The following is a 56,237-nucleotide window of genomic DNA, read 5'->3' as shown; positions in this document are numbered from 1 at the left end:
AAAGAGGCTTCCGAGACCTCTCTGAAGGGCGTGCTGGGCTACACCGAGGACGCCGTTGTCTCTTCCGACTTCTACGGCGATCCCAGAACCTCCATCTTCGACGCCAAGGCCGGCATCATGCTCAACGACACCTTCGTGAAGCTGGTTTCCTGGTACGACAACGAGTGGGGCTACTCCAACAAAGTTCTGCAGCTGATCTCCCACATGGCCGAGGTCGACGCGAAGTAACTTTGCCGCAAGCATTCAAAAGGGCTGCTGCCGAAAGGCAGCGGCCCTTTTATTGTGCGAAAAATGGGCGGCAATATGCGGGAAAGGGGCAAAGCGGCCTGCGGGGGGCCGCGCGGTCTGCGGGGAGGAGGGATGCGCTCTTCCAACGCTCCGGCCGGGCGAGAAAAGTGCTGCCCCCGCTGGACGGGGGGGCAGCGTTTTTCAAGGTGGAGCGGCCTGTTCCGACGGCACGGTTTTCTGCGCCCTCCGCGAGCGGGAAAATCGCAGAGGATGGCCTTTTTGCGGGCGGTTTGAAGCTGGCCATGCTCTCCCCTTTGAGATGGTGCCCTTCACCGCCGAAGAGAGGTGGAAAAAACGCTGTCGCTGTGGCCGGTGTGCGTCAGGGTGAGAGCCTCCTGCCGCTCTGGCCCAACAGGTGGCGGGCGGGACGGCTATTCTTCGCAGTTTGCTTTGAAGGAGACCTGTCCTTCCCGTCTGGCCTTTTTACCGCACGGCGGCGGTTGGAGCGGCCCCCGCACAGGGGGGCCTGCTTCCAACCGGACAGCCGGGCCCTGCTGGAAGCCAGAACTTGAGGGTTCAGATCGCCGGACAAGCAGCCGGAACGGCGGCTGCGATCCCTCGCTCCGTGCGGCTGCCGGGAACGGCCGCGTCCTCCTGTTCCGGCCCAAATGGCCTTTTCTCTTTAGGGGCCAGCCCCTGGCGTCTCCCGACAGTGGCATCCCAAAGGCCGACCCCTATTTCGCGGTGGACACCTCTCCTGTCACGGCCCGACGCCTCCCTCCAGCCCGGCAGCGAAGGGCTGGGGCGCCGTTCCCACAGCGACTTTAGGGCCGGATGCCGCCCTCTTGGGGAACCGGGCCTCCATACCGCCAGACGGCGGCGGCCAGGACGGCGGTCACCACAGCGGCCCCTGGCCAGAAGAGGGGGTTGTGGGTGCCGCCCGCCAGGATCAAGAGCCCGCCCAGGGTGGCCAGCAGGGGGATGAGCACCCCGCTGACCCAACCGCCCGCCTTCCCCCGGAAAAACAGCCGGATGAGGAGGAAGTAGACCGCCATGTAAAACAGGTAGCTAAAGGCCACCGTGCACTCGGACAGGTCGGCGTTGGGGAGCCAGCCGCCGCGCTGGCTCCAGTAGTGCAGCCCCAGCCAGAGCGCTGAGGTGGCAAAGGAGAGGATGGCCGAGGGGACGGGGATGTCCAGCCGGGCGTTGACCCGTTCGAGGGTGGCGGCGCCGGGCACCATCCCCCGCAGGGCCAGGGCGTGGGGCATGCGGATGCTCCCCATCACCAGGCCGTTGACCGTCCCCATCACCGAGATGAGGACAAAGACCAGCACCGCCTTGGCCCCCCAGGGCCCCAGCAGGTTGCCTGCCATCACGTCGATGTGGGCGTCCCCCAGGGCCATCACCCGCTCCGGGCCCAGGTAGCAGGAGACCCCCACAAAGTAGAGCAGGTAGATCGCCAGCACCAAAAGGGGGGCGGCGATGAGGGCGATGCGGAGGTTCCGCTTGGCGTCGCGCACCTCGTGGGCGATGGAGGTGGCCACGATCCAACCGTCAAAGGAGAAGGCGATGGGGGCCAGGGCCGCCGTCCACCCCAGGGCGGCAAAGGCGCTGCCGGTCTGCGGGGGGACGATGGAGGTGGGGTCGCCGAAGAGCATCCCCACGGCGGCGAAGAGGAGGAGGGGGATCAGCTTGACCACCGAGGAGAGGCGCTGAAAGGCACCCCCGAATTTGGGGGAGAGGGTGTTGTAGAGGTAGCAGAGAAGCAGAAAGCAACCCCCCACCAGCACCTGTGTGCCCAGGGACCAACTCTGCCCAAAGAGGAGGGCCAGATAGACCCCCACCACCGAGGAGACCACCGAGATGAGGGAGGGGTAGTAGAAAAAGGTCTGGAACCAGCCGGCCGCACAGGCCAGTCGGCGGTTGCCGAACTCCTGGGCGTAGGCCACCAGCCCGCCGGGGGAGTCGGTGAGGGAGGCCAGCTGGGCAAAGGCCAGCCCGCCGAAGACGATGGCGATGGCCGCCACCGCAAAGGCCAGGGCCCCCAGGGCGATGTTGCCCCCGGTGAGGGTGAGGATGTCGTCGGCCTTGAAGAAGATCCCCGAGCCGATGACGATCCCCACGATCATGGTAAAGGCGGTGAACAGGCCGTATTTTGGTTTGAGTTCCACGCGGTTGCCTCCTTTTCCCCTTTCGCGCGCGGCGGAAAGAGGGTTTTGTGTTGAGTATGGTCGATTGCACTGCCCTTTAGCCGCCCGCCGCTGCCCGGCGGGCAGAAAAAAGGCGGGCCGCCCGGAAAGGGCAGTCCGCAGTCGAGTTGGAAAAGGGAGAAAAAGTTTGAAAAGCGTTTTCAATTGCGGGTAAAAATGGTAGTATACTAATGGACAAGGGCGACGGCCCGACCCTGGGGTGCCGCCTACTTTTTGCCCCTGCCACCGCCGTTTTTGCCCAGCTCCGCCTCCACATTGCTGATGAGGTTTTGCAGGGAGGAGTAGTAGAGGGGGTAGTTCTCGGTCATGGACTGGGTGGTCAGGGCAAAGGCGTCCCGGTTTTCGATGGGGGTGAGCCCCTCCAGGTCCTGCCCTGCCGACAGGCAGTCGATGTTGGCCTCGTTCTGGCTCATGGCGCTGCCGCAGAGGTGGGACACCCGCACCTTGGAGATGCTGAACATGGTGTCCTGGTTTTTGGGGTTGATGCCGCAGAGTTTGCGAAAGGACTTGTAGACGGCGGTCATCAGGTAGCTCGACACCTCCCGCGTCAGCGAGTCGTTGCGCCCCTTGGAGAGCATATCGAAGACGATGTGCAGGGAGTTGGTGATGAGCTTTTTATTGAGCACCGGCATGATGCTGCCGGCAAAGGCGTTCTGGCGGCCGCCGTCCCCGTCGGGCAGGTCGTCCACCGAGAGGGTGAGCCCGGCGCGGTCGGGCGAACGGCCCAACAGGTAGTCGCAGGAGACGCCGTAGTAATCGGCCACCTTCACCACGAACTCCAGCCCGCACTCCCGTATGCCCTTTTCGTAGTGGGAGAGGAGGGCCTGGGAGATCCCCAGGCTGGCAGCCACCTGCTTTTGGCTGACCCCCTTCTCCTTCCTCAAAAGAGTCAGGATCCTATGAAAATCGGCATTCATCGTCAAAACTCCCCGCATTTTTACATAGTGTAAATTATAAAGCAAGCAAAACCTTTTGTAAAGGCAAATTTGAGTGATTTGGGCGGAGGGATTTTTCTTTCTCCGCATTGCAATAATAAGGAATGGTGTTTTTATGAAAACTTACAAGGTCCACCTCATCCGCCACGGCCTCACCCAGGGCAATTTGGACGGCCGGTATGTGGGGGCGCGCACCGACCTGCCCCTCTGCCCCGAGGGGGTGGCCCGCCTGCGCCGATTGCAGGAGGATTACGATTACCCGGCGGCGGACAAGCTCTATGTGGCGCCCCACCTGCGCTGCCGGCAGACCGCCCACCTGCTCTACCCCGGGGTGGCCGAGCAGGAGGTCATGGAGGAGCTGGGGGAACTGGACTTCGGCCGCTTTGAGGGCAAGACCCTGGAAGAGCTCAAGGGCGACCCCGACTTTGAGAAGTTTGCCGCCGGGTCGCCGGACGCCTTCATCCCCGACGGGGAGGAGATCGAGGAGTTTGCCGCCCGCTGCACCCTGGGCATCCGCACCGTCATTGAGGACATGATGAAGGGTGGCGTGGAGTCGGCGGCGGTGGTGGTGCCCGGCGGGGTGATCATGGGGCTGCTGGCCGCCTTTGGCTACCCCCGCAAGCGCCAGTTGGAGTGGCACTGCGACGACGGCTGCGGCTACACCCTGCTGGTGACCCCCCAGTTGTGGCAGGCCGCCCAGGCCTTTGAGGTCATCGGCATCATGCCCCACGGGGCGCAGACGCCGACCCCCCTCAGCGGGCGGTAAAAAGAGAGATTCGGCGGGGCCTGTGGCCCCATGGAGAGAAAGGCGGTCGCGTGATGGCGGAAGAGAGAAGAGAGCAGTTGGGCCTGGTACACATCTACACGGGGGACGGCAAGGGGAAGACCACCGCCTCGGTGGGGCTGTGTGTCCGGGCGCTGGGCGCGGGGGAGCGAGTCTACTTTACCCAGTTTTTAAAGGGCGGCGACTCGGCCGAGCTGGAAAGCCTGCGCCGCCTGGGGGCCCAGGTGTGTTCGCCCCGCACCAGCGGCAAGTTCTACTTTGCCATGGACGAGGGGGAGAAGGCGGCCTGCCGGGCCCAGCAGCAGGAGCTGCTGGCCCCGGCGGCCGCGGCGGCTGCCGGCGGGACCTACCGGCTGGTGGTCTGCGACGAGATCATGGCCGCCCTCTCCCTGGGCCTGGTGGAGGAGGGGCAGGTGCTCGCCCTCCTCGCAGGCCGGGATTCGGGGACCGAAGTGGTGCTCACCGGGCGGGACGCCCCGCCCGCCCTGGTAGAACAGAGCGATTACTGCACCGAGATGTGCTGCCGCAAGCACCCCTTTGAGAGGGGCGTCCCCGCCCGCAAGGGGATCGAGTTTTGACGCTGATGGGAAGGGAGGGAGCGAGCGAGTTGAGACAGAGCATCAAGCGGGACTCGAAAAAGATCCTCCGCCACCAAATCGGCAAGGCCATGGCCGTCCTCTTCATGGTGGTATCGGTGCTGATGTTTTTCACCCTGGTGGAGCGCATCTGTGCGCAGACCCTCAACATCTGGGGCCTCTCCGACCTCTTCGCCCTGGAGGAGGTCCCCTTTGACGCCCCGGTGGTGATCCTCAGCGCTTCGGTCATCCTCGCCATCTGGCTGCTGCGGGGGCTGGTCTTGGCCCCCCTCTACCTGGGCCAGCACCGCTGGTACTGGAATGTGGCCCTGGACCCCGACGCCCCGGTGTGGGATGTCTTTCACTATTTCGGCAGTCTGCGGCGGATGGGGCGGAGCATCTGGTACGCCCTCAACCTGATTGCCCGCAGCGCCTTTTACAGCGTCTGCATGCTGGCCCCCTCGGCGGGGCTGCTGTGGGCCGGGTACTACTTTTACATCTCCACCGACAGCACCCTCTTCACCGCCCTGGGGGCGGTGGTCATCATCCTCTCCCTGCTGTTGATGGCCCTGACGGTACCGCTGCTGGTCTACTTTCTGACCCGTTACTTTCTGGCCAAGTACATCGTCATCTCCCGCTCCGACATCCCGGTGCGAAAGGCCTTTCACATCTCGGTCAAGGAGATGGCCAGCCGCCGGGGGGAACTGTTCTTCCTCTACCTCTCCTTCCTGCCCTGGGCCCTCCTCTCCCTGCTGGTGATCCCCATCCTCTACTTCTTCCCCCACCTCTCCACCAGCACCGCCCTCTACGCCCACTGCTGGCTGCGGGAGCTGGACTTCACCGCCTACGGCTGCCCGGCGCAGCGGGCGGCGCAGGGGGCGGCGCAGAGGGAGGGCGGTGCCTAAAACAGCGCCGTCTGCCCCAACAGGGCAAAGGAAAGAGCCGCACCGGCGACGATCCGGTGCGGCTCTTTCTTTTGCCGGGCCGCCCCGTGGGCAGCCGGCTTTTTAGGGCGCAAAGAAGGCGGCGCCGAGGCGCCGCCTTCTTGCCGCGTGAGGAAAACGCGAAGTGCAAAACTTGTATGAAAAACAAAGAGGGCAAGCGAGGGGAGAAGAAGTCTATTTTTTCAACTTCTCAATGCAATCGCTGCAGACCAGGCGGTCCATGTAGTTGACCAGGTCCTTGTCCGAGCCACAGAAGACACAGCTGTCTTTGACCTTGCGCAGGCTGATGACATCGTCCTCCACAAAAATTTCAATGTTGGTCCCCTTGGTCATGTCCAGGCTGCGGCGCAGCTCAATGGGGATCACGATGCGGCCGAGTTCATCCATCTCACGAATAATGCCAGTAGATTTCATTGCTATTTCTCTCCTTCTTGTCGATATAAAACTGCAAAAAATGTGGGAACTGAGATTATTATAGTCAAAGGGCGTCGATTTGTCAATTTTTTCAAGTAAATAAATGGGAGAAAGGAATACAATTTACACTCTTGACATATTTATCCTCGAGAGAGGGGCGGATTTTCGTGATGACGTATATATGGGTGGGGATGCTCGTTCTGTCGGTGATCTGCGGGGCCCTCACCGGGCGGATGGAGGGGGTTTCGGCCGCCGCCATGGGGGAGTGCATCAAGGCGGTGGAGCTGTCCATCACCCTGCTGGGCTCCCTCTGTCTCTGGGGCGGGGTGATGAACATCGCCGAGAAATCGGGGCTGACCGAAAAGATCTCCGGCTGGTTTTACCCCCTGGTGGGCAGGCTTTTCAGGGGGGTGCGGCGGGATTCCCCCGCCTTTGCCGCCATCTCCATGAACCTGATGGCCAACCTCCTGGGGCTGGGGAACGCCGCCACCCCCCTGGGCCTTACCGCCATGCGGGAGCTGGACCGGCAAAACGGCGAGGGGGAGAGCGCCTCTGACGACATGATCACCTTTGTGGTGCTCAACACCGCCTCGCTGCAGCTCATCCCCACCACCGCGGCCACCCTGCGGCTCAAGGCGGGCAGCCAAAACCCCATGGAGATCATCACCTGCGTCTGGCTCTGCTCCGTCCTCGCCCTGGCGGCGGGGCTGTTGGTCAACCGCGCCCTGCGGGGCGCCACCCGCACCCGGGGGACCAAGTCGGCCGCCCGCCGGATCGCCAAGGGGGGGAGCCGGCCGTGACCGCCTATGTGGTGCCCCTGCTCCTCTGCGCCTTTGCCCTCTACGGCATCTCGCAGAAGGTGCCGGTTTTTGACGCCTTTATGGAGGGGGCGGGGGAGAACGCCAAGGTGATCCTGCGGGTGCTCCCCTCCCTGGTGGGGCTGATGACCGCCGTGGGGATGTTCAAGGCCTCCGGGGCGCTGGACCTCCTGCAGGCGGGGCTGGCGCCGGTGGCATCGCTGCTGCAGATCCCGCGGGAGATCATCCCCCTGGCCCTCCTGCGCCCCATCTCGGGCAGTGGGGCAATGGTCATCTTTCAGGACGTGCTCCAGTCCTTTGGGCCGGACAGCTACATCGGCCGGGTGGCCAGTGTGCTCATGGGCTCCACCGAGACCACCTTTTACACCCTGGCGGTCTACTACGGGGTGACCCATGTGAAAAAGACCCGGCACACCCTGCCCTCGGCCCTCTCGGCCGACCTGGCGGGCTTTGTCTGCAGCGCCCTGCTGGTGCGCCTTTTCTTCGGCGCGGCGGGCTAAGGGCGAAAAAGGAGGGGCGCAGGCCCGCCGCACGCGGTGTCTGCGCCCCTTTTTGGGCCGCCTTCCCCTTTCGGATCAGGGGGAGGCGGTCTTTTGGCCGGTCGGGTCCCTTCCCCGCGGGCAGGGAGGGCGCTCAACCGGTCCGCCCTTCTGTCAGCTCCTCCATCGAGACCTGCAACAGCTGGGCGATCTGCGCCAACTCCACGTCGGTCGCAAAACGGCTCCCGTTTTCGATGCGCTGGATGGCGTTCTTGTCCAGATCCAGGCCGAGCACCTGCAGCCGCTCGGCCAACAGTCGCTGGGACACCCGGGGCCGCATCTGTTTGCGCAGCCGGGCAATCTGCTTGCCGCAAAGGTTGTTGCGGCCGTCCGGAGCTTTGTTCTTGTACATGGTCGTATCACCTTCTCGCTCACCTTACACAGGCGTTTTTTCAAGCCAGTTTTATTATAGGTTTGCCCGGGAGAGAGGGTGACATTCGCCTAATGTCAGGGTCGCGCGGCTGTGGGAAGAGGGGATAAAAAAAGAGAGGGCGGGGGAAGCCACTGCTTCTCCCACCCTCTCGGGCGCATGGAATGCGCGGTTGCACAGGTGTTTTACAGGCCGATGAAGCCCACTTTTTTGTAGACCTTTCGCAGCATCTTGGCGGTGGCGCGGCAGGCCTTTTCCGCGCCCTTGGTGTAGCATTCTTCCAGGTATTCCCTGTCCTTCGACAGCCGGGCGAAGGCCTCGCGGATGGGGGCCAGCTCGTCGCTGACGGTCTCGCCCACCGCCATCTTGAAGGCGCCGTAGCCCTTGCCGGCAAACTCCCGCTCGATCTCGTCGAAGTCCTTGCCGGTGATGGCGGAGTAGATGGACATCAGGTTGTTGATGCCGGCCTTCCCCTCCCGGCGGCAGACCACCCCTTCGGAGTCGGTGACCGCCTTTTTGAATTTGCGGAGGATGACGTCCGGCTCGTCGAGGATGGAGATGAAGCCGTTGGGGTTGGGGTCGGACTTGCTCATCTTTTTCTCCGGCTCGGTGAGGGACATGATCTTGGCCGCCGTCTTTGGGATGTAGGGTTCGGGCACCACAAAGGTCTCGCCGAAGCGGCCGTTGAAGCGGTTGGCGATCCCCCGGGCCAGCTCCAGATGCTGTTTCTGGTCCTGCCCCACCGGCACCAGGTCGGTGCCGTAGGCGAGGATGTCGGCGGCCATCAGCACCGGGTAGGTGAAGAGCCCGGCGTTGATGTCGTCGGGGTGCTTCTGGCTCTTCTCCTTGAACTGGGTCATCCGCCCCAGGTCGCCGAACTGGGTGAAGCAGGAGAGGACCCAGGCCAGCTGGCTGTGGGCGGGGTTGTGGCTCTGGATGAAGAGCAGGCTCTTCTGGGGGTCGATGCCGCAGGCGATGAGCAGGGCGTAGCAGTCCAGCGTCTGGCGGCGCAGCTTGGCCGGGTCCTGTTTGACGGTGATGGCGTGCAGGTCCACCACCGAGTAGGTGCAGTCGTACTCGTCTTGCAGGGGACCCCAATTCTTCACCGCCCCCAGATAGTTGCCCAGGGTGAATACCCCGGTGGGCTGGATGCCGCTGAAGATGACCTTTTTGCGCGGGGTCGTGCTCTGTTCCATAAATGCTCCTCTTTTCTATACTAAACGTAATTTATGCAAAAGTTTTTACAATTTCCGCCATGATCTGCACCCCTTTGACGATCTCCTCGTCGCTGGGGGTGGAGTAGTTGACCCGGAAGGAGTGACAGGGCTGGCTCTCGTCGGTGTAGAAGGCGCTGCCCGGCACCAGGGCCAACCCGGCCTTGACGCACCGCTCGCAGAAATCCAGCATGTCGATTTCATCGGGGAGGGTGCACCAGAGAAACAGGCCGCCCTGGGGCTTGCGGTAGGTGACCTTGCCCCCCAGGTAGCGGTCGATGGCCTCGCACATGGTCTGGGCCTTTTTGCGGTAGGTGGCCTGCAGCCGGGCGATGTGCTCGTTTACGTCCCAGCGGGTGAGGAACTCGTTGCAGATGATCTGCGCCAGGGAGTTGGAGTGTACGTCGGTGGTCTGCTTGGCCACCGCCAGTTTGGAGGCCAGTTCGTCCCGGGCCACCACAAAGCCCACCCGCAGGGCGGGGGCCAGGATCTTGGAGAAGCTGCCCAGGTAGATGACCCGGTCGCCCCCCCGGTCGAGGGACTTGATGGTGGGCACCGGCTCCCCGTCGATGCGCAGGTCGCCGTAGGGATTGTCCTCCAAAATCAGCAGGTCGTGGGCCCGGGCAAAGTCGAGGATGGCCTGGCGCTTTTGCAGCGAGGTGACCACCCCGCTGGGGTTTTGGAAGGTGGGGATGATGTAGAGGAAGCGGGGGTTGTGGGCCCCCTCCCAGGCGGATCGCAGGCTGGCGAGGGAGAGGCCGTCGTCCTCCAGCTCCACCGGGGCCAACTGCACCCCGTAGGAGCGGAAGGTGTTGAGGGCGCCGATGAAGGTGGGTTTCTCCACCAGCACCGTGTCCCCCTCGTCGCACAGGCACTTGGTCACCAGGTCGATGCCCTGCTGGGCGCCGGAGGTGATGAGCAGGGTGTTTTCGGAAAAGTCGATGCCGTAGTCCTGGGCCAGCCATCGCTCCAAGGTGGTGCGCAGGGCGGGATAGCCCTCGCTGAGGGAGTACTGCAGGGCGGCGGTGGGGTCTTTTTGCAGGATGTCGGCGGTGATGGCGGCGATCTTCTCCACCGGGAAGGTCTCGGACGCGGGGTTGCCGGCGGCGAAGGAGATGACGTTCGGGTCGGACGAGTACTTGAGGATCTCCCGGATCACCGAGGGCTTGAGGGTCGACATCTTGTGCGAGATGGGGTAGGACATGACGGTTCCTCCTTTTCACGGTCCCAGCCGGGCCTCGATGGGCCGGGCCGGGGGATGGGTGCGGCTGAGAATGCCAGAGGCGCGCAGCGGGAAACGGTACAGGCCATGGGGCGGGGAGCGGAGGCGTCTGTACATCTGTCCGGCCACCGCCGGTATCATGGCCGCGCTGCGGTTTGGATGTCACCGGCGCGCCGTGCGCGTGGTATGGGCCACGGGGCGGGGAGCGGAGGCGTCTGTGCATCCGCTCGGCCACCGGTATCATGGCCGCGCTGCGGTTTGGATGTCACCGGCGCGCCACCCGTGTGGTATGAGCCATGGGGCGGGGAGCGGAGGCGTCTGTGCATCCGCCCGGCCGCCGGTATCATGGCCGCGCTGCGGTTTGGATGTCACCGGCGCGCCACCCGTGTGGTACAAGCCATGGGGCGGGGAGCGGAGGCGTCTGTACATCCGCCCGGCCGCCGACGGTATCGTGGCCGCGCTGCGGTTTGGATGTCACCGGCGCGCCGTGCGCGTGGTATGGGCCATAGGGCGGGGAGCGGAGGTGTTTGCACATCCGCCCGGCCGCCGCCGGTATTATGGCCGCGCTGCAGTTTGGATGCCACCGGCGCGCCGCACGCGTGGTACAGGCCATGGGGCGGGGAGCAGAGGCATTTGCACATATCCGCCCGGCCACCGGTGTCATGGCCGCGCTGCGGTTTGGATGCCGCCGATGCGCCGCGCGCGTGGTACAGGCCATGGGACCAGGGACTTTTTTGCATCTGCCTGACTGCCGTTGGCATCATAGCCGCGTTGCGGCCATTATACCACAAAGAGCGAGGGGAGAAAATCCCCCCGCCCCTGCAAAGCGCCGAAAATCCCCTGGCCGGCAGCCGATAAATTGACAAATGCCGGCCCAGACTGTACTATAAGGGCAGGTGGCTGCCGCCGCCTTTTTTGTGCGGCGCCGGCCGACTGCACACCGCAGCAGCGCCCGCCCCGGCGGCTGGGCAGTTTTGATTTGAAGAGAAGAAAAGGTGGTAAAGAGAATGGAAGGCAAAGTTCGCACCCGGTTTGCGCCCAGCCCCACCGGCTACATGCACGTGGGCAACCTGCGCACCGCCCTGTACGCCTATCTGGTGGCCAAGAAAGACGGCGGCACCTTCATCCTGCGCATCGAGGACACCGATCAGCAGCGCAAGGTCGAGGGGGCCGAGGACATCATCTACAACACCCTGCGCCAGTGCGGCCTGCGGTGGGATGAAGGCCCGGACATCGGCGGCCCGGTGGGCCCCTATGTGCAGAGCGAGCGGATGGGGATGTTCATCGACTACGCCAAGCAACTGGTGGAGTCGGGCCACGCCTACTACTGCTTCTGCGACAAGGACCGGCTGGAGCAGATGAAGACCATCCAAAAGGCCTCCGGCCAACCCACCCGCTACGACGGCCACTGCCGAAACCTCTCCAAGGAGGAGGTGGAGGCCCGCCTCGCCGCCGGAGAGCCCTATGTCATCCGCCAGAAGATGCCGCTGGAGGGGACGACCACCTTCCACGACGAGATCTTCGGGGACATCACCGTCGAGAACAGCACCCTCGACGACCAGGTGCTCATCAAGCGCGACGGGATGCCCACCTACAACTTCGCCAACGTGGTGGACGACCACCTGATGGGGATCACCCACGTCATCCGCGGCAACGAGTACCTCTCCTCCACCCCCAAGTACAACCTCCTCTACCAGGCCTTCGGGTGGGAGATCCCGGTCTACATCCACTGCCCGCCGGTGATGAAAAACGCCACCGAAAAGCTCTCCAAGCGAAACGGCGACGCCTCTTTTGAAGACCTGGTGGCCAAGGGCTATTTAAAGGACGCGGTCCTCAACTACATCGCTTTGCTGGGGTGGAACCCCAAGGGCGAGGAGGAGATCTTCACCCTCGATGAACTGGTGCGGGAGTTCTCCCCCGAGGACATCTCCAAGTCCCCCGCCATCTTCGATTCCCAGAAACTGCGCTACATCAACGCCGAGTACCTGCGGCGGATGGACGAGGAGACCTTCTACGAGACCGTTCTCCCCTGGATGAAGAAGGGCGTCGCCCGGGAGGACATCGATTTTCACCTGCTGGCCCAGGTGCTGCACGCCCGCACCGAGGTGTTGGAAGAGGTGCCCCCTCAGCTGGACTTCATCGACGCCCTGCCCGATTACAGCAACGACCTCTACACCCACAAGAAGATGAAGACCAACGCCGAGACCTCCCTGGACGCCCTGCAGAAGGTGCTGCCGGTGCTGGAGGGGATCGAGGACTTCACCCTCGCGCCGGTCCATGACGCCCTCTTTGCCCTCATCGCCGAGTTGGGGGTCAAAAACGGCGCCGTCCTCTGGCCGCTGCGGGTGGCCCTCACCGGCAAGTCCTTCACCCCCGGCGGCGGGGTGGAGATGGCGGTCATCCTGGGCAAGGAGGAGTCCCTCGCCCGCATCCGCAAGGGCATCGCCCAGCTGCAGGGCTGACGGGCAGATCCCCTCTTAAAAGAGAAGGGACGGCCGCGGGACCCTGCGGCCCCCTTTTTCTGTGTGCGGCCCCGCCGCGAAAGGAGCGAGTGAACGTGTTTGTCGACCTCACCCTCAAAGTCACCCCAGAACACACCAAGGACGCCCAGGGGAATGAAAAAAAGGCCCTCACCGGCCACCTGGGCACCCACTTTGACGTCATGGACAAGGTCTTCCCCCTGGCGTTTCTCCGCCGCCCGGCGCTGGTGCTCGACGTGTCGGCGGTGGCGGGGCGGGACATTGAGCCGGAGGACCTGCCCCTGGAGCGGGTCCTCCCCGGCGACGCCGTTCTCTTTTCCACCGGCTGGCTCGAGCGGGAGGGCTACGCCACCCCCGCCTACTTCAAGGAGCACCCCCAGCTCTCCCAGCGGCTCATCGACGCCCTGCTGGAGCGGGAGGTCTCCCTCCTGGGCATCGACTGCGCCGGCATCCGCCGGGGCAGGGAACACACCCCCGCCGACCAGCGCTGCGCCGACCGGGGGGCCTTTGTGGTGGAGAACCTCTGCAACCTGCAGGGAGTGCTGCGGGGCGCGCCCTGGGCGGGCTGCACCCTCTACACCTTCCCGGTGAACTTCGCCCAGATGAGCGGCCTGCCCTGTCGGGTGGTGGCCGAGCTGCCCGAGGGGGAGGAGTAGGGGACAGGTCCTCCGCCCATTCCTCTGCGCGGCGAACGGGAGGGCGTTCCCCGCGAGCGCCCGGCGCCTGCTTGGGCGGCCCCGTTGGATGGCGATCCCTATCAAACAGAGAGAGGCGGCCCGAAAGGGCCGCCTTTTTTGCGCCCCTTCCCGAGAAAAAGCGCCCCCTTTTCCCAAAAGGGGCCCTTCTCCCACCTCCCTCGCCGCAAAGGGCTATTTTTCCCCATGCCCGCTGCGACAGAATTTCCACCCGCCGGCCCTCTATACTGAATGTACCAAAGAGGACCGACACCCCTCCCCCCTATGTGTATGCGCCGGGGGAAGGGAAGATGCGCAAACCAGGGAGGAATTGGCCATGAGAGGGATGCTGTTTACAGCCGCCGGGCGGCTGGCCCGGGGCAGGGCGGGGAAGAAGGGGGAGAGCCAGCGCAGCTGGCTGGCCCAGATGGCCCACCGCCACGCCTTTTTGCTGCGGCAGGCGGGGGTGTTCGCCGTGGGCTTTGTGCTGGCGGGGGCCTCGCTGCTGGGGGAGATGTCCCCCCTGGCCATCGCCTTTCTGGCGGCGGTCCCCGGCGACTATCTGCTCTGGAGCGCCACCGGCGCCTTCTGCGGCTACCTGCTGCTCACCCCGCTGGAGACGGGGCTCACCTACCTGGCGGCGGCGCTGCTGACGGTGGTGCTGCGCTGGGCCCTGGCCTTCCGGGCGGAGGACCGGCGGGCGGCCTGGCCGAAGATCACCGCCTGCGGCCTGGGGGTGCTCATCGCCCGGGTGGGGCTGGCCTCGGCGGTCGGGTTGGCGCCCGACCGGCTGGCCCTGTCCGCCAGCGAGGCGCTGCTGACCATGGGGGTCTGCTACTTCTTCACCGTCACCGCCGCAGCCTTCTCCCAAGGAAAGAGCCTCAAAGGCTTTTCCAACCTACAACTGGCCAGTCTCTTCATCTGCCTGGCCTGCGGGTTGATGGCCCTCGACGGGATCGCGGTGCTGGGCCTCTCGGTGGGGCGGATGGCGGCGGTGGTCTTCACCCTGGTGGCCGCCTACCTGGGCAAGGAGTCCACCGGCGCGGTGGCGGGGGTGCTGATGGCGCTGGCCATCTCCCTCTCGGGGCCGCAGATGCTGCTGTTCATGGGGGCCTTCCCCCTGGGCGGGCTAGTTGCGGGCCTCTTCGCGCGGCAGAACAAGGTGCTCTGCGCCCTCTCTTTTGGGGTCTGCTGCACCATTGTCGCCACCTTCCTGCCGGCGCAGGAGCTCTCGGGCGGGCTGGTGGTGGAGTGGTTTGTGGGCTGCGCCCTCTTCCTCCTCCTGCCGGGGAGGCTGCTGGGGGCCCTGCCCCTGGGAGAGGGGGCGGACAGCCTGGTCAAGAGCGAGCGGGTCAAGCGGATGGTGAGCTACAAGCTGCAGTCCACCGCCGCCTCCCTCTCCACCATCTCCCACAAGATCCAGACCCTCTACAAGCGGCTGGACACCCTGGGCGGGGAGGACATCTCCCAGGTCTACCACTGCGCCGCCGACAAGGTCTGCAAAAACTGCGGGCTGTGCAGTTTCTGCTGGGAGCAGCAATACACCGAGACCTGCGACTGTCTCAACAAGGGGATGGAGGTGCTGGGGCAGCAGGGCCAGCTCTCCGGGGAGGACCTGCCCCCCTATTTTGTCAAGCGCTGTGTCAAGCTGGCCCCCCTGCTGCAGGCGGTGGAGGAGGGCTATGAGCGCTACCTGCAAAACCGGGCGGTGGGGAGGAAGATGTCCTATGTCAAGAGCGGGGTCATCGGCCAGATGGACAGCCTCTCCAAACTGCTGGCGGGGATGGGCGAACAGGTGGAGAGCATGGACGACGTGGACATGCAATCCAGCCGCCAGATCGCCAATCTCCTCACCGACCTGGGCTTTGCGCCCAAGGACGTCCTCTGCACCACCTCCCGCCAGAAAGGGGCCAAAATCGAGCTCAAGCTGGATAACGACCTGAGTGAAAAGCAGCAGCGCTACATCTCGGAGGAGCTCTCGGACTACTGCGAGCGCAACTTTGACGAGGGGGTGCTCAAAAAGACCCTGGACGGCAGCTACCTCACCCTCAACGAGCGCCCGCCCCTGGTGCTGGAGCACGGGGTCTGCCAGCTGGCGGCGGACGGCCGCTGCGGCGACAGCTTCGACGTCTTTTCGGGGGAGGACGGCTACTGCTACTGCGTCCTCTCCGACGGGATGGGCACCGGCGACTTCGCCGCCATCGACTCCACCATGACCTGCTCGGTGGTCTCCACCGTGCTGCGCTCGGGCTTTGACATCGACGGCTCGGTGGAGCTCATCAACAGCGCCCTGGCGGTCAAGACCGGGGACGAGGCGGTCTCCACCATCGACCTGATGCGCTTTGACTGCTTTACCGGCGAGGCCCTCTTTGTCAAGGGGGGCAGCCCCTGCACCTACCTGCTGCGGGGCGGCCGGGCCGCCCGGCTGGGCAAGCCCTCCCTGCCCATCGGCATCCTCCAGAGCGTGGCGCTGGACAAGAGCGCCGCCCGCCTCAAGGCCGGCGACCTGGTGCTGATGGTCAGCGACGGCGCAGTGGGGGAGGACGAGGCCCTCATCGCCCAGCAGCTGGCCCTTTTAAAGGACAGAGAGCCCGAGGAGATCGCCCAGGCCATCTGCCAATTGGCCAAACACGCCGCTGGCCAGCGCGACGACATCACCGCCATCTGCTTCCGGGTCTCGGCCCAATAGGCGTTTCCCCCGCCGGGGACGCCCCCTCCCCTGCCCGGTCAGCGGGGGAGGGGCGTCCAGCGGCCCTGCATACCATCTCCTCTTTTTGTGACAGCGCCCCCTTCCGCCCTCTTGCCGGCGAAGGGGGCGCTGCCGCGCGCCCGGCCCCTCTGCAAAGGTGCACAAAAAAGCCGCCGTCTGTTTTGCGAAAAAATAGACGGCGGTCTTTTTCTTTTTAGAAGGGGGCTCTTATACTGTAAGTGCGGCCAGTTCCTCCCGCGCAAGAAGGGTCACCGCCCGGCGGTCCGCCCGCACCAACCCCGCCTGTTCCAGCTTTTGCAGGGCCCGGTGGACGCCGCGCAGGGTGGTGAAGAGGGCGTCGGCCATCTCCTGTTTGGGCAGGGTGACCACCCCGTTTTCGTCGGCATTGGCCAGCAGGAGGGCCGCCAGGCGGACGGCCACCGTCTTTCCCTTGGCGCCGGTGCGCTCCAGCGACTGGTTCAGCTGCTGGCGGGCGGTCTTTTCGTAGAGGCGCAGGGCGAGCCCCGCGTCCCGCTGCAAAAGGGCCAAAAGCGCCGCCCCGCCGATGCGGCAGCCCCGGCAATCCCCCGCGGCAAAGACGGTGGTGATGACCCGCTGGCGGCAGACGATCTCCAGGTCGCCGAAGATCTCCCCCGGCCGGTAGCGGTAAAGGATGGCGGAAAAGCCGTCGGGGTCCAGGGTGCGGACCACCGCCTCCCCCTCGGTGAGAAGGCAGGCCCACTCGGGCACCTCCCCCTGCAGCAAAATGGCCTCCCCGTTTTTGCAGGCAAAGGGGACAAAGTGCCCCAGCAGGTCCCGCTGCACCAGGTATTCCAAAACGTTGTCTACAGGCCCACCCCCTTTTTTCTTTTATGATAGGGGGGCGGCATCCATTTGTCAATTGAGAGAGGAGAGATCACACATGCAGACAGCGCGCAAAAAAATCATCATCGACACCGACACCGCGTCCGACGACGCGGTGGCCCTGGTCATGGCCCTGCGGGAGCCCACCTTGCAGGTGCTGGCCATCACCACCGTGGCGGGGAACGTCCCGCTGGAGCTGGCCACCAAAAACGCCTGCCTCAGCGTCACCTACGCCGGAGGGGCGCGGCCGCCCATCTACCCGGGGGCGGACCACCCCCTCTGCCGCCCTCTGCGCTGCGCCGAGGGGATCCACGGCAAAGACGGGATGGGGGACCAAACCTGTTTTCGCGCCCCGGAGGTGGAGGCCGAGCGCACCCACGCGGTGGACGCCATCCTGCGGCTGGTCAGAGAGGGGGAGGGGGACATTGAGATCGTGACCCTGGGGCCCCTGACCAACCTGGCCCTGGCCATCATGCAGGAGCCGGAGACCATGAAGCGGGTGCCGCGGATCACCGCCATGGGGGGCGCGGCTTTTTACGGCAACACCAGCCCCACCGCCGAGTTCAACTTCTGGGTGGACGCCGAGGCGGCGGACATCGTCTGCCGCTCGGGCATCCCCCTGACCATCGCCACCATCGAGGCCTGCCACAAGGCGGGCAACCTGGGGCCAGAGGAGATGGCCAAGTTGGAGGCCGTCTCCGAGCGGGGGTGGTTCTGCGTGACCTGCAACGACACCATGCGCCGGCTGGGCATCTAGCGGCGGGGGGGCCCCCAAATCGGACTGCCCGACCCCATCGCCCTGGCGGCCCTCACCCGGCCCGAACTCATCACCGGCTCCTTTGACGCCTATGTGCGGGTGGAGACCCAGGGGTCGGACCTGACTTACGGGATGATGGTCCGCGACCACCGCCTGCCCGACTTCAAGGCGGTCTCCAAGCACGAGGGGCCCCGCCGGCCCTTCCAGGCAAAGGTGGTCTACGAGATGAACCAGGAGGGCTTTTTCCAATATCTGTACGAGCTGGTGAAATAGCGTGAAGGAGGAAAGTACCGTGAAAAAGATCATCATTGACACCGACACCGCGTCCGACGACGCAGTCGCCCTGGTGGCGGCCCTGCGGGACCCCACCTTGCAGGTGCTGGCCATCACCACCGTGGCGGGGAACGTGGAGCTGCCCCTGGCGGTCAAAAACGCCCTCCTCTCGGTGGAGCGGGCGGGCACCTACCGGCCGCCGGTCCATGTGGGGGCCCCGGCCCCCTCCTCTGCGAGCTGGAGACGGCCGACCAGATCCATGGGGCCGACGGGATGGGGGACCTGGGGACCCTGGGGGAGCCCACCCTCGCCCCGGCCCCCGGCCACGGGGCCGACGCCCTGGCCCGCTATGCCGGCCGGGGGGAGATGGAACTTCTGACCCTGGGGCCCCTGACCAACGTGGCCCTGGCCATCCGCAAGCACCCCGAGGCCATGAGAAAGCTGCGGCACATCACCATCATGGGCGGGGCGCACCCCTACCACAACCCCCACACCGTCTGTGCCGAGTTCAACATCATGGTGGACCCGGAGGCGGCCCAGATCGTTTTCTCCTTTGGGGTGCCCATCACCCTGGTGACCCTGGAGGCCTGCGGCGGCACGGCCGAGCTGGATGACGCCGCCATGGAGCAGATGCGGGAAGCCGGCGAGATTGGCCGGTTCTGCGTGGACTGTAACCGCACCCTGACAGAGCTGGCTCGGGCGCAGGGGGGCGCGCCTTCTCTGGGCCTGCCTGACCCGGCGGCCCTGGCGGTCCTGGCCCGGCCCGACCTGATTCGGGAGAGTTTCCCCGCCCACACCCGGGTGGAGACCCAGGGGGAGTTCACCCGGGGGGCCACCATCTTCTGCCGGCCCGGCAACCTCTACGACCCGGCCTTCGGGGACGAGCCCGCGCCGGAAAACTCCCTGGTGGTCACCGGCCTTGACGTGGCGGGCTTCCACCAGTACCTCTTCGACCGGGTCGCCCTGTGACGGGGCCGCCCACGGCCTTTCCTATCAGAGAGAGCCGGCCCCCGTCGGGGGCCGGCTCTCTGCTGCTGTCGCTGGGGGGAAGGGGATAAAAAAGGCACCGGCCAGACGGCCGGTGCCTTTTTTTGCACCCCGGGGCGGAAAGCGCCGCCTGCCGGGGGATAGGAGCGGTGGTTAGGCCTTGCCGGCGCAGCCCAAGACGTTGTTGATCTTGTGCTTGACCATCTCGCGGATGGCGTCGCGGGCGGGGGCCAGGTACTGCCGGGGGTCGAAGTGAGAGGGGTTCTCCCACAGGTACTTGCGGACCGCGGCGGTCATGGCCAGGCGCAGGTCGGAGTCGACGTTGATCTTGCAGACGGCCATCTTGGAGGCCTGCAGCAGCATCTCCTCGGGGATGCCGATGGCGTCGGGCATGGCGCCGCCGTACTGGTTGATCATCTCGACGAACTCGGGCACCACGGAGGAGGCGCCGTGCAGGACGATGGGGAAGCCGGGCAGCCGCTGGGACACCTCTTCAAGGATGTCAAAGCGCAGCTGGGGCTTCTGGCCGGGTTTGAACTTGTAGGCGCCGTGGCTGGTGCCGATGGCGATGGCCAGGGAGTCGACCCCGGTGCGGGTGACAAAGTCCTGCACCTGGGCGGGGTCGGTGAAGGAGGCCTTGTCGGCGTCGACCTTCACGTCGTCCTCAATGCCGGCCAGCTGGCCCAGCTCGGCCTCGACGGTCACGTCGAACTGGTGGGCGTAGTCTGCCACCTGCTTGGCGACGGCCACGTTCTCCTCGTAGGGGAGGTGGGAGCCGTCGAACATGACCGAGGTGAAGCCGCCGTCGATGCAGCTCTTGCACAGCTCAAAGGAGTTGCCGTGGTCCAGGTGCAGGGCGATGGGGACGCCGGTCTCCTCGACTGCCGCCTCGACCAGCTTGGTCAGGTAGGTGTGGTTGGCGTACTTGCGGGCGCCGGCGGACACCTGCAGGATGACGGGGGCCTGCAGCTCTTTGCAGGCCTCGGTGATGCCCTGCACGATCTCCATGTTGTTGACGTTGAAGGCGCCGATGGCGTAGCCGCCCTCGTATGCCTTTTTGAACATCTCACGGGTATTTACCAGTGGCATAGAAATTCACGCTCCTATTCTTTTGTCGGCCGGTCTCACACGCCGGCCTCCTAGCCCCTAGTATAGCAGACCCGGGGCCGTTTGGAAAGGTGTCTGGGCGCATTTGTCTTTTTTTAAACAGGGGCCGTTCCCCCCGCCGCCCTCCCGGCGGCCCGGCTTTTCAGCGCCCCGGGGCAGAGCCGGCAGTAGTGAAAGAGAAACTGCTGGGCCAGCCCCTCATATCCCCGCAGGTAGCGGGGAAAGCCCTTGGGAAAGAGTTGGGCCATGGCCCGCTTCATCCAGACGTCCATGGGCACCACCTCCCACCGCCCCAGCCCGTAGAGGAGGGCGCAGTCGGCCACCTTGGGCCCCACCCCCCTGATTTGGCAGAGGGCGGCCCGGGCCTCCTCCAGGGGCAGGGCGGCCACCGCGTCCAAATCGAGCCGGCCTGTGGCCACCTGCCGGGCCGCGTCCAAAATGTACTTGGCCCGAAAGCCCGCGCGGATGGGGGCCAGTTCCTCTAGGGTGCAGCGGGCCAGCCGCTCGGCGGTAGGGAAGGTGTGGAGCACGGTCCCCGGCGCGTCGGGGTGGGCCAGGGGCTGCCCCAGCAGGGCGGTGAGGGCGCGGACGATTTTTTGAATGCGGGGGATGTTGTTGTTCTGGGAGAGGATGAAGGAGCAGAGGGCCTCCCACGGGTCCTGCCGCAGCAGGCGGATGCCCGGGGCAAAGGCCACCGCCCGGCGCAGCACCGGGTTGCGGCAGAGCAGCTCCCTGGCCGCCCGGTAGTCCCGGTCCCAGTCGAAGTAGGAGAGGATTGCCCCCTCCTCCCCGGGGCGCAGCCCGGCGAAGACGACGGCGTCCCCCTCCTCCCTGGCGCGGCAGAAGGTGTTCCCCACCACCCCCTGCCACCAGCCCTCTCCGTCCTGCCACCAGCCAAAGCACTGGCCGCACTGCAGGGTGCCCTCCAGGGAAAAGGGCGGTTCTCCCTCCTCCCCGGTGAGGAGGAGGCGGTCCCCCTGCCTGCGGGCGGTGAGCCCGGCGGGTGAGGGGAGGAGCAATTCAGTGGACATACAAAAGACACCTCTTTTCTAAAAAACGGAAAATGAAGGGCGAAGGCCGGGGGCTTGCAAGGACTGATTTCCCCCCTTTTTTCGCCATTTGTAGGGGGGCGCAAAAAGGGCTTTCCCCCGCCCCCGGGCGGCCCTCTGGGAGGCGGCCCGGGCGGGGGAAAAGGACCGGCAGTCACCCTGTGTTGTCCCCACTATACCAGAAAAAGGGGTGTTGGAAAACGGAAAATCCCACCGCCGGAGAGGAGAAAATCCGAGTCAATTGGTGGGGTTTAGACAGATTGCACGAAATGCCGGCCGGGGACCGCCTCGAAAAACGGCGAAAAAACGGGGCCTTCCCCCCTTGCATTTTGGGGCGATGCAGGCATTGAAATTGCCGCGAAGTTTACATAATATTCACATTCCACCGGGGTGCAGGAGGTTGCAAATCCCGGTATTCCACCGTTTCAACCTGTTTTCCACAGAGAGATTCCACACTTTCCACAGGGTTTTCCACTGAAATTATGGAAACCTCCAGCAAATACCACCGGTATAATTCCCGAGGGGTGCATAAATCCCCCGCCGATTTGGCAAACCTAAAGGTGAGAAATGGGCAGAAGGGAGAGATGCCGGGTGGTGCGCGGTGTGAGCAAGCGGGTGGTGGAGATCGTCGGCCAAAAAGAGGACTGTTTTGAGCGGGCCATTGTCATTGTGAGGGGAGAGGCGGACGGCCTGGGTGCCGCCCAACTGCGGCAGAGGGCCACGGGCGCCCTCTCCGGCCTGGTGAGTTACCGGCGGACGGCGCTCTGGCGGGACTGGCTGCTTGTCGGCCTGCGCTACCTGGGGGCCTTTTTGGCCGGGGCGGGGGCCTGTTACTGGCTGATCCACTGACCGAAGCGGCGGGAGGGCGAAGGGACGCCCTCCCCTTTTTTCTCTCCCAAAGGGCGCGGCGCGGCCCCGCCGAACGCACCCCCTTTTGGCAGGGCGGGCCCGCGGCGGGGGAGCCGCCGATCGGCCGGGCGCGGCGGACCCGGGACGGGAGGGGTGCGAGCCCCTCTTTTTTTGTCGCACAGGGGCGAAAAAGGCCGCAAAAAATTGAAAGGGGGCGGCCCTCTGTGCTATACTGGTACAGATAGTGAGCCGGCGGCAACAAGGCCGGAACGCCGAACGCCAAACAGAGACACCGCGGTCCCGGCCAACGCCGGGCCGCGAGGGATAGAGAAGCGGGAGAATGAGCGATGTACGATGAATTGGTAGCCGGGCGCAACGCCGTGTACGAGGCGCTCTGCGGCAGCCGGGGGGTGGACTGTGTCTACCTGCAGCGGGGGGCCCGCCCCAAGGGGGTGGCCAAGATCCTGGCCGCCTGCAAGGAGAAGGGGGTCCCCTTCAAAGAGGTGGAGAGGGAGAAGCTCGACGAGATGGCGGGGGAGGTGCCCCACCAGGGGGTGGCGGCCACGATCGCGCCCATCGCCTACCGCTCCATCGAGGAGATTTTGGAGATCGCCCGGTCGCGGGGAGAGGCCCCCTTTGTGGTGCTCTGCGACGGGATTTTAGACCCCCACAACCTGGGGGCCATCATCCGCACCGCCGAGTGCGCCGGCGCCCACGGGGTCATCCTCCCCAAGCGGCGCAGCGCCCCCCTGTCGGCGGCGGTCTACAAGACCTCGGCCGGGGCCTGCGAACACCTGGCCATCTGCCGGGTGGGGAACCTGGTGCAGGCCATTGAGAGCCTCAAAAAAGCCGGGCTCTGGCTCTACTGCGCCGACATGGACGGCCAGAACTGCCGGGACACCGATTTTGCCGGCGGGGTCGGCCTGGTGGTCGGCAGCGAGGGCGAGGGGGTCTCCAAGCTGGTGAAGGAGCGGTGCGATGTCACCGTCAGCCTCCCCCTGCGGGGGAAGATCACCTCCCTCAACGCCTCGGTGGCCGCGGGAATCGTCCTGTACGAGGTGGCAAACCAGCGGCTGGCCGCCGAGAGGGGAAGGGGGAAGGAACGTGGATAAAAACCGCAAGTACGACACGCTGACCAAAAACGCCCTGGTGGACGAGATCCTCAAACAGGTGCGGGCCAAGCGGGAGCCGGAGGCCCCATCCTCCACCCCTGCGCCCAAGCTGCCCCGCCCGGGCGGGGAGAAGCGCCCCTCGGCCGCCGAGCTGGTCAGGGAGGTACAGGCCGAGCGGAGCGCTGCCCCCGACCCCCTGCAGGCCGCGTGGGAGAGCCGCCACGCCTCCGCCGGGGGGGAGCGGGAGACCGCCGCCCCGCGGAAACCGGCCCCCCTGCCGGAAGAGCAGGCCCCCGCCCCGGGCGGGGAGGGCGCCGCCGTCCCCGAGGGGGAGGCGGTGGCCCACCGGGAGATCCACCCCTTCTCCGCCCTGCCCCACCGGGAGAGCGCGGTGGATGAGGCCCAGCGCATCAAAAAGGTGGCCAGCTTTTTCAGCGGGGAGGAGACCCCCGAGTCCATCGTCCCCGAGATCGAGGGCCTGCCCCTGGAGCGGGAGCGCCGCCCCAAAAAGAAGCGGTTTTCCTGGGGCCGCGCCGCCCGGGAGGAGACCGCCTCCCCGGCGACGCCCGAACCGGCCGCGCCGCCCGCCCCGGCGGGCGAAGAGGAGCCGTCGCGGGAGTCGGTTCCCACCCCCGCGCCCGCGGGGGGAGAGGCGGCACCCGTCTCCCAGGCGGAGCCGGTCGCCCCTGCCGGGAGCGGGGAAAAATCGACTCCCGTCCCGACTGCCCCCGCCCAGGCGGAGGGCGAAGGAGAGGGAGAAAGGATAGAAAAGGCGGTCGACGCACCGGCGGCCCCCGCGCCCGAACAGCAGGAGCGCCGCCCGGCCAGCGAGACCGACGTCTTTCGCGCCATCCGCGAGCCGGTGCCGCTGAACGTCTCCGGCCAGGAGGAGATCTTTGTCGAGCGCAGCGAGAAGCGCGCCCGGGAACTGGCGGCGGAGGCCCCCTCCGGCACCTTTGACATCAGCGAGCGGATGGACCGGGAGATGCGCCAGGCGGTGGTCGAGGCCGAGAGCCTGGACACCCGGGAGCTGCTGCGCCGGGCGCGGGCGCCCAAGGTGTCCCAGTTCACCATCGAGCACGGGGCCATCGGCGACGCCGAGGCCTTTACCGGGGAGGAGGAGTCGGCCTACACCCAGGCCGAGGACGAGGAGGACTTCCTCACCGACAAGGACGAGCACACCGCCCTGGAGAAACTGATCTCCCTCAAGGGGAAGCTGAAGATGCGGATGGGCATCACCTTCGCCCTCTTCCTGCTGCTGTGCTACCACAACCTGGTGCCGGTCTTTGGGCTGCCGGTGCCCGCCTTCCTCTCCCCCGGGGAGGGGCCCTATCTCTACCTGGGGCTCAACTTATTGCTGCTGTTGGCGGGGGTGTTCTGCTGCACCTCCACCGTGGTCAACGGCTTTCTCTACACCTTTACCCTCAAGGGGGACAATGACTCCCTGGTGGGGCTGGCCTTCTTCGGCTGCCTGGTGCAGGCGGCGGTCCTCTTTGCCAACCCCGGCTATCTCAAGAGCCCCGACGTCTTTCTCTACTCGTCGGTGGCCATGTTCTCCCTCTTTTGCAACTGCATGGGCAAACTCAACATGGTGCACCGGGTGCTGCGCAACTACCGCTTCATCGCCTCGGACAGCGACAAGTACACCACCGAGATGGTGGAGCCGGCCTCCCTGGCGGAAAACATCGTCAAGGACCTGGCCATCCGCGAGCCGGTGCTCTGCTACCGCAAGCGCAGCCAGGTGCTCGACGGCTTTGTCTCCCACAGCTTTTCCGAAGACCCCTCCGACCGCTGGGCGCGGGTGGCGTCGGGCATCTGCCTGGTGCTCTCCCTGGCGGTGGGCTGCGGCCTCTACTTCTTCAAGCAGGACCTGGTGGGGGCGGCGGGGGCCTTCTCCCTGCTGCTTTGCCTGTCGGCCCCCTTCTCTTTGATGTTTGCCTTCAACGTCCCCTTCAGCCGCACCTGCAAGACCCTCAACCGCTACGGCGGGGTGCTGGCGGGCTACTCGGCGGTGGAGCGGCTGTACGACCTCAACGGGCTGGTGGTCAGCGACACCGACCTCTTTCCCCGGGGGAGCGTGCTGCTGCACGGCATCAAGACCTTCGGCGGGGAGCGGATCGACGAGGCCATCCTCAAGGCGGCCAGCGTCCTCTGCGCTGGGGAGTCCGACCTGAAGCCGGTGTTTATGAAGGTGATCGAAAACCGCACCGACATCCTGCTGCCCTACGACAGCTTTGCCTATGAAAACGCCATGGGCTACTCCTGCTGGATCGAGAACAAGCGGGTGCTGGTGGGCAACCGAGAGCTGATGCGCAACCACGGCATCGACCTGCCCTCGGCCGACTACGAGGCCAAGTACCGCAAGGAGGGGGAGCGGGAGCTGCTCTACCTGGCCACCTCGGGCGAGTTGACGGCCATGTTCGTCCTCAGCTACACCCCCAACGAGCAGGTGGGCCAACTGCTGTCCCGGCTGGACAGGACCGGCGCCCTGATTGCGGTGAAGACCGGCGACCCGGGGCTGACGGTGTCCCGCATCTCCGAGACCTACGGCCTGCCGGAGGACATGTTCACCCTGGTGCACAGCCACACCGCCGCCCAGCTGGACGCCCTGCACGACGACCGGCCGGGGGACTGCGGGCTGACCACCATGGGCTCCTTCCTCTCCTTTGCCCAGGGCATCCTCTGTGCCCTGGGGGCCAAGAGCGGGGTGCTGGCGGCCCTGGTGGTGCAGTTCGTGGGGCTGGGACTGGGGGTGGCCCTGGCGGCCCTCTTCGCCCTCACCGGCGGCGCCGGACAGCTGAGTACCGCGGTGGTGCTGGGGTACCAGTTTATCTGGCTGGTGCTGACCGTGGCCCTGCCCGCCCTGAAAAAACAGTGACCCTGCGGCAAAAAGCCGCGATGCAATAAAAAGAGAGAGGGGGGGGGNCCCCCCTCTCTCTTTGTCTGCTCGGGCAGGCGGAGCGGTCTATTTGAGCCCGGCTTTTTGCAGGGTCTCGTCGCTCTGGGCGTCGATCCAGGCCTGCAGCCGCTGCTCGGCCTGGGGACAGTGGTACTCGTCGATGACCAGGTCGCCCTTCTGGTCCTTGTAATAGGTGAAGGAAATTTCGTCGCCGGTGCGGATACAGGCGCTGGGCTCATAGTCGCTGGCGGGAAAGATGCGGTAGGTGTCGGCGGTGCCCTCAGGCAGGCGGATGGAGTAGGCGGTGTAATATGTCTTGTAGGCCGCACCCTCGCCGCCCAGGTAGTCGCTATTGCTGTAACTGCCGGCGACGACCCCCTCGGCCTGGTGAAGTTCCCGTCCTTCCCAGGCCCGGTCGAGGGCCATCTTTTCGCCGTTTTTGGTGTAGTCAAAGCCGCTGGAGAGGATGTCGACAGGATCTTCTCCCGGAAAGACAGACACCGCGACCCCCTTGTTGTTGTCCGGTGGGGGCTGGGTGAAAAAGGTATGCCAAATCCAGTCCATGATGAGGGGACGGAGGACTACCCCCACCACTAGGACGAGGACGCAGATGAAAAAGATGAGCCCCTTTTTGTCTTTCACGGCAGTTACCCCCTTTTGAGCCCGGCTTTTTGCAGGGTCTCATCGCTCTGGGCGTCGGTCCAGGCCTGCAGCCGCTGCTCGGCCTGGGGACAGTGGTACTCGTCGATGACCGGGTCGCCCTTCTGGTCCTTGTAATAGGTGAAGGAAATTTCGTCGCCGGTGCGGATACAGGCGCTGGGCTCATAGTCGCTGGCGGGAAAGATGCGGTAGGTGTCGGCGGTGCCCTCAGGCAGGCGGATGGAGTAGGCCCAGTAGTAGGTTTTGTAGGCAACCCCCTCACCGCCCAGATAGTCGCTCTTGCTGTAACTGCCGGTGACGACCCCCTCGGCCTGGTGGAGTTCCCGCCCCTCCCTGGCCCGGTCGAGGGCCATCTTTTCGCCGTTTTTGGTGTAGTCGTAGCCGTTGCAGATGAGATTGACAGGGTACTCCCCCGGAAAGAGGGACACCGCGACCCCTCGGTTTTCATCCAGAACAACGGGTTTTTCAATAAAGGTGTACCAGATCCAGTCCATGATGAGGGGGCGCAGGGCGCCCCCCACCACCAGAACGAGGACGCAGATGAGAAAGATGAGCCCCTTTTTGTTTTTCACGGCAGTTTTCCTCCTTTTATCAGTATAACAGGGGGATAGCAGAAAAGATATGGAATATCTGCACATTTCAATTCTTTTTGAATGATTAAAAACTACAAATTGATATTATTTTATATAATATGATTGATTTTTTCCGCGAAAGGGCTATGCTGGATGTAGAAGGATGATCCCGCCGGACGGAGTGTTGGAGCGGTAGGGGGCGCCCTGCTGCTCTTATTGAAAAGAGAGGCGATCAGGATGGCGAAGGGATTGGGGTGGCTGCGGCTGTGGCATCCCTTGCCTTTCCACCCTTGCCGGGGGCGCAGGCGGTCTGACATCGCTCTCTTCCGGTGCCCGCTGCCGGGAAAGAGGAAAATCGTTTCCCCCACAGCCAGCCAGGGGTGAGGGGGCGGCGCGCCCGATGTATTTCCAAGGGCCTCTGGCTTGGGTAGGCCACGGATAGCCGCCGTTGGTGGAGAAAGGCCCTGGCAGTGCCAACGGCTGAAGGGGTGGGGACACCCATTGTCCACAGTGGATAGAAGGCGAAGGGTAGGGGGGCACTGACCAAGCGGTGCCTCCCTGTTTTGAAAGGGGATGGGCCTGGTGAAGAGGCTGGTTTGTTTGACGGTGCAGCGGTTTCGCAAGAAATCCCTGCTCTTTGCGGTGATCCTCTCTCTGGCGGCAGCCCACTTTCAGTGCCTGTCCTACCTTGGCGGGCCGTTTTCAAAATACGCGGTGGAAGCGGTCAACCCGTCGATGGTCAACGCCATGTTACTGAGCTACTCCCTGGTGCCGTTTCTCTTCTGCCTTTTCATCGGGTATGAATTGAGCGAGGGGATCCGCGCCGAAAATCTGCAGGAGGTCTGGGGGACCGGCAGAAACGGCCTGGGGCGGGTGGTATTGGCCCATCTGCTGGTGCTGGCGGGCTTTGCCTTCCTGCTGACCCTGCAGTACGGGGGGTACAATCTCTACGCCTGCCTGCGCTACCAGGGGGCCACCCTGGGCTACGGGTTCAACCTACTGGGGGCGCACCTGCTCTACCTCTTCCTACCCTGCTTTGCGGCCTGTCTCATGGGAACGGTTCTGGCCCTTTTTGCCGGGCGCTACACTGCCTACGGGGTGATGGTGCTCATCGGCTACCTCTCCTCCAGCCTCTTTGCCGAACTGCTGGAGGCGGTCAACATCTTTGGAGGGAGGGCCGCCGGGCGACTGCTGACCCTCTTCACCCTGCCCTTCCAGAGTCGGTCGCTCTTGGACGAGGACTACGGCTTTGGCCTGGAGGGGTACCGGTTTTTCCGGGTCGCCTTCTGGCTCCTGTTGCTGGCGGGCCTTCTCTGGCTGGGCTGCCGGATGCGGCGGCGCTGGCCTGCGCTGCTGTGCGGGGGGCTGGCGGTCCTCTGCGTCGGGGGCTTCTTTTTCCGCGGGTCGGCCTTGGTGCGGGAAGAAGGCCCGGACAGGACATCGGATGTGCTCTATTTTTACTACAGCGAAAATCCTGTCCGAGACCAGCCGGCGGACTTCGCCGTTCGCTCCTGTGACCTGAAGCTGAAAATCACCGACCGGCTCAAGGGGACGGCCGTCCTTGCGGTGGAGAAAAACGAGGTGGGGGCGGACTGCCGCTTCACCCTTTACCACGGCTACAAGCTCACCTCCCTCACCGACGGGGCGGGCGACCCCCTGGATTACAAGCGGGAGGGCGACTACCTGACGGTCTACCCTCCTGCGGGAGAGCGGTTGGAGGAGCTGGTCTTTCAGTACAGGGGCGAGGGTGGGCTCTCCTACTCCAACCGGCAGGCGGTCTTTCTGCCGGCGGGGTTTGGCTACTACCCCCTGGAGGGGTGGGTACCCCTGTATGAAGAGAACGAGGTGCCCTTTGCCGCCGTGGGAGCGGAGAAGGACTTCACCTTACAGGTGTCGGCCTCCTGCCCGCTGGAAGTCTCCCTTCCCCCGGCGGAGAAGGGCTATGCCGGGCGCACCCAGGGGGTGACCCTGCTGGGAGGACTGGTGACCCGCGGGGACTGCGGAGGGATGGAGCTGGTGAGCGCCTCCCTCTCCCACCGCATGGGGAACATCTTCTGGGACGAGTACCAGAGCCGGCTGGACGCGGCCGCCCAGCTGGGGTTTGACTTCTCCGACAAGCTAAAGGACAAACCGGTCTTTCTCACCGACCAGTCCGACTGGGTGAACTACACCCCCTTTGTGGAGTTCTCCGACCACTACCTCTGCCGTGTCCCGCCCATGCGGTGGGTGGCGGACGAATTCGTCCACCAGGCGCTGGCGGACGCGCCGGAGAAGGAGAAGGTGGCGCAGACGGCCATCTTACTGCTGGACCAGCGCACCCGCAAGGCGTTCGAGGTCAACTGTGTGGGAGCGGGGCTGCCGGAGCCGATGCTGGGGGTCATCGACCTGGACAGGTGCGGCGGCTGGACGGTGGTGCAGCCCTTTGGCGAGGCGGTGTTCCGCCTGGGGGAGGAGCCGGTGATCGCCCAGGTGAAAGCCTACCTGGCCGACGAGACCGACACCCGCACTGCCCTGGAATTTTTGAATGACCTGCGCAGGGGGGCGGAGGGATGAACCGATTGTGTTACTGGAAGATGCGGGGGATGGGCTGGTGGTACCTGCCGCCGCTGATCGCCCTCTGGCTGGTGCTGCCGGGGATGCTGGCCATCTGGTACCATCAGGACCCGCTTCTGGCCGCCACCAGCTACCTTCGCCTCTGCGAGCAGGTGATCCCCCTCTTTTCAGTCTGGTGGCTGGTGATGGCCCGCAAGGAGGAGCTCACCGGCGACGGGCGGGAGCTGCTCTACATCTACGGGGGTTACCGGGGCCGGTTGGGGCCGGTCCTCTTCACCCTGGTCTGGTACCTCCTCCACGCGGCCCTGCCGGTGGCGGCGGGGGTCTGGCTGCTGCCGGAGATGGGGGCGGAGCACCTGGCCAAGACCGGGGCGCAGGTCCTCTTTGTCTGGGGGCTCTGCCTGCTGCTGATGGAGCTCCTGCACTCCCTGGCGGTGCCGCTGCTCCTCTGCGCGGCCTACTGCTTTGGCGCCTATCTGCTGGAGCGGGAGGTCATGGAGCAGACGACCATCTTTTTCGACGTGCACACCGGCCCCACCTTTTGGCCCAAGTGCGGGGTCATTGCGGCGGCGGGGCTGCTGCTGGCGGCCCTGGGGTGCTGGGGGCTGCGGCGGATGCGGGAGTGAAGCCCCTCTTTTGAGAGAGCCCCTCTCCCCTCAAAAGAGGGGGGAAAGCGCCCCAGAAGGGGAGCGGACAAAAGCCGGGCGAGTTCGCCCGGCTTCCTCTTTTTCCCTGTAAAACCGCTATTTTACCCCCCCACCGTTCACAGAACGTTAAAATTGCAGTCACAATTGTAAACTATACTGCCAATTGCAGGGGTGATTCCCTCTGTTCGCTTTAGTATTGCACAATTTCGTGAAATATCTTCGCGTTTTATATTGCACAAATACCAAAAGCTGTGTACAATATAGATAATATGGTTTGGCAATACTGGCATTTTCCACAATGGAGGTGGCCGGGTCCCCCGCCTCGGCGGGGCCCTTTTGCCGCCAGGGCCATGCACCTTCGGAAAAGAGAGGAATCGCACTATGTCTAACAGATTATTTCAGGGCATCATCCACCAGATGAAAGACACGGTGGACCGGGTCATCGGTGTGATCGATGACAAGGGGAACGTCATCTCCTGCAGCGAGCTGACCAAGATCGGCGATGTATTTGAGGGCTGCAATCTGCAAAATGCCAATTTGAAGGAGTGCTTTGTCAAAGAGGGCTATACCTTCAAGCCCTTTGGCACCAACGAAAAGGGCGACTACGCCGTCTTCGTGGCCGGCATCGACGACATCTCCGCCAGCTATGCGGGACTTTTGACGGTGGCGCTGACGAGCATCAAACAGTATCACGACGAGAAGTACGACCGCAACAACTTCATCAAAAACGTCATCCTGGACAACATCCTGCCCGGCGACGTCTACGTGAAAGCGCGGGAGCTGCACTTTGGCACCGACGCCCACCGCATCGTGCTGTTGGTGCGCACCGTGGGCAAGACCGAGGTCTCGGCCTACGATGTGATCGTCAACCTCTTCCCCGACAAGCAGAAGGACTTCATCTTCAACATCTCCGAGACCGACACCGTCATCGTCAAGGAGATCCACCCCGACATCGAGACCAAGGACATCGAGAAGCTGGCCCGCAGCATTGTGGACACCCTCTCCAGCGAGTTCTACATCCGCTCCTTTGTGGGCATCGGCACCGTGGTCACCGGCATCAAAGACCTGGCCCGCTCTTTTAAAGAGGCCCAGGTGGCGCTGGAGGTCTCCAAGGTGTTCGACGCCGAGAAGACCATCGTCTCCTTTGACAAGCTGGGCATCGCCCGGCTGATCTACCAGCTGCCCACCACCGTCTGCGAGATGTTCCTCAAAGAGGTGTTCCAAAAGGGCTCCATCGACCAGCTGGACCAGGAGACCCTCTTTACCATTCAGCGGTTTTTCGAGAACAACCTCAACGTGTCCGAGACCTCGCGGGGGCTGTTTGTCCACCGCAACACCCTGGTCTACCGGCTGGAGAAGATCAAAAAGCTCACCGGGCTGGACCTGCGGGAATTCGATCACGCCATTGTCTTCAAGGTGGCCTTGATGGTCAAGAAATATCTGAACTCCAACCCTGTGAAATACTGATATTGAGGCAGTTTTTACATGATTGAATTCAAAAATGTGTCCAAGGTGTACCCCAACGGCACCTATGGGCTCAAGGACGTGAACGTCCGCATCGACGACGGGGAATTTGTCTTTGTCCTGGGCGCGTCCGGCGCGGGCAAGTCCACCTTTTTAAAACTCATTATGCACGAGGAGAAGGTGACCTCCGGCGAGCTGGTGGTCAACGGCTTCTCCCTGGCCGGGCTCAAGCAGCGGGAAGTGCCCAAACTGCGCCGGTCCATGGGCATCGTCTTTCAGGACTTTCGCCTGATCCCCTCGATGAACGTCTACGACAACGTGGCCTTTGCCCTGCGGGTGACCGACACCCCCTACCGGGAGATCCGCAAGCGGGTCCCCTTTGTGCTGGATCTGGTGGGGCTCATCCACAAGGCGAAGAACATGCCAAACGAGCTCTCCGGCGGGGAGCAGCAGCGGGTGGCGCTGGCCCGGGCCCTGGTCAACAAGCCGGCCCTCATCATCGCCGACGAGCCCACCGGCAACATCGACCCCGAGATGTCCATGGAGATCGTGGACATGCTCGACTCCATCAACAAGGTGGGCACCACCATTTTGATGGTCACCCACGAGCACGAACTCATTCGCCGGTACGACCACCGGGTCATCACCATTGAGGGCGGTTCGATTTTGAGCGACCGGCCGGATTGGAGGGATGCGCGGTGAAGGGAAGCGGAACGGGATACTTAGTCAAAACCGGGATCAAGAGCATCTGGCACAACAAGCTGATGAGCCTGGCCTCCATCGCCGTGCTCAGCGCCTGCCTGATGATTTTGGGGGTCGCGGCCCTCTTTTCAGTCAACATGGGCGAGGCCCTGGCCTATGTGGAGAGCCAAAACGAGATCGTGGTCTTTATCGCCGAGGAGGCCACCGACGAGGAGCGGGTCGATTTGGAGGCGCTGGTGGCCGGCACCGGCAACATCGAGAGCTACCAGTACATCTCCAAGGAGGACGCCCTCAAAGAGACAAAGGAGGAGTTCGGCCCCGACTCGGCCCTGCTGGACGGGCTGGAGGAAGACAACCCCCTCCCCGCCTCCTACCGCATCAAACTGCAAAACCTCGACTACATGTACGACACCGTCTCCACCTTTCAAAATGCCCCCGGGGTCGAGACGGTCAGCTATCCCCAGGACGTGGCGGAGACCATCGTCTCGCTGAAGAACATGGTCAGCATCTTTGGCATCGCCATCATCGCCGTCTTTGTGGCGGTGTCCCTGGTCATCATCTCCAACACCATCCGCCTGACGGTGTTCGCCCGCCGGCGGGAGATCAACATCATGAAATACGTGGGGGCCACCAACGGCTTCATCCGCCTGCCCTTTGTGGTGGAGGGGATGTTCATCGGCCTGCTGGCCGCCCTCATCGCCTACTTCGCCGTCTGGGGCGGGTACCAGGGGATCATGAACATGATCATGGGCACCACCTCCCAGTTCTTGCAGTCCATGGCCGACAGCCTCATCCCCTTTGGCGAGATTTGGTACTGGGTGCTGGCCGGCTTTGCCCTCACGGGGATGGGGACCGGCGCCCTGGGCAGCGTGCTCTCCATCCGCAAACACCTGAAAGTCTGATCGCTTTTTCCAAATGAAGGAGGTCTTTCCCATGCATCGAACCCACAGAAAAAAGGCGGTGGTGTCCCTGCTGTTGGCCCTCGCCATCACCCTGGCGGGGCCCTTTGGCGGAACACAGACGGCCAAGGGCGCGTCGGTGGACGATCTCAACTCGAAATACGACCAGCTCGACGACAAGATCAACGATCTGCAAGACAGCATCAACGACCTGAAAAGCTCCAAGTCGGAGGCCCAGGCCCAGAAGGAGCAGCTGGACGAGCAGCTCTCCCTGGTGCGCCAGCAGGTGGCGGTGCTGGAGGACAAGATCGCCGCCCTCAACACCCAGATCGCCGAAAAAGAGGCCTTTATCACCCAGAAGGAAGAGGAGATCGCCGACAACGAGGAGCTCTTCCGCAAGCGGCTGCGGGCCCAGTACATGTCCCCCCGGACCGACGGGCTCACCGCCATCCTCGGGTCAGAGGACTTCAGCCAGATGCTTGTGAAGATGGACACCATGACCCGCATCGCCGACCACGACAAGCAGCTCATCGAGCAGCTGGAGCGGGAGAAGCAGGAGATCGTGGACGCCAAGAACGAGTTGGCCGCCAACAAGGCGGACATCGAGGCCTCCAAGTCCCTGCTGGACGCCAAAAAGGCCCAGTTGGCCAGCCAGGCCGAAGAGGTGGGCAACAGCATCTCCTCTCTGGAGGACCAGCAGGCCATGAACGAAAAGCAGGTGGCCCAGTACCGCTCTGAGCAGAAGGCGGTGCAGCAGCAGATCTCCGATCTGCTGGCCTCCTACGAAAATGCGGGCGACACCATGGGCGACAAGTACGTGGGCGGCCAGTTCCAGTGGCCGGTGCCGGGGTACTACCACATCTCGGCCCCCTACGGCAAGTCGGCGGCCTACGGGTGGGAGTTCCACACCGGCATCGACATCTCCCGCGGCAGCCAGGCCAGCATCTACGGCAAACCCATCGTGGCCGCCAACGACGGCAAGGTGGCGGTGGTCCGCTACGGCAACACCGGCTACGGCAACTACGTGATGATCGACCACGGCGGCAGCCTCTACACCCTGTACGGGCACACCAGCTCGATTGCGGTGAAACAGGGGCAGTACGTCAAAAAGGGGCAGACCATCGCCTATGTGGGCAGCACCGGGAACTCCACCGGGCCCCACCTGCACTTTGAGGTGCGCAAGGGCATCAGCTACGGCAGCGACGTCAACCCCATGCCCTACCTGCAGAGTTAACGCATAGAGTCCGCCCCCGCAGGGCGGTGAGAGAGGGCCGGTTTTGCCGGCCCTCTTTTGCGCGCAGGGCGGCCCCGGCGCGATTGGGGCTGTACCCCAGGGGGCAGGATGTGCTATAATATGATAAATATCGTTTGTTTTCACCGGGCGCCCCGGGCACCCGGCTTGCACGCGGCCGCAGCGGCCGCGATCCCGCCCGCGCCCTTTGCCGCGGGCAGAGAAGGCGGTTTTGTCTATGAATAAAAAAGTTTCTGTGGGGGTCCTCATCTCCCTGCTGGCCATGGTCTGCGCCCTGACCTTCACCATCACCATGGTCCTCTCCATTGGGCTGTTCGACAACAAGATGAACTCCACCAAGAGCCGGGAGGCCATGTACTCCAAAATCTCCGAGGTGGACACCTACGTGCGGGACAACTACGTGGGGGAACTGGCCGACCAGAACCTGATGGACGCCATGCTCAAGGGCTATGTCAGCGGGATGGGGGACAAGTACGCCCGCTACTACACCGTGGAGGAGTGGAACAGCATCGAGTCCACCTTCAACGGCGCGGTCACCGGCATCGGGGTGGCGGGAAAGGCCGACACCTCGGGCTATATCCGGGTGACCAAGGTCTACGACGGCTCCCCCGCCAAAGAGGCCGGCATCGAGAAAAACGACCTGATCATCGCCGTGGACGGGCAGGACGTTCTGGCCATGGGGGTCACCAAGGCCATGGCCCTGATCCAGGGCGATCCAGGCTCCAAGGTCAAGGTGGACTTTCAGCGCGACAGCGTGAAAAACAGCGTGGAGATCATCCGCAAGAGCATCACCGTCCCCTCGGTGGAGTACCAGAACCTGGACGGGGTGGGCTACATCCGCATCTTTGAATTCAACAACACCACCGCCTCCCAGTTCGACTACGCCCTCAACCAGCTCAAGAGCGCCGGGGCCAGGAGCCTGATCTTCGACGTGCGGGACAACTCCGGCGGCCTGACCAAGGTCACCGCCGAGATCCTGGACACCCTGGTGCCGGAGGGGACCATCCTCTCGGCCGAGTACAAGAGCGGGGAGCAAAAGACCCTCTACACCTCGGGCAAGAGCGAGGAGACCCTGCCCATGACGGTGATCGTCAACGAGAACACCGCCTCGGCCGCCGAGATGTTCGCCGCCGTGCTGCGGGACTTCGGCAAGGCCAAGCTGGTGGGGACCGGCACCTACGGCAAGGGGGTCATGCAGGAGTACAAACAGCTCTCGGACGGGTCGGGCATCGACATCACCGTGGCCTACCTGGTCCCCCCCTCCGGGGAGAAGTTCAACGAAACCGGGCTCAAGCCCGACTACAAGGTGACCCTCAGCACCCAGCAACAGCAGCAGGCCCACATGCTCACCGTTGAGACCGACCCCCAAATCAAAAAGGCCGTCGAGGTGGTGAGCGCCGGGAACAACGCCCAGGGCAGCGCCAACTCCTCCTCTTCCACCCCCTCCTCCGAGGGCCAGGGGGAAGAGGGCCAGCCGGAAGGCGGCGAGGGCGAGGGCGAGAGCAGCGCCCCGGAGGGCGAGTCTTCCGACGGCGGCGAGGGACAGGAGGCCGCCTGCGGCCCCCGCAGCTGGTACGCCTTTTAAAGAAAAAGACGAAATCCGTCCCCTTCTCTCCTGCGGAGAGAGGGGCGGATTTTTAATGTCAACATGTGAAAGGCCGCTGGGCGCTGCCTTCTCTCCCTGCCCGAAAAGGGGGGAATACCCCCCGCCGCCCCCTCGTATACTGGGAAAAAGGAGGGATGGCGGATGGTGGTGCTGTTGCGGGCCGACGAGAGGCCGTTTCCCCGCAACCTCTTTGCCCGGGTGAAGTGCGAACCCCTGCGGGAGAAGGGCTATCTCCTGCACCGAGTCACCTACCCCAGCAGCCGCAAGCTGCAGGCCTTTTTGCGGGCCCAGGAGGGGCCGGTCTACACGGTGGGGGAGGAGGAGCCGGACCCCGCCTTTCGCCGCGGCTTGGTGGAGGGGGCGGCGGAGCGGCTGCTCGCCCTGTTGGGGGAGGAGGCCTGCCGCCTGCGGCTGCTGCTGTGCGACAGGGAGGGGGATTGTCGCGAACTGGTGGCCCGCTGCCTGCGCCGGGTCAACACCCTGACGGTGGCCACCGACCGGGTGGAGGAATATCGCGCCTTTGCCGAGGAACACTTTCTGCAGACCGGGGCGCTGTTTGCCGTCTCCCCCTGGGCGGAAGCCGAAAAGGCCCTCGGCCAGAGTGGCGGCGCGGTGCTGGTGCTCAACCCCCTGGGGGAGGAGGTGCGGGCCCCGGGCTGCATCACCCTGGGGGGCGGGGGCGGCATCGGCGTGGAGCCGGCCGAGTGCGCGGGGCTGCCGCTGGACTGGGTCTGGGCCCTCTGCCGGGACGGGCAGGTGGAGCCCGCCTACCTCTTTTGCGACGAGTGGGAGGTCTCTGCCAAGCGGCGCATCTCCCTGGGGGAGCTGGCGGAGTACGTGCGCCGCCAGTGCGTCCCCGCCCGGGCAGAGGCCGCCGGCGGGGGGCGGGGGCGGTGAGAAATCCGCCTTGACATTGGCAGTCCCACTCCCTATAATATATATATTGCCTTGGCGTGCCTGGGTGCCCGCCGTTTACGGAAAGGAAGAAGAAACCATTGGATAAGCAGCTTATCGTGACCGAAGAAGGTCTCAAAAAACTGGAAGACGAGCTGGAGCAGCTGAAGACGGTTCGCCGGCAGGATGTGGCGGAGAAAATCAAGGTTGCCCGTTCTTTTGGCGACCTTTCGGAAAACAGCGAGTACGACGAGGCCAAGAACGAGCAGGCCATGGTGGAGGCCCGGATCGCCCAGCTGGAGCAGCGTTTGAAAAACGTGCGGGTGCTGGACGAGGACGACATCGGCACCGACCACGTCAACGTGGGCTCGGTGGTCAAATGCACCTGCGACGCCTACGAGGGGGAGGACAACTTCACCATCGTTGGTTCGACCGAGGCCGATCCCCTGTCGGGGAAGATCAGCGACGAGTCGCCGGTGGGCAAGGCCCTGATGGGCCACCAGCAGGGCGACACGGTCGAGGTGGAGCTGCCCAGCGGCCAGCTGGTGCACTACACCATTGTAAAGATCGGCAAATAGTGCCCCGCCCCGCCGGTCAAGCGGCGGAGAGCCAAACAGTTGGGTTGCAAGGAGCGGAGCGAAGAGCCCGCTCCTTTTTTAGAGTGAATCGCAAGGACGAAAAAGGGGGATTTTTTCGTGGAAAATGAGAGAGCAATCGGCGCCCCGGCAGAGGGCAGCGAGCTGGCGGTGCGCCGCCAGAAGCTCGAGCGGCTGAAGGCGGAGGGGCGCGACCCCTTTGTCATCACCAAGTTTGAGGTGAGCGCCCACGCCGCCGACATCCAGCAGGATTTCGAGCGGATGGAGGGGCAGATCGTCTCGCTGGCCGGGCGGCTGATGGGCCGCCGGGACATGGGCAAGGCCAACTTTATCGACCTGCAAGACAAGACCGGCCGCATCCAGATCTTCGCCAACATCGGCGGCCTGGGCGAGGAGGCGTTCGCCGAGTTCAAAAAGTGGGACATCGGCGACATCATCGGCCTGACCGGCGAGGTGTTTCGCACCCGCCGGGGGGAGATCTCGGTCAAGGCCCAGAAGATGACCCTCCTCTCCAAATCCCTGCAGCCGCTGCCCGAGAAGTTCCACGGGCTGACCGACACCGACACCCGCTACCGCCAGCGCTACATCGACCTGATCATGAACCAGGACGTACGGGAGACCTTCATCAAGCGCTCGGCCATCATCCGCGAGATCCGCAACTTCCTGGACGGCCAGGACTTTGTGGAGGTGGAGACCCCTATGTTGGTGGCCAACGCCGGCGGCGCCGCGGCCCGGCCCTTCTCGACCCACTACAACGCCTTGGACGAGGACATCAAGCTGCGCATCTCGCTGGAACTCTACCTCAAGCGGCTGATCGTCGGCGGGCTGGACCGGGTCTACGAGATCGGGCGGGTCTTCCGCAACGAGGGGCTGGACACCCGGCACAACCCCGAGTTCACCCTGATGGAGCTCTACCAGGCCTACACCGACTACAACGGGATGATGGATCTGACCGAGAACATGTTCCGCCACGTGGCGCAGAAGGTCTGCGGCACCACCCTCATCCCCTACGCCGACGCCATGATCGACCTGGGCAAGCCCTTTGAGCGGATGACCATGACCGAGGCGGTGAAGAAGTACGCCGGCGTCGACTTCGACCAGGTGCCCGACACGGCGGCCGCCAAGAAGCTGGCCGACGAGCGGGAGCTGCACTACGAGGAGCGCCACACCAAGGGCGACATCCTCAACCTCTTCTTCGAGGAGTATGTGGAGGAGCACCTGATCCAGCCGGTGTTCATCATGGACCACCCGGTGGAGATCTCCCCCCTGACCAAGAGAAAGCCGGACAAGCCCGACTATGTGGAGCGCTTCGAGCTCTTCATCTACGGGCGGGAGATGTGCAACGCCTACTCCGAGCTCAACGACCCGGTGGACCAGCGGGAGCGCTTTGCCGAGCAGGAGAAGCTGCTGGCCCAGGGGGACGAGGAGGCCAACCACACCGACGAGGACTTCCTCACCGCGCTGGAGATCGGCATGCCCCCCACGGGCGGCATCGGCTACGGCATCGACCGGCTGGTGATGCTGCTGACCAACTCCCCAGCCATCCGGGACGTGCTCCTCTTCCCGACCATGAAATCCATCGGCGGCGAGAAGAAGGCTGCCGCCGCCCCCTCTGCGGCGGCAGCGCCGGCGGAGAAGATCGATTTCTCCCAGGTAAAGGTGGAGCCGATTTTTGAGGAGCTGGTGGACTTTGAGACCTTCAGCAAGTCGGATTTCCGCGCGGTAAAGATCGAGGCCTGCGAGGCGGTCCCGAAGTCGAAGAAGCTGCTCAAGTTCACCCTCAACGACGGGACAGACCGCAGGCGGACGATTTTGAGCGGCATCCACGAGTACTACGAGCCGGAGGAGCTGGTGGGCAAGACCGCCATCGCCATCGTCAACCTGCCGCCGAGAAAGATGATGGGCATTTCCTCCGAGGGGATGCTGATCTCGGCGGTCCACGAACAGGACGGCCGCGAAGGGCTGAACCTGCTGATGGTGGACGACCGGATCCCGGCGGGCGCAAAGCTGTACTAAATGCACGAAAGGCGCCCCGCTTGGGGTCGCTCCCCTCTATTTGCGCCAGAGAATAAAAAGTCAACTTCCCGCCGCCCGCCCGGGCGGCGAAGGGCGGGCCTGCACCGGCGGTGAGCCGCGGGGGCAGACCCGCCTTTTTTGGCACCCGATGAGGGCGCGCTGGCGGGGAGAGAAAGCTGACAGCGCGCCCCGCCCCCCGGCGTCTGGGGCCCCTTCATTCGCCCTTTTTGGGGTGCAGCCTCCCCCTGTTTATGGTATAATAGCCATAAATAGGGGGAGGAGTGCAAGCGCTGTTTGCCCCCTGCCCTATGACCCGAAATGCCGCTGTGCGCCCGGCCCTTGCGGCGTCCTGAGCGGATGGCGGCGGCAATGCCGTTTATGCGCAGAAGGGCCCGACCCGATGTGCACCGTGAAAGAGGCGCGGGGCCGAGGGCGGCTGTGATACCGGCCGGGTCGGCAGTCGGCCCGGCATAGCAAGAGGGGGGGAGCGACCGTGGCGGCGCTGGCAATGACATTCACCTTGGCGGTGTCGGTGGGGCTGCCTTTGGGGGCGCTTTTCTACCTGCTGGTGCGGCGGCGGGTCCTCCTGCGCCCCTTCTTGGCCGGGGTGGGGACCTTCCTCCTCTTTCAACTGCTGCTGCGCATCCCCCTGCTGGGTTGGCTCAGGGGGTGGGATGGGTTGGCCCTGCTGGCCTTTCGCAGCCCCTGGCTCTACGCCCTCTTCCTGGCCCTCACCGCCGCCCTCTTTGAGGAGGGGGGCCGCTATCTGGCGGCCCGGCTGCTGCTGAAAGGGCGCACCGGCTGCGGGGAGGCGATGGCCTTCGGCCTGGGCCATTGGGGGCTGGAGGCCCTGGCCCTGGTGGGGCTGCCCCTCCTCCTCTCCCTTTTGGCGGCCCCGGGGCTGACTCTGGCCGCCGGGGCCGGAGGGCTCTTGGCGGCGGGGGTGGAGGGATCTTGGCGGCGGGGGTGGAGCGGGTGGCTGCCCTGCCGGTCCACCTGGCGGCCACCCGCTTGGTCTTTGCCGGGGTGCGCCGGTGCCGGGCGCTCCCGCTGCTGGCAGCTTTTGCCCTGCACACCCTGGTGGACCTGTTGGCCGCCCTGGGTCCCCTGGCGGAGCTGCCCCTCTGGGGGATCGAGGGCGGACTGCTGGCGGTGGCGGCGCTGCTCGCCGCCTGGATGATCGGGGACCGGAGGAGAGAGGGGAAGGAGAAGAGAGGATGCAGGTGAAGAAATGGCTGGGGACCGCCCTGGCGCTGGTGCTCGCCCTGGGCTGCCTGAGCGGCTGCGGCGGCAAACTGCCCGAAGGGTTTTCGCGGGACGAGGTGATCGCCCAGGCCAAGGCCGCCTCCCAACTGCTGGAGGAAGAGGACTACCAGGGGCTGGTGGCGTGTTGGCGGCCGGACCTTCGGGACGGCCAGTTGGAGGAGAAGCTGCACCAGGCCTGGGAGGGGCTGGGCGGTCCCGAGCTGGGAGAGCGCAGCGAGTACACCGCCGAGGAGGCGGTGGGCAGGGAGGACGAAGGCGGCGAGCCCTATGTGGTGGTGCTGCTCATCGCCAAGTACGAACGGGGAAAGGTACAGTACACCATCAGCCTCGACAAAGAGGGGCGGCTGGTGGGCTTTTACCTCAAATAAATAGGACCGAGAAGAGAGACAGGGGGCGCCCTGCGGAGGAGCGCCCCTGCGAGAATTGGAGTTGTGTAGCCATGACCACCATCTACTTTGTGCGGCACGTACAGGCCGCGGGAAACATTCAGCGGACTTTTCAGGGCGCTATCGACACCGACATCAGCCCCCAGGGGGAGATCCAGTGCCAAAACCTCACCGACTACTTTGAGGATGTGGAGCTGGACAAGGTGATCTCCTCCCCCCTGCGGCGGGCGGTCCGCACCGGCGCGGCCATCGTCGGCGGGCGGGAGATCCCCCTCTACACCGACGAGCGCATCAAGGAGATCTCGGCTGGCGTCTGGGAGGGGCAGCCCATCGACCAGCTGGAGAGGGACTACCCCGAGGCTTTTCGCACCTGGCAGAGCGAGCCCTGGAACTTCGCCGTCGAGGGCAGCGAGACCATGCGCCAGGTCTTTGCGCGCTGCGCGGCGGCGGTGCAGGACATCCTGGCCCAAAACGCGGGCAAGACCCTGGCGGTGGTCTCCCACGGGTGCGCCCTGCGCTCCTGCATCGCCGCGGCGCTGGGGTTGCCGGTCGAGGGGTTGGGCCAGGTGGAGTGGGTCCGCAACGGCGGCGTCTCCAAACTGGTGTTTGCCGGTGACCAAATCCCCGGCAAAGCGGAATTTCAGGGCTACACCGGCCACATCGACACGGGCACCATCCTGCATGGCGGCACCTTTTACAGCCGCAAGTAGGGGCAAAGGGGGAAGAGAAGATGGTCATTTTGGGGGTGGACTACGGGGACGTGCGCACCGGCCTGGCCCTCTGCGACAGGGGGGAGATGCTGGCCCGTCCGGCCGGGGTCATCTGCGAGCCAGGGCTGGACAAGACCGTCAAGGAGATCGTGGCCTTTGCTCTGGACAACGGGGTGGAGCGGATCGTGGTGGGACTGCCCAAAAACATGGACGGCAGCCGGGGTGAGCGGGCCGAACTCTGTGAGAAGGTGGCCCGCAAGATTGCCGGGCGGCTCAACGCCACCCCCATCCGGGTGGACCTGTTCGACGAGCGGCAGACCACCGTCTCGGCCATCGGCATCCTCAACGAGCAGAACGTCCGCGGCAAAAAGCGGAAGGAGACGGTGGACGCGGTGGCCGCCACCCTCATTTTAGAGGCCTACCTCCGCCGCCGCAAGAACGAGGGGGAGGCGGAGAGATGACCGGGCTGACCGCCTTTTTCCCCACCTGTGACCTGGCGGCCTGCCGCCGCTTTTACACCGGGGTGCTGGGCCTTTCCCTGCGCCAGGAGGGGGAGGGCCAGTTCATCGTGGACACCGGGCGGGGCTGCCTGGGCTTTGTGGACTACGGCGACGGCCGCCCTCTGGCCCAGGGGGTCTGTCTCTCCTTTGACTGCGCCGACCGGGCCGAGGTGGACGCCGTCTACGCCCGGCTGCGGGCAGCCGGCCTTCCCACCCTGGGGGAGGGGCCCTGCCACCACCCCCGCTTCCCGGTCTACTCCTTCTTTTTAAAAGACCCCAACGGCTACACCCTGGAGTTCCAGAAGATCGACGGGGAATAGCGGCAGTAGAAAAAGCGCTCTCCCATCCCCATTCTTTGGGGTGGGGGAGCGCTTTTGCAGACGGTGGAGAAAATGAGGTCCGCTTTTTCCCTTTAGCAGGGAAGGCCTAGCAGCCGCCGCACCACCAGCGAGGCCAGGGTGTACCCAGCCACCGGGGGGACGAAGGAGATGCTGCCGGGGGAGTGCCGCCCCTGGGGGGAGTCGCCGGCAAACCCCTCCGGCGGGCGGATGACGGGGGCGGTGGAGTAGACCACCTCCAGCCGCTCGATCCCCCGCTTGCGGCAGAGAGAGCGCATCACCCGGGCCAGGGGGTCGCCGCAGCCGCCGGTGTCGTAGAGGTCGCCCAGGTGAAACTGGGTGGGGTCGAGCCGGTTGCCGGTGCCCAGACAGCACACCAGGGGGACACCGGCCCCCTGACAGCCCTCGATCAGGGCTAGTTTCGAGGTGACGGTGTCGATGCAGTCCACCACGTAGTCGGGCCGCCAGGCCAGCAGTTCAGGCAGGGTGTCGGCGTCGAGAAAGCAGTCCCACTCCTCCACCCGGCAGTCGGGGCTGATGGCGCGCAGCCGCTCCCCCAGCACCGCGACCTTGCGCCGGCCGACGGTCTCGGCAGTGGCCAACAGTTGGCGGTTGCGGTTGGTGTCGTCCACCCGGTCGTGGTCCATCACCAACAGGTCGCCGATGCCGCAGCGGCAGAGGGCCTCGGCCGCCGCGCCGCCCACCCCGCCGATGCCGATGACGGCCACCCGGCTGCGGCGCAGGGCGTCGCACCCCTCCTGGCCGATGACGAGGGCCTGTCTGTCCAGCCACATGGGCTCCACTCCTCTCTCGGATCGTCGAAAAACGCCCCTTGCCGGGGCAAAAATGGCAACAAAAATCCCGCGATGCCGTCTGCAGCCAAGTTAAAACCCGCTTTTTTCAAAACAGGGTGGATACGGGCTCCTTCGCACCGCGCGCTCCCTTCGTCCCCTTGCGGGGGAGGTCTGCAGTTGGTGAGAAGAGACGACCTTCCAATTACATACTTGTAGGATTATAAAAGGCTGCAACAAGTCGAACACCGCAGGACGGAGTATCTCTGCCACCGGCAGAGATACTCTTCGAGGCTACCCTCATTTTTTCTACGGGAAAAATGAGGGCTTTACGCCTCGGGTAGAGCCATAAAGTTAGATGGTGTCTGCCACCGGCAGATAAATCTTTCAATAGACATTCGGGAAACAGCGCGGGGGAGGGAGAGCCACGCTCCTATCCTCTTCAGCTTTCCCGGGGGAAAAGGGGGTTATTCCTCCTCTTCGATGTCGTAGAGGTCGCTCAAGCGCTCGATGAAGATTTGGGCAATCTCGCCGAACTCCTCGTCGTTTTGAATGGGGGTAAAGACCGCCTCTTCGCCCTCGTCCTCCTCCGACTTCATGATGACCAGTTGTCCGTCGCTCTCCAGCATCTCCTGGGGCTGGTCGTACATGGGGATGAGCGCGGTGTAGAGGACCCCGTCTTTTTCCATCGAGTCCACCAGCTCAAAGCTGTGTTCGCACCCGTCCTCGTCGCTCATGGTGACGATATAGGGCTCGCCGGTCTCCTGCTCGTTCTCGCTGCCCTCGGAAAGGGGCTCAAAATCTTGGGCCATGGGAATGACCTCCTCATTTGCTGATGGGCAAGGGGCCTGTTTACAGGGGCCCTTGCGCGGGAGGCGACCGGTCGCCGGCGCCTTCTCCCTGCCCTTATTGTACCCTCTTTACAGGGGGTTCGTCAACAGCAAAAGGGGGCCATTTTCCATCCCCGTCCCCGGCCGCCCCGATTTGCCAAAAAGCGCCCGCTTTTTCTTGCATTTGCCGCCAAAACAGGGTAGGATAGGGATTGCAATCCAATCGGGAGGGCGCGCAATGAATTCAAAAATTTGGTCTGTCCCCCTGGCGTTGGCACTGGCTTGCAGCCTGCTCCTCGCCGGGTGCGGCACAGACAAAAAGGAGAGCGGAAGCAAGATGCCTATGCAGTTTCAAACCCCGGCCCAGGACGCGCCTGTGGCCGTCATGCACACCAACCAGGGGGACATCTCCCTGGTCCTCTTCCCCGAAAAGGCCCCCAAGGCCTGTGAGAACTTTCTCACCCACGCCAAGGACGGCTACTACGACGGGGTCATCTTTCACCGGGTGATCGAGGGCTTTATGATCCAGGGGGGCGACCCCGAGGGCACCGGCCGCGGCGGCCAGAGCATCTGGGGCCGCGTCTTTGAAAACGAGGTCAGCGGCGACCTGCGCCACTTTGTGGGGGCCCTCTCCATGGCCAACGCCGGCCCCAACACCAACGGCAGCCAGTTCTTCATCGTCACCGGCGACAAGGTGGACCCCTCGCTGCTGAAGCAGATGGAGCAGCTGGGCTGGCCGCAGGAGATCATCAAGGCCTACCGGGAAAAGGGCGGCAGCCCCCACCTGGACGGCGGCTACTCGATCTTCGGCCAGGTCATCGCCGGGCAGGAGGTGGCCGACGCCATCTCCAAGGTGGAGACCAGCGCCGGCGACAAGCCCAAAGAGGACGTGGTGATCCAGTCCATCGACGTGACCACCTACGGCGAGTGGGCCCAGTAAAAAAGAGAGCGGGGGCGCCCTGTCGGCAGCAATGCCGGCGGGGCGCCTTTTTGTCAAAGCCCCTCCCCGGCTGTGCCGGGACCCGGAAAGGCGTTGGCACTGCGAAGAGAATGGAAGTTCCTTTTGATACCATAAAAGTGCGGTCGACCAACTGCACACAAGGCCCAAACAGCCCTGCCGGTGGGTCACCATTGCCCTGGGAGAGTAAAACCCGGTCGAACACGGCAAAGATTTGCGCCATCCTGCACAAGGAAAGCCCCCTTTTTTGGCTAGATTTCCAATTTTGCAAAAACGTTTTTACAACCGGTTGACGGGGCCTCTCCGAGAAGGGTACAATGGGTTTATCAAGAAGTTTTCCGGCCCCACGGCGGGCCGGTGAGGGGAGAGATGTTCGATGGCAAAACCAGTGGTGGTATTCGGCAGTTTCGTGGTGGATCTGATGGCCCGGGCGGACCACCTGCCCGTGCCCGGCGAAACGGTCAAGAGCGACCTGTTCAAGATGGGGCCCGGCGGCAAGGGCTTTAACCAGGCGGTGGCCGCCAAGCGGGCCGGCGCCGAGGTGGAGATGGTGACCAAGTTGGGCAAAGACAGCTTTGCCAACGTCTGCCTGGAGATGATGGAGGGCGAGGGGATGGACCGCTCCCACGTCTTTGTCACCGACAAGGCGTCCACCGGCGCGGCCCTCATCATGGTGGATGAGCACACCAGCCAAAACCAGATCCTGGTGACCCTGGGCGCCTGCTCCACCTTTGACGACGCCGACATCGCCCAGGTGACCCCCCTCATCGAGGGGGCGGGCATCCTGCTGACCCAGCTGGAGACCAATGTGGACGCGGTGGAAAAGGTGATCGACATCGCCCACCGCAGCGGCACCACGGTGGTGCTCAACACCGCGCCGGTGCAGCCCATCACCGACGAGATGCTGCGCCAGGTGGACGTGATCACCCCCAACGAGGTGGAGGCCTCCATCCTCACCGGGGTGGAGATCAAGACCCCCGACGACGCCCTGAAGGCCGCCCAGGTCTTTTTGGACAAGGGGGTGGGCCAGGTGGTCATCACCCTGGGCAAACAGGGGGTGCTGGCCGTCACCCCCCAGCGCCACCAGCTCTTTGGCAACTACGATGTGCCGGTGCTGGACACCACCGGCGCGGGGGACGCCTTCAACGGCGGTTTTGTGGCCGCCCTGGCCGAGGGGAAGGACCTCTTTGCAGCCTGCGCCTTCGGCAACGCGGTCTCCAACCTGGCGGTGACCAAGATGGGCACCTCGGTGGCCATGCCCCACCGCGCCGAAGTGGACGCCTTCATCGCCGCAAACGGCCTGATGGGATAGCGCATAACGGTGCAGAAAAAAGCGGCCCGCCCCTGTTGCAGGGGGCGGGCCGTTTTCTTTGCAGCTTTGGCGTCCAACCCGGTCCTGCCGGGGGACAAACAGGCTCTCTGGGTGGGAGAGCGCCAATGCCCAACGGCGCAAGAGGAAGGGCGGTCTTGGGGCGCGGAAGATGCGAAAGGGCCCCCCGACATGCCGGTTGACCGGCGGTGGTGGAGCAGTGCGCCCCTAAGGTTTTGATGCCCCTTGAGAGGGGGGCACACGAGGAACAGCGCCCCTCTCGGGCCTGTACCCACCGCCCGCTTTACCGGCGGCTTTGATTGGGCAGAGAAGCTATCCCTCTTTGTGGTGGATGTAGACAGTGAGGCGGTTTTCGTCGAGGGGCTCCCCCTTTTCCAGCCGGCCGCCGCTCTCCTCCATCTGCCGGCGCTCCTCCTCTTCCCGGGCCTCCCCTTCCCGCTGAGCGGCCTCCAGTCGGGCGAGGAGTTCACCGCTCTCGATGTCGGCGGGGGTGAGGCCGTCGATCATGATGGTGGCGCCCTTCTCGGTGGTGGTGAAAAAGTGGTAGCGGGCAAAGGTGCAATCGGCCGCCGTCAGCCTTTGGTGGGCGGCCTCGAACATCTCCGCCAGGGCGGGGAGGGAGTCGTCCTCCCAGTCGGCGCGGATGGTGAGCTCCCACTGATCGGAGAGGGATTTGGAGAAGGGGACGTCCAGCGGCAGGGCGCGAACGACCGCCTCGGAGGAGCTGCCCTTGCCCCCCAGCGTCACCATCGAACGGTTCCCCTCCAACCCGGGGACCGCTTGGAGGAGGGGGATCACCTCGGCGCTGTAACTCTCCTCCAGCCGCTGGCGGGTGTTCCAGCGGTCGGTGACATAGGTGCCGTAGTCGTCGTACTTGACCCGGCCGCCCCGCCAGTAGACGGCAAAGTGGGTGTCCTCGCTGTCGGGGCTCTGCACCTGGGCGGTGTACTCGCCGAACTTGAAGTTGTAGCGGGCCTTCTCCACCTGCCACTCCTGCTGGGGATAGGCGGCCTGCAGGTAGGCGACGATGTCCCGCCGCGCCATCCAGGCAGAGAGGGGGTTGCCCACAAAGGCGTTTGCCAAAAAGGCCAGCAGCGCCATCAACAGTAGGGCGGCCGCCAGGGCCAGGATCTTCAGGGCGGTTTTCTTGCGGGTTCGGTTGGCGTTCATTTTGCACCTCCTGGGTGGTGGGGTCGGGCGGGATCGCCGGGCTCCCGCCGAAAGACAAAGGCCAGCAGCCTGGCGATCACCGCCCCCACCAGGGCGAGCAGGCTGTAAATCAGGGCCATCAAGAAGGGGGAGAAGAGGAGGAGGGAGAGCCCCTCCCCCCACCTCATACTCCCGGGGGAGGTCAGCAGTTCCCAGCCGGCGCGGAGAAACAGCCAGAGGTAGGTCAGCCCAAAACAGCCCAGGGGCGCCCAGGGCCAGCGCCTGCCCAGGGCCAGGGCCCCCGCCGCCCCCGCCAGGGGGAGGAGGAGCAGGTTGTAAAACATGTTGGCCGAATAGGTGATGGCCAGCCCCACCAGGCAGCCCAGCCCGGCCAGCAGCAGCCCTCCGGCCAGCAGCCGGCGGCGCAGGGCGGCCAGCACCCGCTCGTCGCTGGGGGGCGAGGGGGGGAGAAAAGGGGTCTCTCCGGCGGTCTCGGCCCGGCAGGACGGGCAGTGGGCCAGGTGGTCTTCCACCAGGCGGCAGCTCTCCTCGCTGGCCACCCCGTCGCAGACCAGGGGCCAGAGGTCCAGGCAGACCTGGCAGGGGATGTCGGTTCGTTCACCGCTCACAGCAATCCCTCCTTTTCCAGCGCGGCGCGCAGCCAGCGCTTGGTGCGAAAATCGATCACCCGGGCCGACGCCTCGGAAATTTGCAGACGCCCGGCGATCTCGGCGTAGGGCCAGCCGTCGGCCCGCATCCGCACCACCGTTTCGGCCGGGTCGCCCCGCTGGCGCAGCAGCTCCCCGATGCGCGCCAGGGTCTGGCGGCGGCAGAGGTCGTCCAGCCCGTCGGCCAGGTAGAGGCCCAGCCGCTCGTCGAGGGGGGCGTGGGCGCGCCCTTTTTGCAGCTGCCGCAGCCAGACGTTGCGGGCGATGCCAAAGAGCCAGGTTTTGGCCGAGGACTCTCCCCGAAAGGCGGGGAGGGCCCGCAGCGCCTCCAAAAAGGTCTCGGAGAGGAGGTCTTCAGCCAGGATCGGATCCCGCGCCAGCCCCAACAGGTAGCGGTAGACATCGTCCCGGTACTGCCGGTAAAAGCGCTCGATGGGGTGCAAGGCGGCTCCCTCCTCTCCGGCCGGCGGGCCCATTGGGGTGTCTTCACCTATCTGTCGCCAAAAAGGGGCTCGGCGTTACACCCCCTCTCGAAAAAAGGGGCAAAACGCAACATTCTCTGCTTGACGCGGGATAGGATGGGTGCTATCATCAAACATTAAAAACAGATTGGCTGCGCCCTGCAGCCGAGAAGGAGGAGCAGGATGAACGAGAAGACCATCACCTATGAGGACATTCGCAGCAACCCGAAGATTCGCACCTACATTCAAAAGGCGGACGAGATGCTCTCGGCCCTGGGGTTTACCGAGCACTCCTTTGCCCACGTGACCCTCTGCGCCCAGAAGGCCGGCGATCTGTTGGCGGCCCTGGGCTACTCCCCCCGGGAGGTGGAGCTGGCCCGGATCGCCGGCTTCATGCACGACATCGGCAACACCGTCAACCGGGTGGCCCACGCCCAGTCGGGGGCGCTGATGGCCTTTCGCCTGCTGGAGGAGTTGGGGATGGCGCCAGAGGAGGTGGCCACGGTGGTGGCGGCCATCGGCAACCACGACGAGGGCACAGCCCAGCCGGTCAACCCCGCCTCGGCGGCCCTGATCCTGGCCGACAAGTCGGACGTGCGCCGCAACCGGGTGCGGGGCCCTGTGCGCCACCACGAGATCCACGACCGGGTCAACTACGCCGTCACCAACAGCAGTCTGCAGCTGTCAGAGGACCGGTCGGTCATCCTCCTGCGGCTGGAGCTGGACAGCGCCATCTCCGACGTGATGGACTACTTTGAGATCTTTTTGCAGCGGATGGTCCTGTGCAAAAAGGCGGCCAATTTCCTCAAACTGCGCTTTCACCTGGAGATCAACGGGGTGCTGCTGGTCTCGTAGGGCTTAGAGCTGAATATATTGCCGGAGCAGGCTGGGCTCTAAAAAGTTGATGGATTGACCGGTGCAGAGCAAAATCCCCTCGCTCTGAAACGCCTGCAGGTAGCGGTTGACTGTCCGCACAGTGCTGCCCAACAAGTCAGCGGCCTCTCCCTTGTGAAAGGGAACGGTCTTTTTCTGCCCGCCGCAGAGTTCCCACAGGTATTCAGCAAACCGATCTTTTACCGAGCGGCCAAAGGTGCGAATGACGATCTGGGTGTAGTTGTCGATGCTCTGGGCGCAGTACTGGGCCTCCCAAAAGGTCAGGGCGGCGTCGCTTTTGAGGAGGCCGATAAACGCCCCGGCCCCGATCTTCAGCGCCAGGCAGGGGGTTTCGGTCACGATCTCAATACTCGACCTGCGGAGCGCCATGGCGCCCAGATCCCCAATGAAGATGTGAGGGCCCAATCCCTCCTCCGCCAGGTTGCTGCCGTTGGGGAGGGGGCGCAGAATTCGCACTGAACCCTCTATTAGATAGTGGACGTGGGTGGAGATCTCCCCCACCGAGGCGAGAACCGTTCCCGCGGGGAGGGCGAGCTCTTTCCAGCGGTGAAGATAGCCGCCCCGCTGCATGATTTCATAGGGAGTTTCCATTTGCACAGCCTCCTGATTGGCGGTTTTCACAAAATAGAACGAGTGTATTTGTGAATTGTTTTGGGGCGGTGGCCCTAAGAGCCCCTTCCATTTTTGCTTTATAATGGGCCTGACCTCTTGAGGCGCGGGGCAGGTGATCCGGAGCTCCTCCCCCGCGATGAGGTCAATCAGTCTGACGGCGGCTTGCCGTCGGCACTCTGCGGATATGGATTGGGTTTTTAGGAGGAGAAAACATGAAAAAACAGATGGCTATTTTTCTGTCATTGGTCACGGCCGGCAGCATTTTGCTGACCGGCTGCGGCGACCAAAAGGGGGCCAGTAGCAAGTCGGGTGACGGCGACAGCGAGATCAAAAGTGTGGCCTTTGTCACCGGCGCTCTGGGCGACAAATCCTTTGCCGATCTGGCCTGGGCCGGTGTGAAAAAGGCGGGCGAGGATTACGGAATCGAGGCCAAAGCCGTGGAATACGGCAGCGACAAAGCCAAGATTACCCCCACCCTGCTGGACACTGCCGAAGCGTACGACATTGTGATTTTTACTGGTAATGAGTTTGTGGAAGCACTGGAACGGTGCTACCAGGACTACCCGAACACCAAATTTATCGGTTTTGACATCGACCCCGATTACGACTTGAAGATGGAGAATGTCTTTGCCATCACCTACATGCAGCACCAGGGCGAGTTTTTGGCCGAGGCGCTGGCCCAGAGAATGTCGAGTACCGGGACCATCGGCTGTGTCATGGGGATGGAGTCGGTGGGGATCAACGACTTTCTGGTGGGCTATATCCAGGGATCCACCCATGCCAACCCCAACGGCAAGGTGGCCAGTTCATACATCGGCAGTTTCAGCGACACCACCAAGGCCAAGGAGCTGGCCCTGGTGCAGGTGCAGCAAAACCGGGCCGATGTACTCCACCAGGTGGCTGGCGGCGCCGGCCTGGGCGTCTTTTCCGCCTGCCAGGAGAAGGGGATTTGGGGCATCGGCGTGGATGCCGACCAGCGGGAGTTCTTTGTGGATTCCCAGCCGCAGATCGCCGACACCATTTTGACCTCGATGACAAAGCGAAACGACACCTCTCTGTACAAGACCATCGGCGAGACCATCAAAGGGGAAACGCCCTACGGCACCAAGGTGAAGTGGGGGGTCAAAGAGGGGATCATCGTGCTGGCGGAAAACGACTACTACCAGAAAAACGTGCCCCAGGAGACCCGTGACTACATCGACGGACTGGAAGGAGAAATCGCCGCGGGGGAACTGAAGGTGGAGACTGCCTACGGCATGGAGCAGAGCCGGCTGGTGCAGCTGCGCGACGGGGTAAAGCCCTGACAACAGACGATTAGGAGGAAACGAGATGAACTGTCCCCCCATTTTACAGCAGTACTTTGACGCCGGTTACGGCCGGGAATGGCCCCAGTCCGCCTGCAGCCCTGAATTTTTGGCCCGGCGCTTACAGCGCCCCGAGGGGGGCAAGCGGCTGGCGGTGGTGCTGGACACCGACACCTTTAACGAGGTGGATGACCAGTACGCCCTGGCCTACCTGCTCAAAAACCCCCAGCGCTTTGACCTCAAGGCTATTTTAGCCGCTCCCTTTCAAAATATCAAGGCCGAGACCCCAGATTTGGGGATGGAGCGCTCCTACCGGGAAATTTTGCGGGTTTTAAAACTGGTGGGGCAGGAGGAGAAAGCAGGGCTTGTCTACCGGGGAGCGAAGCGCTTTTTAAAAGGTGAGACCGAGCCGGAGGAGACCCCAGCCGCCCGGCGGCTGGTGGAGCTGGCCCTGGCCCAACCCAATGATGAGCCCCTCTACGTGGTGGCCATCGCCGCGGCGACCAACGTCGCATCGGCAGTGCTGCTCGAGCCGGCCATCTGCCAGAAGATTGTGGTGGTCTGGCTGGGCGGCCACAGCCGGGACTGGCCCAACTGCAAGGAGTTCAACCTGTTGCAGGATGTTGCCGCTGCCCGGGTGCTTTTGGGGACGGGGCTGCCGGTGGTGCAGTGCCCCTGCAACGGGGTCACCAACGCCCTGGCCGTCACCGGCCCCGAGTTGGAGCACTGGCTGCGGGGGAAAAATCCCCTCTGCGACTACCTCTGCGACGTCACCGAGGAGGAGGCGTCCATCTACCGCCAGAAGGGCTGTTGGAGCCGGATCATCTGGGATGTGGCCCCGGTGGCCTGGCTGATGGAGGGCGATTTTGTCCAGAGCCGGCTGGTCACCGGCGTGCAGCCCTCCTACAGCGGCTACTACGAGGTGGGCTCTCTGCGCCACCTGATGGGTTATATTTACAGCATCGACCGGGATGGGGTCTTCACCGAGCTGTTCCGGGTGCTGAGCGAGTAAACCTCCCCTTTTTCCAAAGCAAAGCGCCCCCGCCTCTTAGCCCGGCGGGGGCGCTTTGCAGCCGCTATGCGGGCAATTCGCTTGCGAGAAGGCGCTTTAGGGCGGGGAGGGCCTTTTCCCGCAGGGGGAAGAAGAAGGCGGTGTGCCGGCAGAGCTGCATCGGCTGCCCATCCAGTGAGAAGGAGACCCCCATGGGGCAGCGGGGGTTGCAGGACCCGCTGCCCACCAGCCGCTTGCAGGGGGCGGCGCGGCGGATGGCGTCCTTTATCCCCTCGGGCAGCCCGTCGAGAAGGGCGGCGTCGGCGAGGGCGCGCTGGGGATAGAGGCGCACCTTTGCCCCCGACTTGCGGCAGACAAAGACCGCCAGGGAGCCCCCTTTGGCCCCCCGCTTAAAAGAGAGGGTGGGGCCGCTCCTGGCCTCTTTGAGGGCGCAGGGGCAGCCGCCCTCGGCGAGCAGCTGGATCAGGGCCTGGGCCGCGGGGCGCTCCCCCTCGTCCAGGGCGGCGAGAAAGCGCTCCGGTGCGCCGTCAGCCACGGGGGGACTCCTTCTTGATGACCGGGATCCAGACCTCGTACTGGGTGTTTTGGGGGTCGGGGTCGAGGTAGACCTCCACGTCCGGGCCGTCGGCGTACTCGTAGCCCGAGGTGGGCAGCCACTCGGTGACGATGCGCTGTTCCAGCTCCTGGATGGAGCGGCCGGTGCCGCCGCCGGGGAAGACGGCCCAGGTGAAGGCGGGGATGGTGTACTCCTCCAGCCCCTCGGGCGCCGGCTGACTGGAGGAGACGGCGATGAAATAGCGCCACTCCTCCTCGTCGCCGCAGGCGCTGACCCCCAAAAGCCCCATGGGCGGGGTGTCCATCAGAGCGGCCAACCGGGGGATGGTGCCGTCGGTCGCGGCCCGCTCCCACATCTGGGGGACGACGGTGAAGTTCTGCTGGATCTCCCGGTGCAGGGGCGCGCTGATCCCCAGGATGCGGATAGGGCCTCTCTCTTCGATGCGGTAGTTCATTTCCTCCACTCCTTTGACGGTGATTTTGAAACTGACGGGAGGGTAGGATTTCAGGGGCACGCCGCCCTTTTTGGCCAGGGACGGGGCGATGCCGTGAACGCCCTGAAAGGCTCGGTTGAAGGCGGTGGGGGAGGCGTAGCCGTAGCGCAGGGCGATGTCGAGGACCGTCTCCTCCCCCCGGCAGAGGTCCACCGCGGCCAGGGACATCCGCCGCCGGCGGACGTACTCGGAGAGGGGGACCCCTGCCAGGTAGCTGAACATCCGCTGAAAGTGATAGGACGAACAGCAGGCCACCTTGGCCGCCTCGTCCAGGTCCAGTTCACCGACGAGGTGCTCCTCGATATAGCGCACGGCCAGGTTCAGTTGCTCGATCCACTCCATGAAATCCACTCCTTGTCTCTATCATACCGCCGGGGGCGGAAGGTGTCCTCTCTTTTGGCGGCCGGGTCCTGCGAGGCCGAAAAAACGCGCGGCGGCGGGGGAGAGCGCCCCTGCCGCCGCGCGGGAAAAGCGAGTGTCTACCTGCCCTGTAAAAAGGCCAGGGCGTTGTCCAGCACCTTGCGGCTGAGCCGCTGGTTCATCTGGAGGGAGGCGCCGGAGCCCTGGTGGGTCAGCAGCACCCCCCGCAGCCCCTCCAGTTCGGGGGCGGCGTCGCCAATGCCGCAGCCGTCGCAGAGGTAGTAGTTGTCCCCGTCCTCCGCCAGCCACGCCTTGAGGGCGGCCCGGTCGAAGGTGTCTCCCAAAGAGGTGTTGAGCAGCAGCTTCCCGCCGGTGAAGGCGGCAAACTCCTCCCTGCCCAGCAGGCGGGTCCCCCGGGGCAGGTGGGTGGAGACGGCGTCGCAGGTCTGCAGCAATTCCTTCAGGGGCAGATAGCGGATGCCCAACTCCTTTTCCACCTGGGGCTTGGGGGTGCGGCTGAAGTAGTAGAGCTGGGCGCCGAAAAACTGCAGGGCGCGAGCCAGCTTGATGCCCACCGTCCCCAGGCCGATGATGCCCACCTTGAGTCCCCCCAGCTCCCGCGGCTCCCCCCGCCAGAGGGGCCCCTCGAAGCCGTGGAGCAGGTTGACCAGGGCGGCCACCTCGTACTCGATGACCCCCTCGTCACCGTAGTCGAAGATGCCGGTCACCGGGATGCCCCGGGCCTTGGCGGCGCGGATGTCCACGTTGGCGCTGTCGGCCCCGTAGAGGCTGCAGCACATCCCGATGTAGCGCAGGCCCGGCGCGGAGGCGATGGCCGCGGCGGAGATGGGGGTCTTGTAGGAGACAAAGAGGGCGTCGCACCCCGCCATCCGGCGGACGGTCTCCTCCTCGCCGTCGGGGGCCGTGTCGAAAAAGTCGACCCGGTCGCAGAGGGCGCGCAGCTCCGCCCGCCCCTCATCGGTCAGATTGGTGGGGTCGATGACCACCGCATGGGAAAATCGCTCCATCCTGTATTCCTCCCTCGGTCGATGAAAATTCAGTAGCCCAGCACGTCGGTCAGGGAATCGTCCTCGTCCACCCAGGCGGACTGGACGTCGATGACCCGGTACTCGTCCCGGGTGTCGCGGATGACCACCGTCTTGATGCCGGCGTTGATGATGAGCCGCTTGCACATGGAGCAGGAGCTGGCGTTCTTGACGTAGTCGCCCCCCTCGCACTCCCGCCCCACCAGGTAGAGGGTGGCGCCGATCATCTTCTGGCGCTCGGCGGAGATGATGGCGTTGGCCTCGGCGTGGACGCTGCGGCAGATCTCATAGCGCTCCCCCCGGGGGATGCCCAGCTTGCTGCGCATGCAGTAGCCCAGGTCGCAGCAGTTCTTGCGGCCCCGGGGCGCGCCCACATAGCCGGTGGAGATGATCTCGTCGTCCCGCACGATGATGGCCCCGTACTTTCGCCGCAGGCAGGTGCCGCGGGTGAGCACGCTCTCGGCAATGTCCAGGTAGTAGTTTGTCTTGTCCCGCCGTCTTTCCATATCCGATCCCTCCCAGGTTGCTTTTTCAAGTTGGTGGCGTTTTCTCTATCATAGGAGACTTTGAAACCGTTTGCAAGAAGATCCCCAATTTTCCAGCGGGGGCTGGGGACTGTTCCCGGCCAAAAAAGTGTGCTATAATTCTTTAGGAAAGTATCAGATTCAGAGCAAGAAAAATAGCAGTTCTGAGTAAAATTGAACTGCTCTGAATGTGAT

The 56,237-nt window shown here is 64.4% G+C and carries 55 protein-coding genes and 2 pseudogenes (1 of these 57 running past the window's edge); 36 read left to right on the top strand and 21 right to left on the bottom strand.

Going from position 1 to position 56,237, the window contains the following annotated elements:
• Positions 1-228, top strand: partial view of a type I glyceraldehyde-3-phosphate dehydrogenase gene (gene gap, locus GT748_RS04145; RefSeq protein ID WP_021660543.1) — the end only. Its footprint begins 789 nt before the window's first position; 228 of the gene's 1,017 nt are visible here — the last part of the coding sequence; its start codon lies off the left edge, out of view; the stop codon is at positions 226-228.
• A gap of 824 nt (positions 229-1,052) precedes the next feature.
• Here gap and GT748_RS04140 read toward each other — a convergent pair.
• Together GT748_RS04140 and GT748_RS04135 are read right to left on the bottom strand one after the other, a co-directional pair.
• A complete protein-coding gene (locus tag GT748_RS04140; protein WP_021660540.1) occupies positions 1,053-2,399 on the bottom strand; it encodes an APC family permease in 1,347 nt (448 codons plus the stop codon).
• 245 nt (positions 2,400-2,644) lie between these two features.
• The gene (locus GT748_RS04135; protein ID WP_353590584.1) at positions 2,645-3,322 is read right to left on the bottom strand and encodes a helix-turn-helix domain-containing protein; all 678 of its coding nucleotides are present in this window, start codon (positions 3,320-3,322) and stop codon (positions 2,645-2,647) included.
• A 166-nt stretch (positions 3,323-3,488) separates the two neighbouring features.
• Between GT748_RS04135 and GT748_RS04130 the strand changes: the two genes are divergently transcribed.
• From GT748_RS04130 to GT748_RS04120, 3 genes are read left to right on the top strand one after another with little or no spacing between them, the layout of a single operon-like run.
• Entirely contained in the window at positions 3,489-4,139 is a 651-nt protein-coding gene (locus GT748_RS04130; RefSeq protein ID WP_044993040.1) for a histidine phosphatase family protein, read from the top strand.
• A 53-nt stretch (positions 4,140-4,192) separates the two neighbouring features.
• Positions 4,193-4,735, top strand: coding sequence for a cob(I)yrinic acid a,c-diamide adenosyltransferase (locus tag GT748_RS04125; protein ID WP_161222315.1), 543 nt, complete (start codon positions 4,193-4,195; stop codon positions 4,733-4,735).
• Positions 4,736-4,764: 29 nt separating this feature from the next.
• The gene (locus GT748_RS04120) at positions 4,765-5,637 is read left to right on the top strand and encodes a DUF975 family protein (protein ID WP_161213362.1); all 873 of its coding nucleotides are present in this window, start codon (positions 4,765-4,767) and stop codon (positions 5,635-5,637) included.
• Positions 5,638-5,850: 213 nt separating this feature from the next.
• On the opposite strand, the gene GT748_RS04115 is transcribed toward GT748_RS04120, so the two are convergent.
• A complete protein-coding gene (locus GT748_RS04115; protein ID WP_021660535.1) occupies positions 5,851-6,090 on the bottom strand; it encodes an AbrB/MazE/SpoVT family DNA-binding domain-containing protein in 240 nt (79 codons plus the stop codon).
• 170 nt (positions 6,091-6,260) lie between these two features.
• Here GT748_RS04115 and GT748_RS04110 point away from each other — a divergent pair, with 170 nt between their 5' ends.
• A complete protein-coding gene (locus GT748_RS04110; RefSeq protein WP_021660533.1) occupies positions 6,261-6,890 on the top strand; it encodes a nucleoside recognition domain-containing protein in 630 nt (209 codons plus the stop codon).
• Complete coding sequence (locus tag GT748_RS04105) at positions 6,887-7,408, top strand: spore maturation protein (RefSeq protein WP_021660532.1); 522 nt, start codon at positions 6,887-6,889, stop codon at positions 7,406-7,408. Before GT748_RS04110 ends, GT748_RS04105 begins: the two co-directional genes overlap by 4 nt.
• A gap of 133 nt (positions 7,409-7,541) precedes the next feature.
• Here the strand turns inward: GT748_RS04105 and GT748_RS04100 are convergent, their stop codons facing one another.
• From GT748_RS04100 to GT748_RS04090, 3 genes are all read right to left on the bottom strand, one after another.
• Positions 7,542-7,799 carry a helix-turn-helix domain-containing protein gene (locus GT748_RS04100; RefSeq protein ID WP_161213363.1) on the bottom strand — a complete coding sequence of 86 codons (258 nt, stop codon included), beginning with the start codon at positions 7,797-7,799 and terminating at the stop codon, positions 7,542-7,544.
• Between the two features lie 203 nt (positions 7,800-8,002).
• Positions 8,003-9,013: a tryptophan--tRNA ligase gene (trpS, locus tag GT748_RS04095; RefSeq protein ID WP_021660529.1), complete on the bottom strand. Its 1,011-nt coding sequence runs from the start codon at positions 9,011-9,013 to the stop codon at positions 8,003-8,005.
• A gap of 31 nt (positions 9,014-9,044) precedes the next feature.
• The gene (locus GT748_RS04090) at positions 9,045-10,235 is read right to left on the bottom strand and encodes a PLP-dependent aminotransferase family protein (RefSeq protein ID WP_021660528.1); all 1,191 of its coding nucleotides are present in this window, start codon (positions 10,233-10,235) and stop codon (positions 9,045-9,047) included.
• 1,025 nt (positions 10,236-11,260) lie between these two features.
• Between GT748_RS04090 and gltX the strand changes: the two genes are divergently transcribed.
• The 3 genes from gltX to GT748_RS04075 all read left to right on the top strand — a co-directional run bounded on the left by gltX (position 11,261) and on the right by GT748_RS04075 (position 16,096).
• Positions 11,261-12,715, top strand: a complete 1,455-nt coding sequence (gene gltX, locus GT748_RS04085; protein WP_021660526.1) for a glutamate--tRNA ligase — start codon at positions 11,261-11,263, stop codon at positions 12,713-12,715.
• Between the two features lie 95 nt (positions 12,716-12,810).
• Positions 12,811-13,389, top strand: coding sequence for a cyclase family protein (locus tag GT748_RS04080; protein ID WP_059003591.1), 579 nt, complete (start codon positions 12,811-12,813; stop codon positions 13,387-13,389).
• A 355-nt stretch (positions 13,390-13,744) separates the two neighbouring features.
• Complete coding sequence (locus GT748_RS04075; protein ID WP_161213364.1) at positions 13,745-16,096, top strand: SpoIIE family protein phosphatase; 2,352 nt, start codon at positions 13,745-13,747, stop codon at positions 16,094-16,096.
• 228 nt (positions 16,097-16,324) lie between these two features.
• On the opposite strand, the gene GT748_RS04070 is transcribed toward GT748_RS04075, so the two are convergent.
• Positions 16,325-16,933, bottom strand: coding sequence for a Crp/Fnr family transcriptional regulator (locus GT748_RS04070; protein WP_021660522.1), 609 nt, complete (start codon positions 16,931-16,933; stop codon positions 16,325-16,327).
• Between the two features lie 85 nt (positions 16,934-17,018).
• Between GT748_RS04070 and GT748_RS04065 the strand changes: the two genes are divergently transcribed.
• From GT748_RS04065 to GT748_RS04050, 3 genes and pseudogenes are all read left to right on the top strand, one after another.
• The gene (locus GT748_RS04065) at positions 17,019-17,717 is read left to right on the top strand and encodes a nucleoside hydrolase (RefSeq protein ID WP_021660521.1); all 699 of its coding nucleotides are present in this window, start codon (positions 17,019-17,021) and stop codon (positions 17,715-17,717) included.
• A 93-nt stretch (positions 17,718-17,810) separates the two neighbouring features.
• Positions 17,811-17,990, top strand: coding sequence for a hypothetical protein (locus tag GT748_RS04060; protein WP_161213365.1), 180 nt, complete (start codon positions 17,811-17,813; stop codon positions 17,988-17,990).
• 1 nt (position 17,991) lies between these two features.
• A pseudogene (locus GT748_RS04050) lies at positions 17,992-18,959 on the top strand (nucleoside hydrolase).
• A gap of 171 nt (positions 18,960-19,130) precedes the next feature.
• Here the strand turns inward: GT748_RS04050 and fba are convergent.
• Positions 19,131-20,066: a class II fructose-1,6-bisphosphate aldolase gene (fba, locus tag GT748_RS04045; protein ID WP_044992674.1), complete on the bottom strand. Its 936-nt coding sequence runs from the start codon at positions 20,064-20,066 to the stop codon at positions 19,131-19,133.
• Positions 20,067-20,179: 113 nt separating this feature from the next.
• Positions 20,180-21,115, bottom strand: coding sequence for a DNA-3-methyladenine glycosylase family protein (locus GT748_RS04040; RefSeq protein ID WP_021659648.1), 936 nt, complete (start codon positions 21,113-21,115; stop codon positions 20,180-20,182).
• 609 nt (positions 21,116-21,724) lie between these two features.
• Here GT748_RS04040 and GT748_RS04035 point away from each other — a divergent pair.
• The 3 genes from GT748_RS04035 to GT748_RS04025 all read left to right on the top strand — a co-directional run bounded on the left by GT748_RS04035 (position 21,725) and on the right by GT748_RS04025 (position 25,972).
• The gene (locus tag GT748_RS04035) at positions 21,725-21,982 is read left to right on the top strand and encodes a hypothetical protein (RefSeq protein ID WP_044992675.1); all 258 of its coding nucleotides are present in this window, start codon (positions 21,725-21,727) and stop codon (positions 21,980-21,982) included.
• A 347-nt stretch (positions 21,983-22,329) separates the two neighbouring features.
• Positions 22,330-23,094: a 23S rRNA (guanosine(2251)-2'-O)-methyltransferase RlmB gene (gene rlmB, locus GT748_RS04030; protein WP_021660195.1), complete on the top strand. Its 765-nt coding sequence runs from the start codon at positions 22,330-22,332 to the stop codon at positions 23,092-23,094.
• Entirely contained in the window at positions 23,087-25,972 is a 2,886-nt protein-coding gene (locus tag GT748_RS04025) for a hypothetical protein (RefSeq protein WP_073261105.1), read from the top strand. The genes rlmB and GT748_RS04025 overlap by 8 nt, the downstream gene beginning before the upstream one ends.
• Positions 25,973-26,059: 87 nt before the next feature.
• Here the strand turns inward: GT748_RS04025 and GT748_RS04020 are convergent, their stop codons facing one another.
• Positions 26,060-26,635, bottom strand: a complete 576-nt coding sequence (locus GT748_RS04020; protein WP_073261107.1) for a hypothetical protein — start codon at positions 26,633-26,635, stop codon at positions 26,060-26,062.
• A 5-nt stretch (positions 26,636-26,640) separates the two neighbouring features.
• Positions 26,641-27,225: a hypothetical protein gene (locus GT748_RS04015; protein WP_021660327.1), complete on the bottom strand. Its 585-nt coding sequence runs from the start codon at positions 27,223-27,225 to the stop codon at positions 26,641-26,643.
• 582 nt (positions 27,226-27,807) lie between these two features.
• On the opposite strand from GT748_RS04015, the gene GT748_RS04010 reads away from it, so the two are divergent.
• From GT748_RS04010 to GT748_RS03940, 16 genes and pseudogenes are all read left to right on the top strand, one after another.
• Positions 27,808-29,778, top strand: a complete 1,971-nt coding sequence (locus GT748_RS04010; RefSeq protein WP_143161611.1) for a hypothetical protein — start codon at positions 27,808-27,810, stop codon at positions 29,776-29,778.
• Positions 29,775-30,404 (top strand): hypothetical protein, encoded by a 630-nt coding sequence (locus tag GT748_RS04005; RefSeq protein ID WP_021660330.1) that lies wholly within the window; start codon positions 29,775-29,777, stop codon positions 30,402-30,404. The genes GT748_RS04010 and GT748_RS04005 overlap by 4 nt, the downstream gene beginning before the upstream one ends.
• Before the next feature lie 402 nt (positions 30,405-30,806).
• Positions 30,807-31,892 carry a PucR family transcriptional regulator gene (locus GT748_RS04000; RefSeq protein ID WP_021660332.1) on the top strand — a complete coding sequence of 362 codons (1,086 nt, stop codon included), beginning with the start codon at positions 30,807-30,809 and terminating at the stop codon, positions 31,890-31,892.
• An 18-nt stretch (positions 31,893-31,910) separates the two neighbouring features.
• Positions 31,911-32,591 (top strand): cell division ATP-binding protein FtsE, encoded by a 681-nt coding sequence (gene ftsE, locus GT748_RS03995; RefSeq protein ID WP_021660333.1) that lies wholly within the window; start codon positions 31,911-31,913, stop codon positions 32,589-32,591.
• Positions 32,588-33,493: a permease-like cell division protein FtsX gene (gene ftsX / locus GT748_RS03990; protein WP_021660334.1), complete on the top strand. Its 906-nt coding sequence runs from the start codon at positions 32,588-32,590 to the stop codon at positions 33,491-33,493. The genes ftsE and ftsX overlap by 4 nt, the downstream gene beginning before the upstream one ends.
• A 31-nt stretch (positions 33,494-33,524) precedes the next feature.
• Complete coding sequence (locus GT748_RS03985; RefSeq protein WP_052537689.1) at positions 33,525-34,724, top strand: murein hydrolase activator EnvC family protein; 1,200 nt, start codon at positions 33,525-33,527, stop codon at positions 34,722-34,724.
• 235 nt (positions 34,725-34,959) lie between these two features.
• Positions 34,960-36,327: a S41 family peptidase gene (locus GT748_RS03980; RefSeq protein ID WP_021660337.1), complete on the top strand. Its 1,368-nt coding sequence runs from the start codon at positions 34,960-34,962 to the stop codon at positions 36,325-36,327.
• A 162-nt stretch (positions 36,328-36,489) separates the two neighbouring features.
• Positions 36,490-37,245 carry a hypothetical protein gene (locus GT748_RS03975; RefSeq protein WP_021660338.1) on the top strand — a complete coding sequence of 252 codons (756 nt, stop codon included), beginning with the start codon at positions 36,490-36,492 and terminating at the stop codon, positions 37,243-37,245.
• Positions 37,246-37,343: 98 nt separating this feature from the next.
• A complete protein-coding gene (greA, locus tag GT748_RS03970) occupies positions 37,344-37,820 on the top strand; it encodes a transcription elongation factor GreA (RefSeq protein WP_021660339.1) in 477 nt (158 codons plus the stop codon).
• 117 nt (positions 37,821-37,937) lie between these two features.
• Positions 37,938-39,854, top strand: coding sequence for a lysine--tRNA ligase (gene lysS / locus GT748_RS03965; RefSeq protein ID WP_021660341.1), 1,917 nt, complete (start codon positions 37,938-37,940; stop codon positions 39,852-39,854).
• A gap of 508 nt (positions 39,855-40,362) precedes the next feature.
• Positions 40,363-40,728, top strand: a pseudogene (locus GT748_RS15925) (YhfC family glutamic-type intramembrane protease); the annotation flags it as partial.
• A 92-nt stretch (positions 40,729-40,820) separates the two neighbouring features.
• On the top strand, positions 40,821-41,081 hold the full coding sequence (locus tag GT748_RS15920) for a YhfC family glutamic-type intramembrane protease (RefSeq protein WP_368034523.1): 261 nt from the start codon (positions 40,821-40,823) through the stop codon (positions 41,079-41,081).
• On the top strand, positions 41,072-41,488 hold the full coding sequence (locus GT748_RS03955; protein ID WP_021660345.1) for a DUF3887 domain-containing protein: 417 nt from the start codon (positions 41,072-41,074) through the stop codon (positions 41,486-41,488). The genes GT748_RS15920 and GT748_RS03955 overlap by 10 nt, the downstream gene beginning before the upstream one ends.
• Before the next feature lie 71 nt (positions 41,489-41,559).
• A complete protein-coding gene (locus tag GT748_RS03950; protein ID WP_021660346.1) occupies positions 41,560-42,216 on the top strand; it encodes a histidine phosphatase family protein in 657 nt (218 codons plus the stop codon).
• A 20-nt stretch (positions 42,217-42,236) separates the two neighbouring features.
• Positions 42,237-42,677, top strand: a complete 441-nt coding sequence (ruvX, locus tag GT748_RS03945) for a Holliday junction resolvase RuvX (RefSeq protein ID WP_021660347.1) — start codon at positions 42,237-42,239, stop codon at positions 42,675-42,677.
• Positions 42,674-43,036 (top strand): VOC family protein, encoded by a 363-nt coding sequence (locus GT748_RS03940; RefSeq protein WP_021660348.1) that lies wholly within the window; start codon positions 42,674-42,676, stop codon positions 43,034-43,036. The genes ruvX and GT748_RS03940 overlap by 4 nt, the downstream gene beginning before the upstream one ends.
• 92 nt (positions 43,037-43,128) lie before the next feature.
• Here GT748_RS03940 and GT748_RS03935 read toward each other — a convergent pair whose 3' ends face one another.
• Together GT748_RS03935 and GT748_RS03930 are read right to left on the bottom strand one after the other, a co-directional pair.
• Positions 43,129-43,848: a tRNA threonylcarbamoyladenosine dehydratase gene (locus tag GT748_RS03935; protein ID WP_021660349.1), complete on the bottom strand. Its 720-nt coding sequence runs from the start codon at positions 43,846-43,848 to the stop codon at positions 43,129-43,131.
• A gap of 464 nt (positions 43,849-44,312) precedes the next feature.
• On the bottom strand, positions 44,313-44,657 hold the full coding sequence (locus tag GT748_RS03930) for a DUF1292 domain-containing protein (RefSeq protein WP_021660351.1): 345 nt from the start codon (positions 44,655-44,657) through the stop codon (positions 44,313-44,315).
• A 256-nt stretch (positions 44,658-44,913) separates the two neighbouring features.
• Here GT748_RS03930 and GT748_RS03925 point away from each other — a divergent pair, with 256 nt between their 5' ends.
• Positions 44,914-45,615 carry a peptidylprolyl isomerase gene (locus GT748_RS03925; protein ID WP_021660352.1) on the top strand — a complete coding sequence of 234 codons (702 nt, stop codon included), beginning with the start codon at positions 44,914-44,916 and terminating at the stop codon, positions 45,613-45,615.
• Between the two features lie 394 nt (positions 45,616-46,009).
• Positions 46,010-46,945, top strand: coding sequence for a ribokinase (rbsK, locus tag GT748_RS03920; protein ID WP_021660354.1), 936 nt, complete (start codon positions 46,010-46,012; stop codon positions 46,943-46,945).
• Positions 46,946-47,275: 330 nt separating this feature from the next.
• Here the strand turns inward: rbsK and GT748_RS03915 are convergent, their stop codons facing one another.
• The 3 genes from GT748_RS03915 to GT748_RS03905 are packed head-to-tail and all read right to left on the bottom strand — an operon-like array spanning position 47,276 to position 49,223.
• A complete protein-coding gene (locus GT748_RS03915; protein ID WP_021660356.1) occupies positions 47,276-48,133 on the bottom strand; it encodes a hypothetical protein in 858 nt (285 codons plus the stop codon).
• Complete coding sequence (locus GT748_RS03910; protein ID WP_021660357.1) at positions 48,130-48,741, bottom strand: zf-HC2 domain-containing protein; 612 nt, start codon at positions 48,739-48,741, stop codon at positions 48,130-48,132. Before GT748_RS03910 ends, GT748_RS03915 begins: the two co-directional genes overlap by 4 nt.
• Positions 48,738-49,223, bottom strand: a complete 486-nt coding sequence (locus tag GT748_RS03905; RefSeq protein ID WP_143161612.1) for an RNA polymerase sigma factor — start codon at positions 49,221-49,223, stop codon at positions 48,738-48,740. The genes GT748_RS03910 and GT748_RS03905 overlap by 4 nt, the downstream gene beginning before the upstream one ends.
• 201 nt (positions 49,224-49,424) lie before the next feature.
• Between GT748_RS03905 and GT748_RS03900 the strand changes: the two genes are divergently transcribed.
• Complete coding sequence (locus tag GT748_RS03900) at positions 49,425-50,096, top strand: HD domain-containing protein (RefSeq protein ID WP_021660360.1); 672 nt, start codon at positions 49,425-49,427, stop codon at positions 50,094-50,096.
• A gap of 3 nt (positions 50,097-50,099) precedes the next feature.
• Here GT748_RS03900 and GT748_RS03895 read toward each other — a convergent pair whose 3' ends face one another.
• Positions 50,100-50,726 carry a Crp/Fnr family transcriptional regulator gene (locus GT748_RS03895; RefSeq protein WP_044992999.1) on the bottom strand — a complete coding sequence of 209 codons (627 nt, stop codon included), beginning with the start codon at positions 50,724-50,726 and terminating at the stop codon, positions 50,100-50,102.
• Between the two features lie 233 nt (positions 50,727-50,959).
• On the opposite strand from GT748_RS03895, the gene GT748_RS03890 reads away from it, so the two are divergent.
• Entirely contained in the window at positions 50,960-52,051 is a 1,092-nt protein-coding gene (locus tag GT748_RS03890; protein WP_161222314.1) for a BMP family ABC transporter substrate-binding protein, read from the top strand.
• A 25-nt stretch (positions 52,052-52,076) separates the two neighbouring features.
• Entirely contained in the window at positions 52,077-53,063 is a 987-nt protein-coding gene (locus GT748_RS03885; protein WP_021660363.1) for a nucleoside hydrolase, read from the top strand.
• 64 nt (positions 53,064-53,127) lie between these two features.
• Here GT748_RS03885 and GT748_RS03880 read toward each other — a convergent pair whose 3' ends face one another.
• The 4 genes from GT748_RS03880 to GT748_RS03865 form a co-directional block, all read right to left on the bottom strand.
• Positions 53,128-53,598 carry a hypothetical protein gene (locus tag GT748_RS03880; RefSeq protein WP_021660364.1) on the bottom strand — a complete coding sequence of 157 codons (471 nt, stop codon included), beginning with the start codon at positions 53,596-53,598 and terminating at the stop codon, positions 53,128-53,130.
• Complete coding sequence (locus tag GT748_RS03875; protein ID WP_021660365.1) at positions 53,591-54,454, bottom strand: AraC family transcriptional regulator; 864 nt, start codon at positions 54,452-54,454, stop codon at positions 53,591-53,593. Before GT748_RS03875 ends, GT748_RS03880 begins: the two co-directional genes overlap by 8 nt.
• A 137-nt stretch (positions 54,455-54,591) precedes the next feature.
• On the bottom strand, positions 54,592-55,500 hold the full coding sequence (locus GT748_RS03870; RefSeq protein ID WP_161213368.1) for an NAD(P)-dependent oxidoreductase: 909 nt from the start codon (positions 55,498-55,500) through the stop codon (positions 54,592-54,594).
• Between the two features lie 29 nt (positions 55,501-55,529).
• Entirely contained in the window at positions 55,530-56,024 is a 495-nt protein-coding gene (locus GT748_RS03865; protein WP_021660367.1) for a deoxycytidylate deaminase, read from the bottom strand.
• Between the last annotated feature and the right edge of the window lie 213 nt (positions 56,025-56,237).

Source organism: Bittarella massiliensis (ex Durand et al. 2017) (assembly GCF_009876955.1).
In the GTDB taxonomy this organism is placed as follows: domain Bacteria; phylum Bacillota; class Clostridia; order Oscillospirales; family Ruminococcaceae; genus Bittarella; species Bittarella massiliensis.
Note: the sequence above shows the minus strand (reverse complement) of the source record. Positions and strands in the feature narration are given on the sequence as shown.

Bases quoted from the DNA above. Each gene is read 5' to 3' on its own strand.
- GT748_RS03885 (WP_021660363.1), top strand. From the start codon at position 52,077: ATGAACTGTCCCCCCATTTTACAGCAGTACTTTGACGCCGGTTACGGC.
- GT748_RS04090 (WP_021660528.1), bottom strand. From the start codon at position 10,235: ATGTCCTACCCCATCTCGCACAAGATGTCGACCCTCAAGCCCTCGGTG.
- GT748_RS03915 (WP_021660356.1), bottom strand. From the start codon at position 48,133: ATGAACGCCAACCGAACCCGCAAGAAAACCGCCCTGAAGATCCTGGCC.
- GT748_RS04075 (WP_161213364.1), top strand. From the start codon at position 13,745: ATGAGAGGGATGCTGTTTACAGCCGCCGGGCGGCTGGCCCGGGGCAGG.
- GT748_RS04005 (WP_021660330.1), top strand. From the start codon at position 29,775: ATGAACCGATTGTGTTACTGGAAGATGCGGGGGATGGGCTGGTGGTAC.
- GT748_RS03900 (WP_021660360.1), top strand. From the start codon at position 49,425: ATGAACGAGAAGACCATCACCTATGAGGACATTCGCAGCAACCCGAAG.
- GT748_RS03985 (WP_052537689.1), top strand. From the start codon at position 33,525: ATGCATCGAACCCACAGAAAAAAGGCGGTGGTGTCCCTGCTGTTGGCC.
- GT748_RS03890 (WP_161222314.1), top strand. From the start codon at position 50,960: ATGAAAAAACAGATGGCTATTTTTCTGTCATTGGTCACGGCCGGCAGC.
- GT748_RS03935 (WP_021660349.1), bottom strand. From the start codon at position 43,848: ATGTGGCTGGACAGACAGGCCCTCGTCATCGGCCAGGAGGGGTGCGAC.
- trpS (WP_021660529.1), bottom strand. From the start codon at position 9,013: ATGGAACAGAGCACGACCCCGCGCAAAAAGGTCATCTTCAGCGGCATC.
- GT748_RS04110 (WP_021660533.1), top strand. From the start codon at position 6,261: ATGACGTATATATGGGTGGGGATGCTCGTTCTGTCGGTGATCTGCGGG.
- GT748_RS03895 (WP_044992999.1), bottom strand. From the start codon at position 50,726: ATGGAAACTCCCTATGAAATCATGCAGCGGGGCGGCTATCTTCACCGC.
- GT748_RS03950 (WP_021660346.1), top strand. From the start codon at position 41,560: ATGACCACCATCTACTTTGTGCGGCACGTACAGGCCGCGGGAAACATT.
- GT748_RS04000 (WP_021660332.1), top strand. From the start codon at position 30,807: ATGTCTAACAGATTATTTCAGGGCATCATCCACCAGATGAAAGACACG.
- GT748_RS03875 (WP_021660365.1), bottom strand. From the start codon at position 54,454: ATGGAGTGGATCGAGCAACTGAACCTGGCCGTGCGCTATATCGAGGAG.
- GT748_RS04065 (WP_021660521.1), top strand. From the start codon at position 17,019: ATGCAGACAGCGCGCAAAAAAATCATCATCGACACCGACACCGCGTCC.
- GT748_RS04040 (WP_021659648.1), bottom strand. From the start codon at position 21,115: ATGTCCACTGAATTGCTCCTCCCCTCACCCGCCGGGCTCACCGCCCGC.
- GT748_RS04115 (WP_021660535.1), bottom strand. From the start codon at position 6,090: ATGAAATCTACTGGCATTATTCGTGAGATGGATGAACTCGGCCGCATC.
- rbsK (WP_021660354.1), top strand. From the start codon at position 46,010: ATGGCAAAACCAGTGGTGGTATTCGGCAGTTTCGTGGTGGATCTGATG.
- ruvX (WP_021660347.1), top strand. From the start codon at position 42,237: ATGGTCATTTTGGGGGTGGACTACGGGGACGTGCGCACCGGCCTGGCC.
- GT748_RS04100 (WP_161213363.1), bottom strand. From the start codon at position 7,799: ATGTACAAGAACAAAGCTCCGGACGGCCGCAACAACCTTTGCGGCAAG.
- GT748_RS03980 (WP_021660337.1), top strand. From the start codon at position 34,960: ATGAATAAAAAAGTTTCTGTGGGGGTCCTCATCTCCCTGCTGGCCATG.
- GT748_RS03955 (WP_021660345.1), top strand. From the start codon at position 41,072: ATGCAGGTGAAGAAATGGCTGGGGACCGCCCTGGCGCTGGTGCTCGCC.
- rlmB (WP_021660195.1), top strand. From the start codon at position 22,330: ATGTACGATGAATTGGTAGCCGGGCGCAACGCCGTGTACGAGGCGCTC.
- GT748_RS03865 (WP_021660367.1), bottom strand. From the start codon at position 56,024: ATGGAAAGACGGCGGGACAAGACAAACTACTACCTGGACATTGCCGAG.
- gltX (WP_021660526.1), top strand. From the start codon at position 11,261: ATGGAAGGCAAAGTTCGCACCCGGTTTGCGCCCAGCCCCACCGGCTAC.
- fba (WP_044992674.1), bottom strand. From the start codon at position 20,066: ATGCCACTGGTAAATACCCGTGAGATGTTCAAAAAGGCATACGAGGGC.
- ftsE (WP_021660333.1), top strand. From the start codon at position 31,911: ATGATTGAATTCAAAAATGTGTCCAAGGTGTACCCCAACGGCACCTAT.
- GT748_RS04130 (WP_044993040.1), top strand. From the start codon at position 3,489: ATGAAAACTTACAAGGTCCACCTCATCCGCCACGGCCTCACCCAGGGC.
- GT748_RS03940 (WP_021660348.1), top strand. From the start codon at position 42,674: ATGACCGGGCTGACCGCCTTTTTCCCCACCTGTGACCTGGCGGCCTGC.
- GT748_RS03870 (WP_161213368.1), bottom strand. From the start codon at position 55,500: ATGGAGCGATTTTCCCATGCGGTGGTCATCGACCCCACCAATCTGACC.
- GT748_RS03975 (WP_021660338.1), top strand. From the start codon at position 36,490: ATGGTGGTGCTGTTGCGGGCCGACGAGAGGCCGTTTCCCCGCAACCTC.
- GT748_RS03925 (WP_021660352.1), top strand. From the start codon at position 44,914: ATGAATTCAAAAATTTGGTCTGTCCCCCTGGCGTTGGCACTGGCTTGC.
- GT748_RS03930 (WP_021660351.1), bottom strand. From the start codon at position 44,657: ATGGCCCAAGATTTTGAGCCCCTTTCCGAGGGCAGCGAGAACGAGCAG.
- GT748_RS04125 (WP_161222315.1), top strand. From the start codon at position 4,193: ATGGCGGAAGAGAGAAGAGAGCAGTTGGGCCTGGTACACATCTACACG.